This window comes from Streptosporangium sp. NPDC050148, assembly GCF_055586505.1.
Map to the genome: position 1 here is coordinate 218,758 of NZ_JBVJIA010000002.1, position 51,123 is coordinate 269,880.

Annotated in this window: 46 protein-coding genes, 1 pseudogene and 1 riboswitch; of the genes and pseudogenes, 30 read left to right on the plus strand and 17 right to left on the minus strand. The window is 73.8% G+C overall.

The genetic code is table 11. The annotated features are described in order from the left end of the window. Nucleotides 1-164 precede the first annotated feature (164 nt). Nucleotides 165-280: riboswitch (cobalamin riboswitch) on the plus strand. Between the two features lie 29 nt (nucleotides 281-309). The 6 genes from ACZ6RT_RS02760 (at nucleotide 310) to ACZ6RT_RS02785 (ending at nucleotide 6,046) form a co-directional block, all read left to right on the plus strand. Then, a complete protein-coding gene (locus tag ACZ6RT_RS02760) occupies nucleotides 310-504 on the plus strand; it encodes a CbtB domain-containing protein (RefSeq protein WP_344903031.1) in 195 nt (64 codons plus the stop codon). Between the two features lie 7 nt (nucleotides 505-511). Beyond that, nucleotides 512-1,276 (plus strand): CbtA family protein, encoded by a 765-nt coding sequence (locus ACZ6RT_RS02765; RefSeq protein WP_470152035.1) that lies wholly within the window; start codon nucleotides 512-514, stop codon nucleotides 1,274-1,276. After that, the gene (locus ACZ6RT_RS02770) at nucleotides 1,273-1,836 is read left to right on the plus strand and encodes a histidine phosphatase family protein (protein WP_470152036.1); all 564 of its coding nucleotides are present in this window, start codon (nucleotides 1,273-1,275) and stop codon (nucleotides 1,834-1,836) included. The genes ACZ6RT_RS02765 and ACZ6RT_RS02770 overlap by 4 nt, the downstream gene beginning before the upstream one ends. Before the next feature lie 53 nt (nucleotides 1,837-1,889). Then, nucleotides 1,890-4,013 carry a putative cobaltochelatase gene (locus ACZ6RT_RS02775; protein ID WP_470152037.1) on the plus strand — a complete coding sequence of 708 codons (2,124 nt, stop codon included), beginning with the start codon at nucleotides 1,890-1,892 and terminating at the stop codon, nucleotides 4,011-4,013. A gap of 114 nt (nucleotides 4,014-4,127) precedes the next feature. After that, nucleotides 4,128-4,730: a cob(I)yrinic acid a,c-diamide adenosyltransferase gene (cobO, locus tag ACZ6RT_RS02780; RefSeq protein ID WP_470152038.1), complete on the plus strand. Its 603-nt coding sequence runs from the start codon at nucleotides 4,128-4,130 to the stop codon at nucleotides 4,728-4,730. Continuing rightward, nucleotides 4,724-6,046 carry a cobyrinate a,c-diamide synthase gene (locus ACZ6RT_RS02785; RefSeq protein ID WP_470152039.1) on the plus strand — a complete coding sequence of 441 codons (1,323 nt, stop codon included), beginning with the start codon at nucleotides 4,724-4,726 and terminating at the stop codon, nucleotides 6,044-6,046. Before cobO ends, ACZ6RT_RS02785 begins: the two co-directional genes overlap by 7 nt. Before the next feature lie 45 nt (nucleotides 6,047-6,091). Here ACZ6RT_RS02785 and ACZ6RT_RS02790 read toward each other — a convergent pair whose 3' ends face one another. Together ACZ6RT_RS02790 and ACZ6RT_RS02795 are read right to left on the minus strand one after the other, a co-directional pair. After that, nucleotides 6,092-6,886 carry a serine/threonine-protein kinase gene (locus tag ACZ6RT_RS02790; RefSeq protein WP_344903016.1) on the minus strand — a complete coding sequence of 265 codons (795 nt, stop codon included), beginning with the start codon at nucleotides 6,884-6,886 and terminating at the stop codon, nucleotides 6,092-6,094. A 98-nt stretch (nucleotides 6,887-6,984) separates the two neighbouring features. Next, nucleotides 6,985-7,389: a hypothetical protein gene (locus tag ACZ6RT_RS02795; protein ID WP_399188652.1), complete on the minus strand. Its 405-nt coding sequence runs from the start codon at nucleotides 7,387-7,389 to the stop codon at nucleotides 6,985-6,987. Between the two features lie 230 nt (nucleotides 7,390-7,619). Here ACZ6RT_RS02795 and ACZ6RT_RS02800 point away from each other — a divergent pair, with 230 nt between their 5' ends. The 7 genes from ACZ6RT_RS02800 (at nucleotide 7,620) to ACZ6RT_RS02830 (ending at nucleotide 14,639) form a co-directional block, all read left to right on the plus strand. Further along, nucleotides 7,620-7,829 carry a ubiquitin-like protein Pup gene (locus ACZ6RT_RS02800; RefSeq protein ID WP_344903011.1) on the plus strand — a complete coding sequence of 70 codons (210 nt, stop codon included), beginning with the start codon at nucleotides 7,620-7,622 and terminating at the stop codon, nucleotides 7,827-7,829. A 712-nt stretch (nucleotides 7,830-8,541) separates the two neighbouring features. Beyond that, on the plus strand, nucleotides 8,542-9,360 hold the full coding sequence (prcB, locus tag ACZ6RT_RS02805; RefSeq protein ID WP_344903008.1) for a proteasome subunit beta: 819 nt from the start codon (nucleotides 8,542-8,544) through the stop codon (nucleotides 9,358-9,360). A 25-nt stretch (nucleotides 9,361-9,385) separates the two neighbouring features. Beyond that, nucleotides 9,386-10,198, plus strand: a complete 813-nt coding sequence (gene prcA, locus ACZ6RT_RS02810; protein WP_344903006.1) for a proteasome subunit alpha — start codon at nucleotides 9,386-9,388, stop codon at nucleotides 10,196-10,198. Nucleotides 10,199-10,386: 188 nt separating this feature from the next. After that, the gene (gene pafA, locus ACZ6RT_RS02815) at nucleotides 10,387-11,745 is read left to right on the plus strand and encodes a Pup--protein ligase (protein ID WP_344903003.1); all 1,359 of its coding nucleotides are present in this window, start codon (nucleotides 10,387-10,389) and stop codon (nucleotides 11,743-11,745) included. 356 nt (nucleotides 11,746-12,101) lie between these two features. Continuing rightward, nucleotides 12,102-13,031: an FKBP-type peptidyl-prolyl cis-trans isomerase gene (locus ACZ6RT_RS02820; RefSeq protein WP_399188655.1), complete on the plus strand. Its 930-nt coding sequence runs from the start codon at nucleotides 12,102-12,104 to the stop codon at nucleotides 13,029-13,031. A 448-nt stretch (nucleotides 13,032-13,479) separates the two neighbouring features. Then, entirely contained in the window at nucleotides 13,480-14,121 is a 642-nt protein-coding gene (locus ACZ6RT_RS02825) for a helix-turn-helix transcriptional regulator (RefSeq protein WP_470152040.1), read from the plus strand. Nucleotides 14,122-14,153: 32 nt separating this feature from the next. Next, a complete protein-coding gene (locus tag ACZ6RT_RS02830; protein ID WP_399188659.1) occupies nucleotides 14,154-14,639 on the plus strand; it encodes a DUF3291 domain-containing protein in 486 nt (161 codons plus the stop codon). Here the strand turns inward: ACZ6RT_RS02830 and ACZ6RT_RS02835 are convergent. Continuing rightward, a complete protein-coding gene (locus tag ACZ6RT_RS02835) occupies nucleotides 14,576-15,757 on the minus strand; it encodes a DUF3866 family protein (RefSeq protein ID WP_470152041.1) in 1,182 nt (393 codons plus the stop codon). The genes ACZ6RT_RS02830 and ACZ6RT_RS02835 overlap by 64 nt on opposite strands. A gap of 40 nt (nucleotides 15,758-15,797) precedes the next feature. Between ACZ6RT_RS02835 and ACZ6RT_RS02840 the strand changes: the two genes are divergently transcribed. The 7 genes from ACZ6RT_RS02840 to ACZ6RT_RS02870 all read left to right on the plus strand — a co-directional run bounded on the left by ACZ6RT_RS02840 (nucleotide 15,798) and on the right by ACZ6RT_RS02870 (nucleotide 23,100). Next, complete coding sequence (locus ACZ6RT_RS02840; protein ID WP_399188661.1) at nucleotides 15,798-16,754, plus strand: helix-turn-helix transcriptional regulator; 957 nt, start codon at nucleotides 15,798-15,800, stop codon at nucleotides 16,752-16,754. After that, on the plus strand, nucleotides 16,751-17,707 hold the full coding sequence (locus tag ACZ6RT_RS02845) for a helix-turn-helix transcriptional regulator (protein ID WP_399188663.1): 957 nt from the start codon (nucleotides 16,751-16,753) through the stop codon (nucleotides 17,705-17,707). The genes ACZ6RT_RS02840 and ACZ6RT_RS02845 overlap by 4 nt, the downstream gene beginning before the upstream one ends. Before the next feature lie 24 nt (nucleotides 17,708-17,731). Then, on the plus strand, nucleotides 17,732-17,920 hold the full coding sequence (locus ACZ6RT_RS02850) for a hypothetical protein (protein ID WP_399188665.1): 189 nt from the start codon (nucleotides 17,732-17,734) through the stop codon (nucleotides 17,918-17,920). Nucleotides 17,921-18,000: 80 nt separating this feature from the next. After that, complete coding sequence (gene tatA / locus ACZ6RT_RS02855; RefSeq protein ID WP_399188667.1) at nucleotides 18,001-18,357, plus strand: Sec-independent protein translocase subunit TatA; 357 nt, start codon at nucleotides 18,001-18,003, stop codon at nucleotides 18,355-18,357. Between the two features lie 57 nt (nucleotides 18,358-18,414). Further along, nucleotides 18,415-19,377: a twin-arginine translocase subunit TatC gene (gene tatC, locus ACZ6RT_RS02860; protein ID WP_399188669.1), complete on the plus strand. Its 963-nt coding sequence runs from the start codon at nucleotides 18,415-18,417 to the stop codon at nucleotides 19,375-19,377. A 17-nt stretch (nucleotides 19,378-19,394) separates the two neighbouring features. Beyond that, entirely contained in the window at nucleotides 19,395-20,270 is an 876-nt protein-coding gene (locus ACZ6RT_RS02865; RefSeq protein ID WP_470152042.1) for a YegS/Rv2252/BmrU family lipid kinase, read from the plus strand. A 100-nt stretch (nucleotides 20,271-20,370) separates the two neighbouring features. Beyond that, the gene (locus ACZ6RT_RS02870) at nucleotides 20,371-23,100 is read left to right on the plus strand and encodes a DEAD/DEAH box helicase (RefSeq protein WP_470152043.1); all 2,730 of its coding nucleotides are present in this window, start codon (nucleotides 20,371-20,373) and stop codon (nucleotides 23,098-23,100) included. Here the strand turns inward: ACZ6RT_RS02870 and ACZ6RT_RS02875 are convergent. Continuing rightward, nucleotides 23,030-24,304, minus strand: coding sequence for an MFS transporter (locus ACZ6RT_RS02875; protein WP_399188675.1), 1,275 nt, complete (start codon nucleotides 24,302-24,304; stop codon nucleotides 23,030-23,032). The genes ACZ6RT_RS02870 and ACZ6RT_RS02875 overlap by 71 nt on opposite strands. A 146-nt stretch (nucleotides 24,305-24,450) precedes the next feature. On the opposite strand from ACZ6RT_RS02875, the pseudogene ACZ6RT_RS02880 reads away from it, so the two are divergent. Next, nucleotides 24,451-24,609 (plus strand): annotated as a pseudogene (locus ACZ6RT_RS02880) (helix-turn-helix domain-containing protein); the annotation flags it as partial. 73 nt (nucleotides 24,610-24,682) lie between these two features. Here the strand turns inward: ACZ6RT_RS02880 and ACZ6RT_RS02885 are convergent. From ACZ6RT_RS02885 to ACZ6RT_RS02895, 3 genes are all read right to left on the minus strand, one after another. Further along, nucleotides 24,683-26,110 carry an RNB domain-containing ribonuclease gene (locus tag ACZ6RT_RS02885; RefSeq protein WP_470152044.1) on the minus strand — a complete coding sequence of 476 codons (1,428 nt, stop codon included), beginning with the start codon at nucleotides 26,108-26,110 and terminating at the stop codon, nucleotides 24,683-24,685. 119 nt (nucleotides 26,111-26,229) lie between these two features. Beyond that, a complete protein-coding gene (locus tag ACZ6RT_RS02890; RefSeq protein ID WP_399188679.1) occupies nucleotides 26,230-27,156 on the minus strand; it encodes a 5'-3' exonuclease in 927 nt (308 codons plus the stop codon). Nucleotides 27,157-27,173: 17 nt separating this feature from the next. After that, nucleotides 27,174-28,394, minus strand: coding sequence for a PP2C family protein-serine/threonine phosphatase (locus ACZ6RT_RS02895; protein ID WP_470152045.1), 1,221 nt, complete (start codon nucleotides 28,392-28,394; stop codon nucleotides 27,174-27,176). A 223-nt stretch (nucleotides 28,395-28,617) separates the two neighbouring features. Here ACZ6RT_RS02895 and ACZ6RT_RS02900 point away from each other — a divergent pair, with 223 nt between their 5' ends. Beyond that, on the plus strand, nucleotides 28,618-29,733 hold the full coding sequence (locus ACZ6RT_RS02900) for a M24 family metallopeptidase (RefSeq protein WP_470152046.1): 1,116 nt from the start codon (nucleotides 28,618-28,620) through the stop codon (nucleotides 29,731-29,733). Between the two features lie 156 nt (nucleotides 29,734-29,889). Next, entirely contained in the window at nucleotides 29,890-31,071 is a 1,182-nt protein-coding gene (locus ACZ6RT_RS02905; protein WP_470152047.1) for an acyl-CoA dehydrogenase family protein, read from the plus strand. A 96-nt stretch (nucleotides 31,072-31,167) separates the two neighbouring features. Here ACZ6RT_RS02905 and ACZ6RT_RS02910 read toward each other — a convergent pair whose 3' ends face one another. Next, on the minus strand, nucleotides 31,168-32,577 hold the full coding sequence (locus ACZ6RT_RS02910; protein ID WP_399188687.1) for a dihydrolipoyl dehydrogenase family protein: 1,410 nt from the start codon (nucleotides 32,575-32,577) through the stop codon (nucleotides 31,168-31,170). A 228-nt stretch (nucleotides 32,578-32,805) separates the two neighbouring features. After that, the gene (locus tag ACZ6RT_RS02915) at nucleotides 32,806-33,759 is read right to left on the minus strand and encodes a pirin family protein (protein ID WP_470152048.1); all 954 of its coding nucleotides are present in this window, start codon (nucleotides 33,757-33,759) and stop codon (nucleotides 32,806-32,808) included. Nucleotides 33,760-33,921: 162 nt separating this feature from the next. Between ACZ6RT_RS02915 and ACZ6RT_RS02920 the strand changes: the two genes are divergently transcribed. The 3 genes from ACZ6RT_RS02920 (at nucleotide 33,922) to ACZ6RT_RS02930 (ending at nucleotide 37,219) form a co-directional block, all read left to right on the plus strand. Further along, nucleotides 33,922-35,670: a sensor histidine kinase gene (locus ACZ6RT_RS02920; RefSeq protein WP_470152049.1), complete on the plus strand. Its 1,749-nt coding sequence runs from the start codon at nucleotides 33,922-33,924 to the stop codon at nucleotides 35,668-35,670. 46 nt (nucleotides 35,671-35,716) lie between these two features. Beyond that, nucleotides 35,717-36,193, plus strand: coding sequence for an Lrp/AsnC family transcriptional regulator (locus ACZ6RT_RS02925; RefSeq protein WP_399188693.1), 477 nt, complete (start codon nucleotides 35,717-35,719; stop codon nucleotides 36,191-36,193). A gap of 66 nt (nucleotides 36,194-36,259) precedes the next feature. After that, on the plus strand, nucleotides 36,260-37,219 hold the full coding sequence (locus ACZ6RT_RS02930) for a nucleoside hydrolase (protein WP_399188695.1): 960 nt from the start codon (nucleotides 36,260-36,262) through the stop codon (nucleotides 37,217-37,219). A 68-nt stretch (nucleotides 37,220-37,287) separates the two neighbouring features. On the opposite strand, the gene ACZ6RT_RS02935 is transcribed toward ACZ6RT_RS02930, so the two are convergent. From ACZ6RT_RS02935 to ACZ6RT_RS02945, 3 genes are all read right to left on the minus strand, one after another. Beyond that, nucleotides 37,288-37,470: a hypothetical protein gene (locus ACZ6RT_RS02935; RefSeq protein ID WP_470152050.1), complete on the minus strand. Its 183-nt coding sequence runs from the start codon at nucleotides 37,468-37,470 to the stop codon at nucleotides 37,288-37,290. A 147-nt stretch (nucleotides 37,471-37,617) separates the two neighbouring features. Continuing rightward, the gene (locus ACZ6RT_RS02940; protein WP_470152051.1) at nucleotides 37,618-38,043 is read right to left on the minus strand and encodes a nucleoside deaminase; all 426 of its coding nucleotides are present in this window, start codon (nucleotides 38,041-38,043) and stop codon (nucleotides 37,618-37,620) included. After that, complete coding sequence (locus ACZ6RT_RS02945; RefSeq protein WP_470152052.1) at nucleotides 38,033-38,908, minus strand: LLM class flavin-dependent oxidoreductase; 876 nt, start codon at nucleotides 38,906-38,908, stop codon at nucleotides 38,033-38,035. Before ACZ6RT_RS02945 ends, ACZ6RT_RS02940 begins: the two co-directional genes overlap by 11 nt. A 94-nt stretch (nucleotides 38,909-39,002) precedes the next feature. Between ACZ6RT_RS02945 and ACZ6RT_RS02950 the strand changes: the two genes are divergently transcribed. Further along, nucleotides 39,003-39,479 carry an Lrp/AsnC family transcriptional regulator gene (locus ACZ6RT_RS02950; protein ID WP_470152053.1) on the plus strand — a complete coding sequence of 159 codons (477 nt, stop codon included), beginning with the start codon at nucleotides 39,003-39,005 and terminating at the stop codon, nucleotides 39,477-39,479. On the opposite strand, the gene ACZ6RT_RS02955 is transcribed toward ACZ6RT_RS02950, so the two are convergent. Continuing rightward, on the minus strand, nucleotides 39,469-40,527 hold the full coding sequence (locus tag ACZ6RT_RS02955; RefSeq protein WP_399188705.1) for an SDR family oxidoreductase: 1,059 nt from the start codon (nucleotides 40,525-40,527) through the stop codon (nucleotides 39,469-39,471). The two genes, ACZ6RT_RS02950 and ACZ6RT_RS02955, sit on opposite strands and share 11 nt — an antisense overlap. A 259-nt stretch (nucleotides 40,528-40,786) precedes the next feature. On the opposite strand from ACZ6RT_RS02955, the gene ACZ6RT_RS02960 reads away from it, so the two are divergent. Then, complete coding sequence (locus ACZ6RT_RS02960) at nucleotides 40,787-41,752, plus strand: LysR family transcriptional regulator (RefSeq protein ID WP_470152054.1); 966 nt, start codon at nucleotides 40,787-40,789, stop codon at nucleotides 41,750-41,752. Here the strand turns inward: ACZ6RT_RS02960 and ACZ6RT_RS02965 are convergent. Then, nucleotides 41,707-42,942 (minus strand): aminotransferase class V-fold PLP-dependent enzyme, encoded by a 1,236-nt coding sequence (locus ACZ6RT_RS02965; RefSeq protein ID WP_470152055.1) that lies wholly within the window; start codon nucleotides 42,940-42,942, stop codon nucleotides 41,707-41,709. The genes ACZ6RT_RS02960 and ACZ6RT_RS02965 overlap by 46 nt on opposite strands. A gap of 25 nt (nucleotides 42,943-42,967) precedes the next feature. On the opposite strand from ACZ6RT_RS02965, the gene ACZ6RT_RS02970 reads away from it, so the two are divergent. Continuing rightward, nucleotides 42,968-44,356: a PLP-dependent aminotransferase family protein gene (locus ACZ6RT_RS02970; protein ID WP_399188711.1), complete on the plus strand. Its 1,389-nt coding sequence runs from the start codon at nucleotides 42,968-42,970 to the stop codon at nucleotides 44,354-44,356. A 65-nt stretch (nucleotides 44,357-44,421) separates the two neighbouring features. Here the strand turns inward: ACZ6RT_RS02970 and ACZ6RT_RS02975 are convergent, their stop codons facing one another. The 3 genes from ACZ6RT_RS02975 to ACZ6RT_RS02985 form a co-directional block, all read right to left on the minus strand. Next, the gene (locus ACZ6RT_RS02975) at nucleotides 44,422-45,393 is read right to left on the minus strand and encodes an N-acetylglucosamine kinase (RefSeq protein WP_399188713.1); all 972 of its coding nucleotides are present in this window, start codon (nucleotides 45,391-45,393) and stop codon (nucleotides 44,422-44,424) included. Further along, nucleotides 45,390-46,649: a 6-phospho-beta-glucosidase gene (locus ACZ6RT_RS02980; protein WP_470152056.1), complete on the minus strand. Its 1,260-nt coding sequence runs from the start codon at nucleotides 46,647-46,649 to the stop codon at nucleotides 45,390-45,392. The genes ACZ6RT_RS02975 and ACZ6RT_RS02980 overlap by 4 nt, the downstream gene beginning before the upstream one ends. A gap of 86 nt (nucleotides 46,650-46,735) precedes the next feature. Further along, the gene (locus ACZ6RT_RS02985) at nucleotides 46,736-48,025 is read right to left on the minus strand and encodes an ROK family transcriptional regulator (RefSeq protein WP_470152057.1); all 1,290 of its coding nucleotides are present in this window, start codon (nucleotides 48,023-48,025) and stop codon (nucleotides 46,736-46,738) included. 237 nt (nucleotides 48,026-48,262) lie between these two features. Between ACZ6RT_RS02985 and ACZ6RT_RS02990 the strand changes: the two genes are divergently transcribed. Continuing rightward, nucleotides 48,263-50,611, plus strand: a complete 2,349-nt coding sequence (locus ACZ6RT_RS02990) for a HelD family protein (protein ID WP_470152058.1) — start codon at nucleotides 48,263-48,265, stop codon at nucleotides 50,609-50,611. Nucleotides 50,612-51,123: the final 512 nt, after the last annotated feature.

Sequence of the window (51,123 nt, forward strand, 5' to 3'; positions counted from 1 at the left end):
CGTCCCCCCCCCCCCCCCCCCCCCCCCCCCCCCCCCCCCCCCCCCCCCCCCCACGCCCCCCCCCCCCCCCCCCCCCCCCCCCCCCCCCCCCCCCATGCCCGGTCGCTTTTATCAATAATTAGTGATTTATGCGAGATTGACGGGAGATGGGAAACCGGGATACGTTCCGGGTGTTTTGTGGCGGTGCGAGGGAAACCGGTGAGATTCCGGTACGGTCGCGCCACTGTAACGGCCCCACGGGCCGCAAGTCAGGTCACTCGGCCGCCACCGACCTACGAAAAGGGACGCGTGATCCCGGAGGAGGTAGCCGTGAGCCAGATTTCGGCTCCGCACACCCAGCCCATTCCCTGGACGTCGCTCACCCGCTGGCTTCTCGCCGTGCCGGTGCTGCTGCTCCTGGCCTACCTGGTCACCTTCGACCAGGGAGCGGTCTCCCAGGCAGGTGACTACCTGCACGAGCTCATGCACGACGGGCGCCACCTGCTCGGCGTCCCTTGCCACTGAGCCGCATGTGATCACCAAACTGATCGTCCGGGGACTCGTCGCCGGACTGCTCGCAGGGCTGCTCGCAGCCGTCTTCGCCTACGCCGTGGGCGAGCCGGGCATCGACCGGGCCATCGCGCTGGAGGAGGCGGCCGCGGCCGCCGCCCCGGCCCACGACGGCACGGCCTCCGGGACGCACTCCCACGAGGCCGGCGCCGCCGAGGCCGCCCACTCCCACGGGGAGGAGGCCCTGGTCAGCAGGGACGGGCAGCGGTTCGGCCTGTTCCTGGCCCTGGGCCTGTACGGGACGGCGGTCGGCGGCCTGTTCGCCCTGGTCTACGCGGCCGTGCGCGGCCGGGCCGGGCCCCGCTCGGAACCGGCGCTCGCGGTCACCCTCGCGGCCGCCGGGTTCGTCGCGGTGGTCCTCGTCCCCTTCGTGAAGTACCCCGCCAACCCGCCCGCCGTGGGCGATCCCGAGACCATCGGCCAGCGCACCCTGCTCTACCTCATCGCGGTGGCCATCGGCATCCTCGCGGTGGCCGCCGGAATCCTCGCCCACCGGTACGCCGCGGGCGGCGAGCCGTGGGTGCGGTGGCTGGTCGCGGGCGCCGCGGTGCTCGTCCCCGTCGTCGCGGCCTGGGCCCTCCTGCCGGAGATCGCGGAGGTGCCGCGAGGCTTCCCCGCGGACCTGCTCTGGGACTTCCGGATGGCCTCCCTGGGCACCCAGGTGGTCCTCTGGACCGGCGTCGGCGTGCTGTTCGCCTTCGCCGCGCGCAGGCGCAGCCCGGTGTGACGGCCCCCTCGGGGGTCGCTCGGCTGCTGCTGGTCTGCCACGCCTCCACCGTGGCGACCGCACGGGCCGCGTTCCCCCTCGACGAACCGCTCGACGAGCGCGGCCTGCGCCGGGCGCGCGGGCTGGCGGACGAGTTCGTCCCCGGCCCGGCGGCCTGCCCGTCCGAGCTGCGGTGCCTGCAGACGGCGGCGGCGCTCGGCCTGCGGGCCGAGCCCGACCCGCTGCTGGCCGACTGCGACCACGGCCGCTGGGCCGGGATGACGCTCGCCGAGGTCGAGGCCGCCGAACCCGAGGCGCTCGCGTCCTGGCTCGGCGACCCCGCCGCGGCGCCGCACGGAGGTGAGCCGGTCACCGCGCTCCTGGCGAGGGTGGCCGGCTGGCTCGCCGTCCGCGCGCCGGGCCGGACGGTGGCGGTCACCCACCCGGCGGTCATCCGCGCCGCCGTGGTGCACGCCCTGGGGGCCCCGGCCCGCGCCTTCTGGCGCGTGGACGTGGCACCGCTGGCCCGGGTGGCGCTCACCGGGCGCGGCGTGCGCTGGCGGCTGACGTACTCCCCGTGACGGTGTTCTCGCACGACGACCTCCCCGCACGACGACGCAAGGAGACCCCGAAGGTGCCCGACTCCCGTTATCCGTTCACCGCGATCGTGGGGCTGGAGGACCTCAAGCTCGCGCTGATCCTCAACGCCGTCTCCCCGCGGGTCGGGGGCGTGCTGGTCAGGGGGGAGAAGGGCACCGCCAAGTCCACCGTCGTGCGGGCGCTGGCCGCCCTGCTGCCCCCCGTCGAGGTGGTGCCCGGCTGCCGCTTCTCCTGCGACCCGGCGGCGCCCGACCCCGGCTGCCCCGACGGGCCGCACGAGGTCCCGTCCGCGGAGGGGGCGCTCCGGCCCGCCCGCCTGGTCGAGCTGCCCGTCGGCGCCTCCGAGGACCGGCTCGTCGGCTCCCTCGACATCGAACGTGTCCTGACCGAGGGCGTGAAGTCCTTCGAGCCCGGCCTGCTGGCGGGCGCCCACCGGGGCGTCCTCTACGTCGACGAGGTCAACCTCCTGCACGACCACCTGGTGGACCTGCTCCTCGACGCCGCCGCCCTGGGCACCTGCTACGTCGAGCGCGAGGGAGTGTCGGTACGGCACGCGGCGCGCTTCCTGCTGGTCGGCACCATGAACCCGGAGGAGGGCGAGCTGCGCCCGCAGCTGCTGGACCGCTTCGGCCTGACCGTGGAGGTCCGCGCCTCGCGGGAGCCGTCCCGGCGGGTCGAGGTAGTACGGCGGCGCCTGGCCTTCGAGGCCGACCCGGACGGCTTCGCCGCCACCTGGGCGGACGAGGAACGCGAGCTGGCCGCCCGGATCGCCGAGGCCAGGGCCCGGCTGCCGCGGGTCGTCCTGCCCGACGCGGCGCTGCTGCGGATCGCCACCGTGTGCGCGGAGTTCGAGGTGGACGGCCTGCGGGCCGACCTGGTCACGGCGAGCGCGGCGATCGCGCACGCCGCCTGGCGGGGCCGCACCCGGGTCACCGCCGACGACGTACGGGAGGCCGCCCGGCTCGCGCTCCCGCACCGCCGCCGACGCGACCCCTTCGACGCGCCCGGCCTGGACGAGGCGAAACTCCAGGACCTCCTGGACCGCGTCCCCGACGACCCCGAAGACCCTGAAGGGCCCGACGACCCCGACGGCCGAGGTGGCCCGGACGGCCCCGACGGCCCCGGTGGCGGGGATCCCGGCGACGGCCCCGAGACCCCCGGGAGCCGGGAGCGGGCCCCGGACGCCCCGGACGACGCCGGCGTCCCCGGTGGCGCCGATGACCCCGGCGGTCCCGGAGAGACGGACGTCCCGGGCGTACCCGGGCCCCGTGGCGCCGCCGACCCCGCCGACCCCGGCGCGGAGCGGGGAGAGCCCGGCTCCGCGACCGAGGACCGGGGACGGGGCGGGCGTGAGCGGACCTTCGGCGCAGACCCGGGTGGCAGGACCAGGCTGTTCACCGTCCCCGGCGTCGGCGCCGGAGCCCCGGGGCGGCGCTCGCGCGCCAGGACGCCGCTGGGCCGCACCACCGGGGCCAGGGTCCCCGAGGGCCGTACCGGCTCGGTGCACCTGAGGGCGACGGTCGGCGCCGCCGCCCCGCACCAGGCGGCGCGGGGCAGGAGCGGACCCGGCCTGCTGCTGCGGCGCGGCGACCTCCGGGAGGCGGTCCGCGAGGGCAGGGAGGGCAACCTGGTGCTGTTCGTGGTGGACGCCAGCGGTTCCATGGCCGCCAGGCAGCGCATGCGCGCGGTCAAGACGGCCGTGCTCGGCCTGCTGCTCGACGCCTACCAGCGCCGGGACAAGGTCGGGCTCGTCACCTTCCGCGGCACCCGCGCGGACCTGGTCCTGCCGCCGACCTCCTCGGTCGAGGCCGGGGCGGCCCGGCTGCGCGAGCTGCCCACCGGGGGGCGTACCCCCCTGGCCGCGGGCCTGCTTCGGGCCGCCGAGGTGCTGCGCGTCGAGCGGCTGCGCGACCCGTCCCGGCGCCCGCTGCTGGTCCTGGTCACCGACGGCAGGGCGACCTCGGGAAGCGTCGAGGACTCCCGGCGGGCGGCCGGGCTGCTGGCCGGGGTCGCGAGCGTGGTGGTCGACTGCGAGGACGGCCACGTGCGCCTCGGCCTGGCCTCCGCGCTGGCTGCGCGGATGGGCGCCGAGACCGTGCGCCTGGACGACCTCACCGACCTGGCCGGAATGATCCGCGAGCGGCGCGGTGCCGCGTGAGGACCGGACCGGCACGACTCACCCGCGTGTCACCCGCGTGTCACCGCGCGGAGAACGACACCGGAACGATCCGTGAGCGGCACGACGCCGCGTGAGAACGAGGGGAGGACGAGGATGCCGCAGGGCAGACCCGTCAGCGTGCCCGAGGACGGCCTGACCACCCGGCAGCGCCGCACCCGGCCGCTGCTGATCGTCCACACCGGCCCGGGGAAGGGCAAGTCCACCGCGGCCTTCGGCCTGGCGCTGCGCGCCTGGAACCAGGGCTGGCCGATCGGGGTCTTCCAGTTCGTCAAGTCCGCCAAGTGGCGCATCGGCGAGGAGCGCGCCCTGCGGGTGCTCGGCGACTCGGGGGAGGGCGGGACGGTCTCCTGGCACAAGATGGGCGAGGGCTGGTCCTGGATCCAGCGGCCCGGCAGCGAGGAGGACCACGCCGCCGACGCCCGCGAGGGCTGGGAGCAGATCAAGCGGGACCTCGCCGCCGAGACGTTCCGGCTGTACGTGCTCGACGAGTTCACCTACCCGATGAAGTGGGGCTGGATCGACGTCGACGAGGTCGTCGCCACCCTGCGCGGGCGGCCCGGGGTCCAGCACGTCGTGGTCACCGGCCGCGACGCCGCCCCCCGCCTGCTGGAGGCCGCCGACCTGGTGACCGAGATGGGCAAGGTCAAGCACCCGATGGACGCCGGCCAGAAGGGTCAGAAGGGCATCGAATGGTAGCCCGCCTGGTCATCGCGGCACCCTCCTCCGGGGCGGGCAAGACGACCGTGGCCACCGGGCTGATGGCCGCCTTCGCCCGGCGCGGCACGACGGTCTCCCCGCACAAGGTGGGGCCCGACTACATCGACCCCGGCTACCACTCCCTGGCCACCGGCCGTCCGGGCCGCAACCTCGACCCGTGGCTGGTGGGGGAGGAGCTCGTCGCCCCGCTGTTCCTGCACGGCGCCGCCGGGGCCGACCTGGCGATCGTCGAGGGCGTCATGGGCCTGTACGACGGCGCGGGCTCGGGCGAGTTCGCCTCCACCGCGCACGTGGCCCGGCTGCTGGAGGCCCCGGTGGTCCTGGTGGTGGACGCGGCCAGGCAGAGCCGGTCGGTGGCGGCGCTGGTGCACGGGTTCGCCTCCTACGACACCCGGATCAGGCTCGGCGGGGTGATCCTCAACCGGATCGGCTCCGAGCGGCACGAACGCATCTGCCGGGAGGCGCTCGCCGAGAGCGGAGTGCCGGTGCTCGGCGCGATCCGCCGCAGCGACGCGGTGGAGACCCCCTCCCGGCACCTGGGCCTGGTGCCCGCGGCCGAGCGCCGTACCCAGGCCGTCCGGGCCATGGACGCCGTCGCGGACCTCGTCGGAGCCTCCTGCGACCTGGAGGGGCTGCTGCGGCTGGCCCGTACCGCGCCGCCGGTGACGGCCGTGCCCTGGAGCCCGGGGCCGCCCGTCCCGGCCGTCACCAGGATCGCGGTCGCCGGTGGCCAGGCCTTCACGTTCGGGTACACCGAGCAGGCCGAGCTGCTGGCGGCGGCCGGGGCCGAGATCGTCCCCCTCGACCCGCTGGCCGACGAGACCCTTCCCGAGGGGACCCGCGGGATCGTCATCGGGGGCGGGTTCCCCGAGGTCTACGCGGCCGAGCTGTCGGCCAACGAACCGCTGCGCAAGGAGGTCGGCGCGTTCGACGGGCCGATCTCGGCCGAGTGCGCCGGCCTGCTCTACCTGGCCAGGCGGCTGGACGACCGGCCGATGTGCGGGGTCCTCGACGTCGAGGCCAGGATGACCGGCACCCTGACGCTCGGGTACCGGGACGCGGTGGCCGTGCAGGACTCGGCGCTCACCCGGGACGGCGAACGCTACCGGGGCCACGAGTTCCACCGCACCGCGGTCGCACCGGCCCCCGACCGGCCGCTGTTCCGCTGGAGGGGAGGGGCGGACGGCTTCGCCGACGACCGGGTCACCGCCTCGTACCTGCACCTGCACTGGGCCGGCAGCCCGGCCCTGGCCTCCCGGTTCGTCGCGGCCTGCCGCCGCGTCCCGGTCGGCTGACCGCACCGGACGCCCTCGACCGGCCGGGGCGCGGCCGGGCGGGCGTCAGGCTGCGGTGAAGCAGCGCACGTCCTCCAGCATCTTGGCCGCCCGCGCGGAGCTCAGCCGGGCCCGGGGGTCCTTGCGCAGCAGCCCGCGCAGCACCGGCTCCAGGGCCCCCGCCCGCTTGGGCGCGCGCGGAGGCTCCCGCAGCGCCGCCACCAGCGCGGCCATCGAGTTCACCGTACGGAACGGGGTCCTGCCCTCGACCGCCATGTACAGGGTGGCGCCGAACGACCACATGTCCGCCTCGCGGGTGCCGCCCCTGCCCTGGAGCGCCTCCGGCGCGATGAACGCCGGGGTGCCGCGCATCGAGCTCGTCGCGGCCCCCTCGGGCGCGGCGAAGCCGAAGTCGGCCAGCACCACCCGGTCGCCGGTCAGCATGATGTTGGCGGGCTTGATGTCGCGGTGGATCACCCCGCCGTCGTGCGCGTGCCGCAGCGCCTCCAGCAGGCGGCAGCCCATCGCCGCCACCAGGTCCACCGGGAGCGGGCCCGCCTGCACGAGCGTGTCGTGCAGCGTCAGCGCCTCCAGGAACTCCATGACGATCCAGAGACGGTCGGCCTCCTCGGTGAGGTTGTGCACCGTCACGATGCCCCGATGGCTCAGCCGGGCCGCCATCCGCGCCTCCCGGACCACGCGCCGCCGCTGTTCCGCGGCGGCGGGCCCTGGAGGCAGGGGTATCTCCTTGAGTGCCACCTCTCGCTCCAGAAGCAGGTCGTATGCGCGCCAGACGACGCCGGTCGCCCCCTGGCCGACGCGGGAGACGAGCTTGTACCTGCGCGCGATGATGGTGCTCACCCGTCAATGATCGCAGTTTTCCACCCCCAGGCCTACCTGGAACGTTCCCAACACGCCCTCCGGCGGCCGTTCCCTGCTGATTCGGGGGGTGAGGGTGGTCACACCAGGCCGATGCCCAGCAGCAAGGTACCCGCGCCCAGCGCGACCCCGCCCGCCGGGACCAGCCAGATCAGCCGGTTCGGCCTGGTGTCCGAAGGGCGGACCACCGACAGGAAGAAGCCGATCGGCATCAGGATCGGCGCGGCCACGATCAGGACCCGGGCCAGGTCCTTCAGGCCGCCGGACAGGTCCGCCCGGTCGATGTAGAGGAGCGCGACGAGCGCGAAGAGCACCAGGACGCCCGCGTGCGCGTGCCCCGCCCGCCACAGCCCGCGGCGGACGGGGTTGTCCATGTAGCCGGGGACGCCGCGCATGATGTGCGCGAGCAGGGAGACCCCGCCGAAGGCCACGGCGGGAACGGTGATCAGGAGCACTCCGGCGGTGCTCAGCGAAGACGGTGACACGGGGGTCCTCTCATTGGATAGCGGCGCTGACCAATTATTGGATAGGACGGCTATCCGGTCAAGGGGGCCGCGGATTTGCCATGAGGTCGGGTGAGAGGGTTCCCTGACGGGCAGGACCTCGGCACGGCCCGTGCGGGCCCCCGCAAAGATCGCGGGACCATCCGCGCGCAATGTCGCCCGGTTCGGGGAAGATATGAATCAGATGCGTCCCCCAGGTGGAGGTGCCACAGATGGCGAGCAATGACACGGGCGGCCAGAAGCAGACCGGCCGCACCGACAGGGAGGTCGAGGAGACCGCCCCGGCCGAGACCTCCGACGTCCAGGAGCGTCACGAGAAGCTCTCGGACGACGTCGACGCGATCCTCGACGAGATCGACGAGGTGCTCGAGGAGAACGCCGAGGAATTCGTCAGGTCGTATGTCCAGAAGGGCGGCCAGTAGGTCCCACATCGAGATCCGTCCCACCGAGGCCGGGTGAGGGCGGACCCGTCGTGATCCGCAGGCTCGCCCCGGCCGTGGGCCGAGTTCGGCGAGCGCCGGGCCCGGCGGGCGGGTGACGCGCGGCCGTCCCCGCCGGGAGCGTTCTTCACGGCGCTCCACCGCGGTGGCCACCGGTGCCGAGGCCGAGCGGTGAGCCGAGCGGTGAGGGGTCCCTCCGGGAACGGTTCCCGGAGGGAACGAGACCCCGTCCCGCCGCCCCCGCCTTTCGCCTCCCGGTTCCCGCGCGGGGCACCCGCGGCCCCGGTTCCCGCACTCCCGCGTCCCGCGCCGCCGTCGCGCCGGACGGAGATATCCGCCCCGCGCCCCTGATCACCGCTCCCGCGCCCTCGCGTCGCCGTCGTACCGGACGGCCACCCCCGCCCCGGGCCCCGCTCGGGACCCCGCCGGCGCCCCTGACCACCGCCGGTGCCGGATTCGTCGCGTCCGTCCGCACCCGTCCGCACCCGTCCGCGCCCGTCCGGCGGGCCGGTGGATCCCGCCGTGGCGAGGCCGGTCACCCGTGAGGATTCAAAAGCCGGGCACCGGTAGGTGGTTCGCGCTGAGCTGATCCAGGGAAGTGCAAGCAGCACGGCAAGATGAGTAAGGTCGGGCCTTAAAGGACTGCACCTTTGGAGGGAGTCGCGTGGGATCGCACAGGGACCTGCCCGCCGGCATGGTGAATCATATCTTTACCGACACCGGGAGCTCCTCGTTCACCGAGTTCGTCAGGTCCCACTCGCCGGACTTGTTGCCTGGCCGTAACGAGACCCTGGCGACCCCGGTCGGTGACCAGATTCCGCATGCCACCACGATCGTCGCGGCGATGTGCGCCGGCGGCGTGGTGATCGCCGGAGACCGCCGGGCGACCTCCGGCAACATCATCTCCCAGCGCGACATGGAGAAGGTGTTCCGTACCGACGACCACTCGGCCATGGGCATCGCCGGGGCGGCGAGCACCGGGATCGAGCTGGCCCGCCTCTACCGGGTGGAGCTGGAGCACTACGAGAAGCGCGAGGGCCGCACGCTCTCGGTGACGGGCAAGGCCAACCGCCTCGCCACGATGATCCGCGGCAACCTGCCGATGGCCATGCAGGGACTCGTCGTGGTGCCGCTGTTCGCCGCGTACGACCCCGACATCGACGGTGGCCGGATCTTCGGCTACGACGTGGGCGGCGGGCCGTACGAGCAGCACCACCACCACGCGATCGGATCCGGCTCGATCTTCGCGCGCGGGGCGCTGAAGAAGCTCTACCGGGAGGGCGCCTCGCCCGAGGACACCGTCCTGACCCTGGTCCACGCCCTCTACGACGCCGCCGACGACGACTCGGCCACCGGCGGCCCCGACGTGATCCGCAGGATCTGGCCCGTCATGGCGGTGATCACGGCCGACGGCTACCGCCGGCTCCCCGACGAGGAGGTCGCCGAGTACGTCCGGATCGTGGTGGACTCCCGGACGAACTCCCCCGACGGCCCCACCGCCCCGCTGCGCTAACACGAGAGGATCACCCCAGGTGTCCATGCCTTTTGGATATGTCTCGCCCGAGCAGCAGATGCGGGACAAGGCGGACTACGCGCGTAAGGGGATCGCGCGGGGCCGCAGCGTCGTCGTCCTGCAGTACGAGGACGGCATCCTGTTCGTCGCGCCCAACCCGTCCCGCGCCCTGCACAAGATCAGCGAGATCTACGACAAGATCGGTTTCGCCGCGGTCGGCCGCTACAACGAGTTCGAGGCGCTGCGCCTCGGCGGCATCCGCTACGCCGACATCAACGGCTACACCTACGCCCGCGACGACGTCACCGCCCGCGGCCTGGCCAACCTCTACGCGCAGAACCTCGGCCAGATCTTCACCGAGTCGCCGAAGCCGTTCGAGGTGGAGATCGTGGTCGCCGAGGTCGGCGACTCCGCCGACGAGGACCACATCTACCGGCTGACCTTCGACGGCTCGGTCTTCGACGAGGCGGGCCTGGTCGCCATGGGCGGTCAGGCCGAGGCGGTGGCGGGGCGGCTCAAGGAGCAGTACCGCGACGGCCTGTCGCTGGGCGAGGCGCTGGAGGCCGCGCTGTTCGCGCTGACCGAGCCGGGCGGCGAGCGTTTCCCGGCCGCCCAGCTCGAGGTGGCGGTGCTCGACCGCAACCGGCCGCACCGCAAGTTCCTGAGGCTCAACGGCCCGAGGCTGGAGCGCCTGCTGGCCGCCGGTGCCCCCGCCGCCGAGTCGGCCGCCCAGGCGGTCAGGGACGAGCAGGCGCGAAACCCCCTCACCGCCCCCGAGACGCCCGGTACCCCGCCGACCGCCCCGGAGGGTGACATCGACACCGGATCGAGCGGCTGACCCCGACGCGGACGCACCGGCCGCCGGCCCCGTACGGGGACGGCGGCCGGTTCTCGTACGCCCCGACGCCGACGATCCGGACACCAGGCACGTTCGCGCTTAGCAGGTCATCAGCCTGGGCATAAGCCGTACGACCGAAAACCCCATGATCCCTCCCACGAGAGGGGTTCGGCGAATAGTGTGAGGCAATGGATCGTCGCATCTTCGGGCTTGAGAACGAGTACGGCGTCACCTGCACGTTCAGGGGACAGCGGCGGCTGTCACCCGACGAGGTAGCGCGCTATCTATTCCGCCGTGTCGTCTCCTGGGGCCGATCGAGCAACGTCTTCCTCCGCAACGGTGCCCGCCTCTACCTCGACGTGGGGAGCCACCCCGAGTACGCCACCCCCGAGTGCGACAACGTCGTGGAGCTCGTCACCCACGACAAGGCGGGCGAGCGCATCCTGGAGGGCCTGCTCGTCGACGCCGAGAAGCGTCTCCGCGAGGAGGGCATCGCCGGCGACATCTACCTGTTCAAGAACAACACCGACTCCGCGGGCAACTCCTACGGCTGCCACGAGAACTACCTGGTCGGCAGGCACGGCGAGTTCGGCCGCCTGGCCGACGTGCTGATCCCGTTCCTGGTCACCCGGCAGATCGTCTGCGGTGCCGGCAAGGTGCTGCAGACGCCCAGGGGAGCGGTCTACTGCGTCTCCCAGCGGGCCGAGCACATCTGGGAGGGCGTCTCCAGCGCCACCACCCGGTCGCGCCCGATCATCAACACCCGTGACGAGCCGCACGCCGACGCCGAGCGGTTCCGCCGCCTGCACGTCATCGTCGGCGACTCCAACATGAGCGAGACGACCACGCTGCTCAAGGTCGGCGCGACCGACCTGGTGCTGCGCATGATCGAGGCGGGCACCGTGATGCGCGACCTCTCCCTGGAGAACCCGATCCGGGCCATCCGCGAGGTCTCCCACGACATGACCGGCAGGCGGCGGGTGCGGCTGGCCAACGGCAGGGAGGCGTCCTCGCTGGAGATCCAGGAGGAGTACCTCTCCAAGGCCCGCGACTTCGTGGACCGCCGCGGCGGCGACGAGCTCAGCCACCGGGTGCTGGAGTTGTGGGAGCGCACGCTCAACGCGGTCGAGACCGGTGACCTGGACAAGGTCGCCCGCGAGATCGACTGGGTCACCAAGTACCAGCTGATCGAGCGCTACCGCAGGAAGTACGACCTGCCGCTGTCCAGCCCCAGGGTCGCCCAGCTCGACCTGGCCTACCACGACGTGCACCGCCGTCGCGGCCTGTTCTACCTGCTGCAGAAGCGCGGCGCGGTGGAGCGGGTGGCCTCCGATCTGAAGATCTTCGAGGCCAAGTCGGTGCCGCCGCAGACCACCCGCGCGCGGCTGCGCGGGGAGTTCATCCGCAGGGCCCAGGAGAAGCGCCGCGACTTCACCGTCGACTGGGTGCACCTGAAGCTCAACGACCAGGCGCAGCGCACCGTGCTCTGCAAGGACCCCTTCCGCAGCGTCGACGAGAGGGTGGACAAGCTCATCGCCGGCATGTGACGGCCGGCCGGGCCACGGACCCTTCACGCAGGGGCCGGGCCGCCGATCGTCCGTGCGTGACGGACACCGGGCCCGCCGCCCCTCCACGGGTGGCGGGCCCGCCGGTCGTCCGCGGGTGCCGGAGCGACGGATCCCGTGATCGTCCTCATGCGGCGGGGACCGGTCGCGATGAATCTTTCACGGGCGAGGGGCGGCATTGCGTCGATCGTCGGCATGTCATGGTCACGCTTCGGCAAGCTCGCCCCGGTCTTACCCTCTCCGTACACCGGGACGGGTAGTGTGGCGCAAACCTGACGTCTGCTTGAGGGATACCTATGCGCCGCCGCAGTATGGCCGTACTGGCCGCAGTGCCTCTGATGTTCGCCGCAGCATGCGGGTCCGGAGGGGACGCCGCCACCAGCACCACCGGTGCCTCCAGCTCCGCGAGCTCCGCGAGCAGCGGTGGGGTCGCCGAGCTGCAGGTCACCGGAGCGGCCGGGGCGAAGCCGACCGTCGCCTTCCCGTCCAAGGTCGTGGAGAGCTCCTCCTTCAAGGTGCTCACCCCCGGCACGGCCGGTGAGCCGGTGAAGCCCGGCGGCAGCGTCGTGGCCAACTTCACCGTCTTCACCTGGGACGGCAAGGAGAACAAGCTCGCGGGCTCGACCTACGACGAGGGTGGCCCGCAGGTCATCACGCTCAACGAGCAGGTCCCCGAGATCCTCCGCAAGGGCTTCGCCGAGACCAAGGGCGGCGGCAGGTTCCTGTCCGTCGTCGGCAAGGACGCCCTGCCCAAGGAGCAGCAGGCGCAGGCCCCGCCGGGACAGTCGCAGGTCTTCGTGGTCGACGTGGTCGGCGTTCCCGCCGAGAAGACCGCCAAGGGCACCGCGAGCGACCCCGGTCTCAAGGGCGTCAAGGTGGAGAACCCGGGCGGCGACGCCGCGCCGAAGCTCACCACCAAGACCAAGGAGAAGGCTCCCAAGGATCTCGTCGTCAAGACGGTGATCAAGGGCACCGGCCCCGAGGTCAAGTCCGGCCAGTCGATCCTGGTCCAGTACGCGGGCAAGATCTGGGGCTCGGACGTCGAGTTCGACAGCAGCTGGTCCCGCGGCGCCCAGCCGATCATGTTCCAGATCGGCACCGGCAAGGTCATCAAGGGCTGGGACCAGGGCCTGGTCGGCGTCCCGGTCGGCAGCCGGGTGCTGCTGAGCATCCCGCCGGACCTCGGCTACGGCAAGGCCGGCTCCGGCGAGAAGATCAAGGGCACCGACACCCTGGTCTTCCTGGTCGACGTGGTGGCCGCCTACTAGAGCCACGAAGAGCCACAAGAGCCACAAGAGCCACAAGAGCCACAAGAGCCAAGAAGAGCCCCGGAGGGCCCGCAGGGGTCCTCCGCCCCTTCTCCGGCGTATCCCGCCGGATCCCTCCGCGACGTGTCCACCGTGACCGGGTCCCGATCGGGCCCGGTCACGCGGCCGTTGCCGCGCCTTTCACCCCGCGCCTTTCACTCAGCGCCGTCACCCAGCGCCTTTCGCCCCGCGTCGTCACTCAGCGTCGTCACCCCGGGCCCGCCGTCCCGCGCGGTCCCCGCGCGGTCTCGCGCCGCGGTACCTCCCGCCCGCCGGTCTCCCCGTCTCCCGGGCACGCCCTCGCGCGGAAGCGCGAACCGACGCGAACCAACGCGAACCAACGCGGACGGACGCGGACGGACGCGGACGTCCCGGCCGCCGTCCGGCCCCGCGGGCCTAGAATCCGGCTGTGAGCGGCGACGACCTCGACACGGTGGCGGTACTCCACGACCCGGTGCGCCGGGCCGTCTACGACTACGTGGCCTCCATGGGCCGGGACGTGGGACGGAACGAGGCGGCCGAGGCGGTGGGGGTGCAGCGGACCCTGGCCGCGTTCCACCTCGACAGGCTCGTCGAGGCGGGCCTGCTGGAGGCGGGGTTCCGGCGGCTGACCGAGCGGACCGGTCCTGGCAGCGGCCGGCCCGCGAAGGTCTACCGCAGGGCGCCGGGGGAGTGGCAGGTCAGCGTGCCGGCCCGGGACTACCGCGCGCTCGCCCTGGTGCTGGCCGAGGCGATCGAGGAGCTCGGCGAGGACGAGCGGGCCGAACGCGCCGCCCGGCGGGCCGGGGCCGGGCTCGCCCTGGAGGGGGAGGACCTGCCCGGGGTGCTGCGCCGGCGCGGTTACCAGCCCTACGAGGAGGACGGGCAGGTCCGGCTGCGCAACTGCCCGTTCCACCTGCTCGCCGAGGAGCACCCGCTGCTGGTCTGCTCGGTCAACCTGGAGCTCTGCCGGGGCCTGCTGGAGTCGCTCGGCCGGGACGTCTCCTCGGCCCGGCTGGACCCGCGCCCGGGGGAGTGCTGCGTCGCCTTTTCTAAAAATAATGAAGATTGACATAGAGGGATGGCGGGTGGTGTGCTGTGTCCATGCACCTTGCACAGCTCAACGTCGCCCACATGCGCGCGCCCAAGGACTCCCCGGAACTGGCCTCCTTCATGGCGGGCCTCGACCCGCTCAACCGGCTGGCCGAGGCCTCGCCCGGCTTCGTCTGGCGGCTCAAGGGCGGCGAAGGCCCCGAGGACACGGTCGAGCACCTCTACGGCGACCACCTGCTGATCAACTTCTCGGTCTGGGAGTCGCGCGACACGCTCTGGAACTACATCTACCGCACCGTCCACCTGGAGTTCCTGCAGCGGCGCAGGGAGTGGTTCCTGCACATGGCCCAGCCGTACTCGGTGATGTGGTGGGTCCCGGCCGGATACGAGCCGACCCTGGACGAGGGCATGGAGCGCCTGGCGCTCCTGAAGGCCGAGGGCCCCACGCCCTCGGCCTTCACGTTCAAGAACTTCTACGACCCCGAGGACAGCAGCGAGGCGGCCAGCCTCCCGGCCGCGGCCGAGGCCAGGAAGTAGGCCAGGTCCTCGTCCAGGCCACGGCCCATCGTCGACAGCCGGACCGGGGAGCCGCGCAGCGCCTCCGCCAGCCCGTCCACCGGCACCTCCACCAGCTCGTGCCGGGCGCCGAGCGGGCGTGACTGCTCGGCCACCCGCCTGCCGAAGTCGCCCGGCAGCACCGGGACGGCCACCTTGGCCGGTGCCAGCGCCACCCGGCCGTAGGCGGTCAGCGAGTGGTGCGAGACCCCGATGTGGCGCTCGCGCAGGTCGCCCTCGCTGACCCGCAGCGCCGCCACCGGCCGGCCGCCCAGCACGGCGGCGGCGTTGACCGCCTCACCGGCCGAGACGCCCGAGAAGCCCCAGCGGGTGCCGCCGCCCAGGTTGCCCGGCCCCTGGGTGACGATCGCGACCTCGGCCCCCAGCACGTGCCGGGCCGCCAGCAGGCCGGTGTGCGGCGTCACCGCCTCCACGTCGCCGCCGAAGGACTGGCCCGCCGTCACCACCCCGCACAGCCAGCCCGTCTGCCGCAGCCGCGCGGACGACATGGAGAACCAGGCGGGCAGCGCGCCCCCGTCCAGCATCACGTAGGCCACCCTGGGCGGCCGGTGGGACGGCCGCCGCCCGACCTCCCCTTCTTCTCCGCCCTCTCCGCCCTCTCCGCCCTCTCCGCCGTCCCCGGCCTCGGCCGGCCGGTCCGGCGCGCCCGGAGGAGTGGTGCCGTACAGGCCGCAGAGGATCGCCGGCAGGGCCGAGTGCAGGTCGGCGACGATCACCGGCATGCCGTCCACGGAGTCGGCCTCGCGCAACACGTCGTGAAACGGCGAGTCCTGCTCGTCGGCGCCGAGCACGGTGGCCTGCAACGGGGTGTAACGTGCCTTTACCAGGTGTCCGGGACCGCGCGGATCTTGTGGCAAACGGTCGGGAACCGCCACCACCATGGCGTAGCCTCCCGTACCGAGCCCCATGGCGAGCGCGGTCGTGTTGAGCAGCACCGCGTCACCGGGTTCCGGACGTCCCACCAGGGCCGGATAGGCGAGAGCGCGCGCCTGGCCGTCCTCGGTGGTCACGTCGAGTTCCATCGCCCCCGGCCACTCGCGCCGGACCCGCACGACCTCGCCCCTGCGCCATCTGATCACGGGGGAAGGGTAGCGTCACCCCGAACAGGAAGGAGGCCGGATGTCGCGCCGGAAGACCGAGCGGCTGCTCAATCTCGTGATCTGCCTGCTGGCCACGCGGCGGCCGCTCAGCGCCGAGCACATCCGCCAGGCGGTGCCGGGCTACGACGCCGACAACGACGAGGCCTTCCAGCGGATGTTCGAGCGGGACAAGAACGAGCTGCGCGAGATCGGCATCCCCATCGAGGTCCACAAGGACCCCTGGGAGGAGGATCCGGGCTACCGGATCGTCCGGCAGGCCTACGAGCTGCCCGAGATCACCCTGGAGCCGGACGAGGCGGCCGTGGTCGGCCTGGCGGCCCAGGTCTGGCAGCGCGCCAGCCTGGCCGAGGCGGCCGGCGGGGCGCTGCTGAAGCTGCGCGCCGGGGGTGTGCAGACCGACGAGGCCCACGGCGTGCTGGGCGGGGCGCTGGAGCTGCGCGTCGACACCCGGGACCCGTCCTTCCCGGCCCTGTGGGAGGCCGTACGCGACCGGCGCGTGGTCCGCTTCGCCTACCGGGCGGCGGCCAGCCAGAACGTGCTGACCCGCACGGTCGAGCCGTGGGGCGTGGTCAGCCGCCGGGGCCGCTGGTACATGGTCGGCCACGACCGCGACCGCGACGCGCCCCGCGTCTTCCGGCTCAGCAGGATCAGCGGCACGGTCACCCCCGTCGGTCGCCCCGGCGCCGTGACGGTGCCCGAGGGCGTCGACATCACGTCCATGGTCGGCTACCGCGACGCCGCCGTGCAGGAGCGCACCGCCGTCGTCCGGGTCAGGCGCGACACCTGCCAGGGGCTGCGCCAGGTGGCCAAGAGCGTGCGGCCCGCCGGCGACGAGTGGGACGAGCTGGAGGTCGACTTCACCGACCCCGAGCGGCTGGCCGGCTGGATCGTGGGCTTCGCCGACGACGCCGAGGTGCTCGGCCCGCCGGACGCCCGCGACGCGGTGATCTGCCGCCTGAAGGGAGCACTCGCGTGAGCACCGCCGACCGCCTGCCCAGGCTGCTGGCCCTGGTGCCCTACCTGATGTCGCACCCCGGGGCCCAGGTGCCCGAGGTGGCGAAGATCTTCGGGCTGACCGAGAAGCAGCTCATCGACGACCTGCAGCTGGTCTGGATGTGCGGGCTGCCCGGCCACACCCCCGGCGACCTGATCGACGTGTCGTGGGACGGCGGGGAGATCGTCATCGACAACGCCGAGACCATCGCCCGGCCGCTCCGGCTGGGCGTGGACGAGGCCAGCGCCCTGCTGGTGGCGCTGCGGCTGCTCGCCGAGATGCCGGAGTTCGGGCAGCGGGACGCGCTGGCCCGGGTCATCGCCAAGTTCGAGCAGGCCTCGGGCGAGGGCGCGGCCGCGGTCAGCAGCCAGGTCGCGGTGGAGGTGGACGCCGCCCCGGACGCGCTGCCCGTCGTCAACGAGGCGCTGCGCCGCGGCAGGCGCCTGTCGCTGCGCTACTACGTGCCCGGACGCGACGAGATCACCCCGCGCGACGTCGACCCGATGCGCCTGGTCGTGGTCGACGGGCGGACCTACCTGTCGGGCTGGTGCTACCGGGTCGAGGCGGTCCGGCTGTTCCGGCTGGACCGGATGCTCTCGGTCGACCTCCTCGACGTGCCCGCCGACCCCCCCGAGGGGGTCGTGCCCGACGAGGTGACGCCGGGGGTGTTCCGGCCCTCGCCGACCGACGAGCTGGTGGAGCTGGAGCTGACCGCCGTCGGCCGCTGGGTGGCCGAGTACTACCCCTGCGAGAGCGTCGAGGAGCTCGGCGAGGGCCGCGTCCGGGTGACCCTGCGCGCCAGGGACCACGGCTGGCTGGTACGCCTCGCGCTGCGCCTGGGCGACAGCGGGAGGGTGGTCTCACCCGCCTCCCTGGACGAGAGCGTGCGCGCCGCCGCCAGGGCCGCGCTGAATCGTTATGAGTCGGTCTCCTGACATGCGGCGCCGGGATCTCCTGTCATGAGCTGGATCATCGTCTCCGTTCTCGTGGGGCTCGCCGGGTCGGCGGTGCTCGGCGTGCTCGCCCTGCGCGTGCTGCGTGCGGGCGCCGCGCTGAGACGGGAGGTCGACCGGACCCGGGGCAGGCTGGAACCGGTCAGGATCCTGTCCGGTGACCGCACCGGGGAGATCCGCCCGCCCCGCGGATGAGCCGGCGGGGGTGAGACCGCGCGCCGGGGAGCGTACGATCGGGGCAGAGACCGCACGTCGCTCGGCGTAAGGATGTTGCAATGCCCAACCTCGGACCCACTGAGCTGATCATCATCGGCCTGATCCTGGTGCTGCTCTTCGGTGCCAAGAAGCTGCCGGAGGCCGCCCGCGGGCTCGGCCGGTCGCTGCGCATCTTCAAGTCGGAGACCGCCAAGCTCCGCGACGAGGACGAGGCCGAGAACACGACCACGGTCGTCCAGGCCCAGCCCGTCGTCCCGGCCCCCCAGCCGATCCCCCCGGCCGCCTCGGTCCCCACGCCCCAGCCGGTCCCGGCCCCCCAGCCGGTCTCCGTGCCGGGCGCCGAGGAGGAGGCCCGCCGCCTGGAGGAGGAGGCGGCCAGGCTGCGCGCCCGGTCCGCCGCGCCCAAGGCGCAGTGATCGGCGGTAGCCTGAGGATCTCCCCGATCAACCGACTCGTCACCCCAGGATTCGCGAATGGCGCTGCTGAAGTGGCCCAAGCCGGGCCGGAACGGGGCGTCCCCGCCCGCTGAGGAGTCCGGCGACGGCCGGATGCCGCTCATGGAGCACCTGCGCGAGCTGCGCAACCGGCTGGTCATCGCCCTGCTCGGGCTCGTCGCGGGCATCGTGGTCGGGTTCATCTTCTTCGACCCGATCTGGAAGTTCGTCTCGGCCCCGTACTGCGGGCTGCCGCAGGCCCAGGAACTGCGGCCCGGGCAGTGCACGATGCTGATCCTCGGCGTCTTCGACTCCTTCTTCGTGAACCTCAAGGTCGCGGCGATGTTCGGCCTGGTCGTCTCCTCGCCGGTCTGGCTGTGGCAGATCTGGGGTTTCGTCACCCCTGGCCTGTACCGCAACGAGAAGCGCTACTCGATCCTGTTCATGCTGCTGGCCGTCCCGCTCTTCCTGGCGGGCGCGGCGCTGGCCTACTTCGTGATGGACACCGGGCTGTCGATCCTGCTCGGGTTCGCCCCGCCAGGGACGCTCACCGGCATCACGATCGACGAGTACCTCGGCTACGCCCTGATCATGCTCATCGTCTTCGGCATCTCCTTCGAGCTGCCGCTGCTGATGGTCTTCCTCAACCTCATCGGGGTGCTGCCGCACGCGCTGGTGGCCAAGCACCGGCGCATGGTCATCTTCGTCATGTTCGTCTTCGGCGCCGTGGCCACCCCCGGCGGCGACCCGTTCACGATGATCGCGCTGGCCCTGCCCATGGTGCTGCTGTTCGCCCTGGCCGAGGGCTTCATGTACCTGAGGGAGAGGCGCCGGCCCAAGGACGAGGACTTCTCCCACCTCTCCGACGACGAGGCCTCCCCCCTCGGCGACCCCTCCTCGGGCACCGCCCTGGACGACCCCTCGCCGCTGGACGAGGTGCAGCCCGTCCCCGCGCCCGCTCCTATCGATTCGAGAACGGCCGATGCCGACCGCACCCCCTAGCGGATAGATTCCGGTCCGTGCCCGCAGAGATCGCAGTCCTGGTCAACCCCGCCGCCCGGGGCGGCCGCTCGCGGGGCCTGCTCTCCCCGGTGCTCGACCGGCTGCGGCAGGGCGGGCGCGAGGTGTCGGTGATCCTCGGGGACTCCGCCTCCGACGCGCTGGAACGCGCCTGCACGGCCGTCGCCGAGCAGCCCGAGGCGCTGGTGGCCTTCGGCGGCGACGGCCTGGTCCACCTGGCCGTCCAGGCCGTCGCGGGCAGCGGCGTGCCGCTGGGCGTCATCCCGGTGGGCACCGGCAACGACATCGCCGCGGCGCTCGGCGTCCCGCTGAAGGCCCCGCTGGCCGCGGCCGACGTCGTGCTGCGCGGCCGGGCCCGCGCCGTCGACGCCGCCCGCGTGGGCCCCGACGAGTGGTTCGCCGGGGTGCTGGCCTGTGGCTTCGACTCCCGCGTCAACGAGCGGGCCAACACGATGACCTGGCCGCCCGGCATGGCCAGGTACCTGGTCGCGCTCGCCGAGGAGCTGCGCTCCTTCCGGCCCATCCCGTTCCGGATCGGCCTGGACGGGGAGATCGTCGAGCGCGAGGCCATGCTGGTCGCGGTCGGCAACACCCGCTCCTACGGCGCCGGCATGCGGGTCTGCCCCGGCGCCGTGCCCGACGACGGCCTGCTGGACGTGACCGTCCTCGGCGCCATCCCCAAGGGGGAGTTCCTGCGCACCTTCCCCCGCGTCTACCGGGGATCGCACGCCGCCCACCCGGCCGTCACCATGTACCGCGCCCGTACGGTCACCCTGGAGGCCCCCGGGGTGATCGCCTACGCCGACGGCGAGCGGATCGGGCCGACCCCCCTCACCTGCGAGATCGTCCCCGGCGCGCTGCAGGTCCTCCTCTAGGGACCCGCCCCCGCCCCCCGGGGGCCCGGACGCCCCGCGGGGCCGGGCCGCGAGCCCGACGGAGGACGGACCGGAATCCCGATATCGGTAGGCTGAGGGTATGACGACCCCAGCGGAACGATACGCTGCCTTCCGTCAGAGCCAGGCCGAGAGCGGGCCCGCGCTGACCTCGTTCCGCGGACTGTACGACTTCGAGCTGGACGATTTCCAGCTCGACGCCTGCCGGGCCCTGGAGGCCGGTGACGGGGTCCTGGTGGCGGCGCCCACCGGCTCCGGCAAGACCGTGGTGGGCGAGTTCGCGGTGCACCTGGCCCTGGCCGAGGGCCGCAAGTGCTTCTACACCACCCCCATCAAGGCGCTCTCCAACCAGAAGTACAACGACCTGGTCCGCCGGTACGGCGCGGCCAAGGTGGGCCTGCTGACCGGCGACAACAGCGTCAACGGCGACGCGCCGATCGTCATCATGACGACCGAGGTGCTGCGCAACATGCTCTACGCCGGGTCCGGCACCCTGACCGGGCTCGGGTTCGTCGTGATGGACGAGGTGCACTACCTCGCCGACCGGTTCCGCGGCGCGGTCTGGGAGGAAGTGATCATCCACCTGCCCGAGTCGGTGCGGCTGGTCGCGCTCTCGGCCACGGTCAGCAACGCCGAGGAGTTCGGCGAGTGGATGGGCGAGGTCCGCGGCGACACCAGCGTGATCGTCGACGAGCACCGGCCGGTCCCGCTCTGGCAGCACATGCTCGTCGGCAACCGCATCTACGACCTGTTCGTCACCGGCGAGGACGACCGCCGCCCCCAGATCAACCCCAACCTGCTGCGCATCGCCAGGGACGAGGAGCGCCAGGCGTTCGGCAGGGGACGCCGCGGCTACTCGCGCCCCCGCAGGAGCGGCCCGCCCGACCGGGCGGCGGCCATCGAGCGCCTGGACGCCGACGCCCTGCTGCCCGCGATCACGTTCATCTTCTCCCGGGCCGGCTGCGACGCCGCCGTCATGCAGTGCCTGCACGACGGCATCCGGCTCACCACCGAGGCCGAACGCCACGAGATCCGGCAGATCGTCGACGAGCGCACCGCGCACCTGCCCGACGAGGACCTGGGCGTGCTCGGCTACCTGGAGTGGCGCGACGCCCTGGAGCGCGGGCTGGCCGCCCACCACGCGGGCATGCTCCCGGCCTTCAAGGAGGTCGTCGAGGAACTGTTCACCCGCGGTCTGGTCAAGGCCGTGTTCGCCACCGAGACCCTCGCGCTCGGCATCAACATGCCGGCCCGGTCCGTGGTGATCGAGAAGCTCGACAAGTGGAACGGCGAGACCCACGCCGACCTCACCCCCGGCGAGTACACCCAGCTCACCGGGCGGGCCGGGCGGCGCGGCATCGACGTGGAGGGCCACGCGGTCGTCCACTGGCAGCCCGGCACCGACCCGGTCCAGGTGGCCGGTCTGGCCAGCACCCGCACCTACCCGCTGCGCTCCAGCTTCCGCCCCTCGTACAACATGGCGGTCAACCTGGTCGGGCAGGTGGGCCGGGAACGCGCCAGGACGCTGCTGGAGTCCTCGTTCGCCCAGTTCCAGGCCGACCGGGCCGTGGTGGGCATCGCCAAGCAGGTGCGCCGCGCCGAGGAGGCGCTGGAGGGCTACCGCCAGGCGATGACCTGCCACCTGGGCGACTTCGAGGAGTACGCCGCCATGCGCAGGGCCCTGTCGGACCGGGAGGCCGAGCTGTCGCGCCGGCGGGGCGCGGCCCGGCGCACCCAGGCGCTGCGCTCCCTGGAGGCGCTCAAGCCGGGCGACATCATCCGCGTCCCGGGCGGGCGCCGCGCCGGGCTGGCCGTCGTGCTGGACCCCGGCCTCAACTCCCGGGGCGAGGGGCCCTCCCCGCTGGTGCTGACCATCGGCAAGCAGGTCAAGAAGCTCTCCCCGGCCGACTTCCCCGTCCCGGTCGAGCCGGTCGAGCACCTGCGCATCCCCAAGAACTTCAACGCCCGTTCCCCCAAGGAGCGGGCCAACCTGGTCTCCTCGGTGCACGCCAAGATCGGGGACCGGGACTTCGGCAAGCCGGTGCGGGCACGCGACCACGCCGCCGAGGACGACGAGATCATCCGGCTGCGCCAGGAGATCCGCCGGCATCCCTGCCACGGGTGCGACGAGCGCGAGGACCACGCCCGCTGGGCCGAGCGCTACCACAAGCTGCTCCGCGAGACCGAGGGCCTGCGCCGCAGGGTCGAGGGCCGCTCCCACGTCATCGCCCGTACCTTCGACAAGGTCTGCGGGGTGCTCGACCAGCTCGGCTACCTCGACGGGGAGAGCGTCACCGCCGAGGGCCGCAGGCTGGCCCAGCTCTACACCGAGCTGGACCTGCTGACCGCCGAGTGCCTGCGCTCGGGGCTCTGGGACGACCTGGACCCGGCCGAGCTGGCCGCATGCGTGTCGTCGCTGGTGTTCGAGTCGCGCCAGGCCGACGACGCCCGCCAGCCCAGGATCCCCGCGGGCGCCGCGCAGAGGACGCTGGCCGACATGGTCCGCCTCTGGGGCGAGCTGGAGGCCATCGAGAGCGACCACGGCCTGTCGTTCATCAGGGAGCCCGACTTCGGGTTCGCCTGGTCGGCGTTCCGCTGGGCCAAGGGCCACACCCTGGACGCGGTCCTGCGCGACGGCGTCGCCGGCGGCGAACTGGCCGCCGGTGACTTCGTGCGCTGGACCAAGCAGCTGCTCGACCTGCTCGGCCAGATCTCGGACGCGGCCCCGGCCGGGAGCAAGGTCAAGCAGACCGCGGGGAAGGCGATGGACGCCCTGCGCCGGGGCGTGGTGGCGTACTCGTCCCTGTCCTGAGGTCCTCGCGGCGGGGCAGCAGCAGCGGGGTGGCCAGGAGCAGGACGCCGGCGGCCACGATCGCCGCGCGGGGGCCGACGGCGGCGGCCAGCAGCCCCCACGCGGCGGTCAGGGCCGCGATGCCGAGGGTGCCGCCGACCGACCACGCCGACAGCGTGCGGGCGACCCGGTCGGGGGCGGTGTGGTCGAGCCGGTAGGTGGCCAGCACCGGGTTGAACACGCCGCAGCAGGTCACCAGGCCGAGCTGGACGACGATGACCAGCACGATCCCGGGGACGCCTGGCTGGACGAGCGCCAGCCCGACGGGCCAGCACGCGCGCAGCGCCCCGGCGGTCAGCATCACCCCGTGCCGCCCGAACCGCGCCACGAGCCGGCGCGCCAGCCGCGCCCCGACGAGGCCGCCGACGCACGGCACCGCGAACATGAGGCCGTACTGCCAGGGGGCGAACCCCAGGTGGCCGAGCAGGAGCACGGCGAGCAGCGGCTCGGTCGCCATGATCAGGCCGTTGACCAGGACCGTGTTGAGGAACAGCCGGCGCAGCGTCCGGTGGGACAGGATGGCGCGCCATCCCCCGAGCAGGTCGCCGGTGCGCGAACCCGATGCGCCCGGCCGCGCGGGGCGCGGCTCGTCCCCGCCGATCGCGCGGATGCCCAGTGCCGACAGCAGGTGGCCGGCCGCGTCGGCCGCCACCGTCACCACCGGGCCGAGCACCCCGATCGCCGCCCCGCCGAGCGGCGGCCCGACCATGATCGCGGTCCAGGTCGTGGACTCGAACCGGCTGTTGGCGACGAGCAGGTCCTGTGGCGGCACGAGCTCCTTCAGGTACGCACCGCTCGCCGCGTTGAAGGTGATCCTGGCCGCGGCGACGACGACGGAGACCACGAGGAGCTGGGCGAAGCCGAGCAGGCCGAGCGCGTACGCCACCGGGACGCTCACCAGCGCCGCGAACCGGACCAGAGCCATCGCGATCATCACCGGCCGCTTGCGGCGGAACTCCACCCACGGCCCGAGCGGCACCGCGACCACGGCCCCCACCGTGAGCCCCACGGCGGACAGCGCCGACACCTGGGCCGGCCCGGCGTGCAGCACCAGGACCGCGACCAGGGGGAACGCCCCGAAGGCCAGGCTCGTGCCGTACGAGCTGACCGCGTACGACGCCCACAACCATCCGAACCGCCGCCCGAGCGCCCGCCCGTCCCTCATCCCGCCCCGCCTCCCGCCGGCCCGTACAACCATGTGGTGACCACTGGCATCCAAGCGGCCGGGGAAGGCGGAGATCAAACAACCGTCCGCCCCGTCGGCACAACCTCTCGTTGTGTCGCTACCCTCGCGACGTGGATCTCGACGCCGTGCGCACCTTCGTGGCCTCCGTGGACGCGGGACGGTTCCAGGACGCGGCCGACGAGCTGTCGATCACCCAGCAGGCCGTCTCCGAGCGCATCGCCTCGCCGGAGAGGAACCTCGGGGTGCGGCTGTTCACGCGCACCACGCGCGGGGCACGCCTCACCATCGACGGGCAGGCGTTCCTGCCCCACGCCCGCGAGCTGCTGCGGGCCGAGGAGCGGGCGCTCGGGAAAGGCCCTAGAGCAGCGCGAAGCGGACCTCGCGGGTGGCCGGGTCGGCGCGGGTCAGCCGCACCCGGACGCTCTCGCCCAGCGGAAGGTTCTCGCCGTCGCAGCGCGCCACCACCGGCGGGTCGGTGACCTGCACCTGACCTCCGGGCCGGTCCTCGGCCACGTCGATCACCACGGCCTCGAACGTCTGGCCCACCCGGTCGCGGAGCACGAACGCCTCCACCAGGTCCACGCACGCCCGCTCGACGCTCCCGGCCCGCCGCCCGGTGGCGTGCATGATCTCCGGCAGCTCGTCCATGACCTGCTGGACCTCCTGCGGCACCGGCTCGCCCGCCGCGACGGCCAGGCAGATCTCGGTGGCGTAGCGGTCGATGAGACGCCGCAGCGGCGCGGTCACGTGCGCGTACGGCGCGGCCACCGCGGCGTGCTCGGCCTGCGCGGGCGGCTCCCCGTTGAAGGCCACGTACCCGGCGCCGCGCAGCAGCACCGTCGACTCCTGCAGGAACGCGGCCTGCTCGGGGACCTTCGGGTCGAGGGCGTGCACGACGTCGCCGTACCCGGCGCCCTCGGGCCAGGACACGCCGAGCGCCGCGGCCATCCGCCGGACCTGGGCCACCCGCTCGGCCGGGGCGGGCGGCAGCACCCGCAGCAGGCCGATCTCGGCGTCCAGCATCATCGAGGCGGCGGCCATGCCGGTCAGCAGCGAGATCTGCGCGTTCCACGCCTCGGCGTCCAGCGGCGCGCGCAGCTCCACCCGGTAGCCGTCCCCGTCCGGGACGACCTCCTGGTCGGGGGTGGGCAGCGTGACGCCGCCCCTGGCCCGCTCCAGGTCGAGCCTGAGCCGGCCGATCTCGGCCAGCAGCCGCAGCGTGCCGTCGGCGGTGCCGGTGTCGATCGCCGCCTGCGCGTAGTCGTAGTCGAGCCGCTCGCGGCTGCGCACCAGGGCCCTGGTCACGTCCGCGCCCACGATCCGTCCCTCGGCGTCCAGGTCCACGCACCACAGCGCGGCCGGACGGTCCACCCCGGGCAGCAGGCTGGCCGCGCCCTCCGACAGCACGGGCGGGTGCAGCGGCACCCGGCCGTCGGGCATGTAGACGGTCTCGCCGCGCAGGCGGGCCTCGGCGTCGATCGCGCCGCCGGGCCTGACGAACGCCCCGACGTCGGCGATGGCGTACCAGACGCGGTAGCCGCCGGGCCGCTCCTCCAGGTGCAGGGCCTGGTCGAGGTCCATCGCCCCCGGCGGGTCGATGGTGATCATCGGCAGGTCGGTACGGTCCAGCCGGGGCAGGGCGGGCGACTCGGCGACCCACTCGGCCTCGTCGACCACCGCCTGGGGGAACTCCTCGGGCAGCTTCATCTCACGACGGATCCGCTCGAAACCATCGTCGAGCCGCGGATGGGACTCTCCGGGCACCCGGATGCTCTTGTGAGGCACAGGCAGCAACCTACCGGCTCCCGGGGGACCGGCTCCACGGCCGGGTCCCCGGGGACCCGGACCCCGAGGATTCAGGGGCCCGGGAGCGGGCCGTCACGACCGGGTCGGTCGGAGGGCGGTCAGAGCGCGGAGATCAGCCGCTCCACGGGGCTGCCCAGGCCGTAGCGTTCGCTCAGCCCGGCCAGGGCCTCGGCGTCGCGGGGCGCGGCCGGGAGCGCGAAACCGGTCTCGGGCACGGGGGCGTCACGGGCGACCCGGACCACCCCCGGCGCGACCCGCAGGTACTCGCGCGCCGCCGAGAGCCTGGCGCGCTGCCCCGCGGTCAGGACGGCCCCTGGACGCTCCGGGCCGCCCTGACCGGAGCCGTCCTCGTCGACGGCCCGCAGCAGCGCCTCCAGCGAGCCGAAGGCGGTGATCAACGCCGCCGCGGTCTTGTCGCCCACCCCGGGCACGCCCGGCAGGCCGTCGCTGGGGTCGCCGCGCAGGGTGGCGAAGTCGGCGTAGGCGCGGCCCGGGACGCCGTACTTCTCGGTCACCGCCGCCTCGTCGACGAGCTGGAGGTTCTTGACCCCCCTGGCGGTGTAGAGGACGCGGACCGGCCGGCTGTCGTCGACCAGCTGGAACAGGTCACGGTCGCCGGTGACCACGTCCACCTGGCCGCTCGCCCGCGCGGTGAGCGTCCCCATCACGTCGTCGGCCTCGTAGCCGGGCACGCCGACGCGGGCGATGCCGACCGCGTCGAGCACCCGCTCCAGCACCGGCACCTGCGGGGCGAGCGTGTCGGGGGTCTCCTCGGCGCCGTCGCCCGCGACCCGGTGGGTCTTGTACGTCGGGATCGCCGCCACCCGGAAGGCCGGGCGCCAGTCGGCGTCCATGCAGGCGACCATCTCCTCGGGGGAGTAGCGCCGGATCAGCATGGCGATCATGTCGATGACGCCGCGCACCGCGTTGACGGGCATGCCGTCGGGGGCGGTCATCGACTCGGGGATTCCGTAGAAGGCGCGGTAGTACAGCGACGGGGTGTCGAGGAGCATCAGACCGGGCATGCCGATCATTTAACCAATCAACCGAGGACGCCGACGGCCAGCACGCAGGTGTCGTCCTCGGGGTCGGGGCCGCCGACCACCTCGATGAGCCGGTCGAGCCCGTCCTCCAGGTCCCCGACCGGCAGGGTCGCCGCCGCGGCCATCGTCAGCGCCACGCCCTCGTCGATGTCGCGGGTGCGCCGCTCCACCAGCCCGTCGGTGAACAGGAGCAGCAGGTCGCCCGGATGCGACCGGAACGAGGCCAGGCCGTACGGCTCGTCCGAGGTGGCGCCCAGCAGCACCCCGGCGGGCGGCTCCAGCTGGGCGGCCGTCCCGTCGCGGACCAGGATCGGGGCGGGATGGCCGGCCTGCGCCCAGGTGAACGTCCCGGTGACCGGGTCGAGACGGCCCACGACCGCGGTCGCCGTGGTCTCCGGCATCCGCCGCAGCACCAGGTCGTTGAGCCAGGTCAGCAGCCGGTCGGGGGAGTGGCCGGTCATCGCCAGGCCGGCCAGGGCGTGCCGGAGCTGGGCCATCTGCGCCAGCGCGGGCATCCCGTGCCCGGCCACGTCGCCGATGGCGAGCTGCACCCCGCCGTCGGACAGGCGGACGGCGTCGTACCAGTCGCCGCCGAGGCCGCTCCCGACGCCCGCCGCCGCGTAGCGCACGGTGACGCGCGCGTACGGCAGGTCGATCGTGCCGTCCAGGCCCGGCATGATCGCCTCGCGCAGTGCCACGCTCATGTGGTGCTCCTCGGCGGCCTGTTCGCGCACCCGCAGCAGCATGTCCCGCGAGTCCGACATGATGCGCTCGGCGCGGCGGCGGACGGTGACGTCCTGCACGACGCCGTACACGGCGGCGCGCTCGCCGCTCACGACCGGGTCCAGCACGACCCGCAGGTGGCGGAGCTCGCCGTGACGGCGGACGCGGAACTCGGCCTCCCCGGGCACGGCCCGCCGCATGACGCACCTGAGCAGCCGGTCCACCCCGGGCCGGTCGACCGCCTCGGCGTGACCGGTGAGGTCGCACAGCGGGATCGGGCCGTCGCCGGGATCGCGGCCGAACATGGCGTACACCCCGTCGGACCAGGTGGACTCCCCGGTCCGGAGATCCCACTCGGCCCAGCCCATGTCGCCCAGCCGTTCCGCGTGCGCCAGGCGTGCGGTGAGGAGGTGTCGCTCCACGGCCATGTGCCCGTCCGGCGCGTCGTGCCGCCACCGCGTCTTCTCGGCGACGGCGGTCGGGGCCGGAAGGGTCACCTGGTCGTTTCGTGGGTGGAGGGGTGGCTGGTGGCCGCCCACTACGCCGACCATGTAGCTCGCTCTCGGAATGCGTGGCTTTACGGATATCGTGTCAACGAAATGTGATCGTACTTCAACAGATTGTAGTGGTGGGATCGCTCCCTCGCCTTCCTTTCCGTGACTTTCGGGCCCCCTGACCCTCCTGATGCGCCGTCGTCCCGGCCGGATTAGATTGGTCGGCGTGACAACGGAGTCCTCTGATCTCTATCCCGTGACCCGCCTGGCCGCCGCCCGCGAGGCCACGGCCGCCGCCGGGCTCGACGCGCTGCTGCTCACCCCGGGTCCCGACCTGCGCTACGTGACCGGCTACGAGGCGCTGCCGCTGGAGCGGCTGACCTGCCTGGTGCTCCCGGCCGAGGGCGAGGCGTTCATGATGGTGCCCCGCCTGGAGCTGCCCGCGGCCGAGCGCTCCCCGGCCTCGCGCCTGGGCCTGGAGTTCGTCCCCTGGGACGAGACCGACGACCCCTACGCGACCGTCGCCGCCAGGCTGGGCCGCCCCCGCAGGGTCGGCCTGGCCGACCGGATGTGGGCGATGCAGTCGCTGCGCCTGCGCGAGGCGATGCCCGGGGCCGAGCAGGTGCTCGCCGGGACGGTGCTGCGCGGGCTGCGCATGCGCAAGAGCCCGGCCGAGGTGGCCGCGCTGCGCGAGGCGGGCGCCGCGATCGACGCCGTCCACGCGCAGGTGCCCGGCTTCCTGAGGGCCGGCCGGACCGAGCGCGAGATCGGCAGGGACATCGCCGAGGCGATCATCGCGGCCGGGCACTCCACGGTCGACTTCGTCATCGTCGGCTCCGGGCCCAACGGCGCCAGCCCGCACCACGAGCTGTCGGACCGGGTGGTCGCCGAGCGCGAGCCGATCGTGGTCGACATCGGCGGCCAGATGCCGGGCGGCTACTGCTCGGACTCCACCCGGGTCTACGCGATCGGCGAGCCCCCCGCGGGCTTCCTGGCCTACTACGAGGTGCTCCGGCGCGCCCAGCAGGCCGCCTGCGACGCGGTGCGTCCCGGCGTGCCGTGCGAGGCGATCGACGCGGCCGCGCGCGAGGTGATCGCCGCCGAGGGCTACGGCGAGTACTTCATCCACCGGACCGGCCACGGCATCGGCCTGGAGACCCACGAGGAGCCCTACATCGTCGCGGGCAACGCCGAGCCGCTGGCGCCCGGCTTCGCCTTCTCCGTCGAGCCGGGCATCTACCTGCCCGGCGCCCACGGCGCCCGCATCGAGGACATCCTCGTCTGCACCGAGGACGGCGGCGAGCGGGTCAACCACCGTACCCGCGAGCTCGTGGTCGTCTGAGACGGCGGCCCGCCCCCTCCGGCCGCGAGGGGGGTGCCAGAATCGGGGTGGCCGGTGATCCCGGCCGTCCCGCCGTCCGCGCCAGGACCTGGAGCACGCGGAAACCACCCCCTCCCGTCGGATCACGGGGCGGGGTCCTCACGCTGGAGGATTCAGATGACCGTTGAGCGCGTCCTGCCGACCGGCGACGCCCATGACCTGCTGGACCTGGTCCGCGACCTGATCGCCAAGGAGGTCGCGCCCCGGGCCGCGGCCGACGAGGCCGCCGGCACCTTCCCCCGGGAGGTGTTCGGCACGCTCGGCCGCGCGGGCCTGCTCGGCCTGCCCTACCCCGAGGAGCACGGCGGGGCGGCGCAGCCGTACGAGGTCTACCTGCAGGTGATCGAGGAGCTCGCGGCCGGCTGGCTGGCCGTCGGCCTGGGGGTGTCGGTGCACACCCTGTCGTGCTTCCCGGTGGCCGCCTACGGCACCGACGAGCAGCGTGCCGCGCTGCTGCCGGACATGCTGGGCGGGGAGTGGCTGGGCGCCTACTGCCTGTCGGAGCCGCAGTCGGGCTCCGACGCCGCCGCGCTGACCACCAGGGCGGTCCCCGGCGCCGACGGCCACGACGGCCACGACGGCTACACCGTCGACGGCGTCAAGGCCTGGATCACCCACGGCGGCGCCGCCGACTTCTACACGCTGATGGCCCGCACCTCGGCCGACGGCGCCCGCGGCATCTCCTGCTTCCACGTGCCCGCGGGCACCGAGGGGCTGTCGTTCGGCGCGCCCGAGCGGAAGATGGGCATGAGGTCCTCGCCCACCGCCCAGGTCCGCTTCGACGGGGTGCGCCTGCCGGCCGAGGCGCTGCTCGGAGCCGAGGGGGAGGGCTTCCGGATCGCCATGGCCGCCCTGGACGGCGGCAGGCTCGGCATCGCGGCCTGCGCCGTGGGCGTGGCCCAGGCCGCCTACGACGTCGCCGCCGCCTACGCGGCCGAGCGCCGCCAGTTCGGCTCGCGGATCATCGACTTCCAGGGCGTCGGCTTCATGCTCGCCGACATGGCCACCCAGATCGCCGCGGCCCGCGCCCTCTACCTGGACGCCGCCCGGCTGCGCGACGCCGGCCGGCCGTACGGCACGCGGGCGGCGATGGCCAAGCTGTTCGCCACCGACATGTGCATGAAGGTCACCACCGACGCCGTCCAGGTCCTCGGCGGGTACGGCTACGTGGAGGACTTCCCGGCCGAGCGCCACATGCGGGAGGCCAAGGTCCTGCAGATCGTCGAGGGCACCAACCAGGTCCAGCGCCTGGTGATCGGCCGCGCCCTGGCCAGGCAGGTCACGGACGCCGGACGCTGACCCCCGCGCCCCGCCCGTCCCCGTGTCCCGCCCGTCCGTGTCCGCCGGGGCCGGGCGGGGCGTGACGCCGGTACCCGCGCGCGCCCGGGACGGTCCTCAGAGCCCGTAGCCCTCCAGCAGCCGCAGCCAGACCTCGCTGACCGTGGGGAAGGACGGCACGGCGTGCCAGAGCCGCTCCAGCGGCACCTCGGCGGTGACCGCGATCGTGGCGGCGTGCAGCAGCTCGCCCACGGCCGGTCCGGCGAACGTCACCCCCAGCAGCACGCGGCGCCGCTCGTCCACGACGGCCTTGGCCCTGCCCCGGTAGCCCTCGCCCTGCAGGTAGGCGCCCGTCACCTTGCCCATGTCGTACTCGACCACGCGCACCTCGAACCCGGCGTCGCGGGCCTCGGCCTCGGTCCGGCCGACCGCGCACACCTGCGGGTCGGTGAAGACCACCTGCGGGGCTCCGTACGCGTCCGCGGTGTCGCGCAGCGCCGGGAGGTCGTCGGGGCCGCCCTTGGCGCGCGCGGCGATGACGTCGCCGCACACCCGCGCCTGGTACTTGCCCATGTGGGTGAGCAGGGCCCGGCCGTTGACGTCGCCCACCGCGTACAGCCAGCCGTCGCCGACGGCGGTGGCGCGCATGCTGTCGTCGACCTCCACGATCCTCCCGGCCTCCAGGCCGACCGTCTCCAGGCCGAGGTCACCGGTGGCCGGGCGCCTGCCGGTGGCCACCAGCAGCTCGTCGGCCTCCACCGGCGCCCCCTCGGACAGGTGGACCGTCACCGGGCCGCCCGGCCGGGGCCGCTCCACCCCGGTCACCCGGACGCCGGTGCGGACCGTGATGCCCGCCTCGGCGAACGAGGCCGCGACCAGCTCCCCGGCGAACGGTTCCATCCTGCCCAGCAGCCCGCCGCGCGCCAGCACGGTCGTCTCAGAGGTGCCGAGGCCGTGCATGGCCTGGGCCATCTCGCAGGCCACCACGCCGCCGCCCAGCACGGCCAGCCGCGCCGGGACGCTCCCGGTCACCGTCACCTCGTGGCTCGTCCACGGGGACGCCTCGGCGAGGCCGGGGACCGGCGGGACGGCGGCCGCGCTCCCGGTGGCCAGCACGACCGCGTGACGGGCGGTCAGGGTGCGGACCGAGCCGTCCTGCGCGGTCACCGCGACCCGCTTCGGGCCGTCCAGCCGCCCGTGCCCCCGGACGAACTCCGCGGGCACCCCCTTGATCCACTCCACCTGGCCCGCGTCGTCAAGGTGGGACACGGCCTCGTCGCGCCGGGCGAGCACGGCGGCGGTGTCGATCGGCCCCATCGTCAGGCCCGGTACCCGGGAGACCTCGGCGACCAGGTCCACCGGGCGCAGCAGCGCCTTGCTGGGGACGCACGCCCAGTACGAGCACTCCCCGCCCGCCAGGCGGCCCTCGACGATCGCCACGGTCAGCCCGCCCTTGACCGCGCGGTCGGCGACGTTCTCGCCCGCCGGGCCCGCGCCCACCACCACCACGTCGAACTCGTCCGACACGACGTACCTCCATAGGAAACCAGGTCACCGGTCCCGCGGCGCGTCGGCGGCGCGGGGTCGTACCAGCTTCGCATCCCGGCGCAGGGCGGGGCCGCGGGCGGGGCCCGGCGCGCCCGGCGCGCCCGGCGCGCCCGGCAGGTCGTTCCCGGTCATCTGCTCCCGGGTCCGGTCAGCGGCTCCGGGTCTGCGGGTCCGGCCCCGGGTGAGGGCCCCGGGCGGAGGGCGGGGTCAGCGGCGGCGGCCGCGGGCCTTGAGCGGGGTCAGCGGCAGCTCGGGAGCGGGCAGCGGGGCCGCGCCCGCGCCGGGCACCGTGCCGAACGCCTCGCCCTCCGCCCACTCGCGCCGGAACCGGACGATCTCCTCGTGGCTGCGGCCGACGAAGTTCCACCACATGACGATGCGCTCCTCGAACGGCTCGCCGCCGAGCAGCAGCAGCCGCCCGCCCCCCTCGGAGCGCAGCTCCAGCCCGCCGCGGCCGCAGCCCAGGTGCAGCAGCGGCCCGGGGGAGAGATCGGTGCCGGCGGCCCGCACCGTGCCGGACAGGGCCAGCACGGCGTACTCGAAACCGGGACGCAGCCTCAGGCGCGTCCCGGCGCCCGCCTCCAGGGCCACCTCGGCGCCGACCAGCGGGGTGTGGACCGTCGCCGGGGACGCGACGCCGTCCAGCTCGCCCATGATCACGGTCGTGGTGACGCCCGGAGAGACCGGCCGGGGCAGGTCCGCGTGGTGCTCGAAGGCCGGGGCGGTGCCGCGGGCGTGCGAGGGGAGCGCCACCCAGAGCTGGACCCCGTGCAGCCGGTCGCCGGGGACCGACTCCTCGGAGTGGGAGATGCCGCGCCCGGCGGTCATCAGGTTGAGCCCCCCGGGGGTGATCGTCTGCTCGCTGCCGAGGCTGTCGCGGTGCAGGATCTCCCCCTCCAGGAGCCAGCTCACGGTCTGCAGGCCGGTGTGCGGGTGCGCCGGGACGCGCATCGTCGCCCGCTCGGGACCGTAGTGGTCGACGAAGCACCAGGCGCCGACCATCCGCACGTCCCGGTTCGGCAGGGTCCGGGTGACCCTCATCGCCCGGGGGCCGCCCAGCACCACGTCCCGGCCGTCCAGCAGCTCCTCGACCGGCCCGGCCGCCACGTCCGCAGGGCCGCCGCACGCCGACTCCCGCGGATCCGTCTCCAGATTGCTCACCCGGCGACCCTACGTCCCGATCCGCCCCCGCCGGGCGCCCGGGCCCGTGACCTTCCCGGGGACGGACCGCCTGCGTGTTCGCGGGCCGGTTCCGGTATCTTTCGTCCACCCCTCGGACCTTCGGACGCCGAGGGCCGGAACACCGTGTGAAGTGAGAGGGCGATGACCACCGAGACAGCTGCTCCCCCCCGGTCTCGGCAGAGCCGCTGGAGCGCGCAGACATGGTTCAACGTCGTGCTGCTCGCCATGGCCGTTCTGCTGGCGATCTCCGCGGTCGTCGGCGCCACGGTCCTGAAGAACGCGGCGTCGGCCTCCAACCGCCTCGTCGACCACATCTCCGTGGGCCGGGTGCAGGCCGAGCGGCTGCAGGGCACCCTGCTGGAGCAGGAGACCGGCATGCGGGGCTTCGTCATCACCGGCAACGAGGGGTTCCTGCAGCCCTACGTCGACGGGCGCCGGGAGCAGGCCACGGTGTCGGCGCAGATCAGGAGACTGACGCCGGGGACCGCGCCGCTGCGGGAACTCGACACCGTGGAGGGGCTGGCCGCCGACTGGCGGGCCCGGTACGCCGAGCCGATGATCGCCACCGCCAGGGAGAAGGGTCCCGAGAGCGTGAGCGGGACGCTGGTCGAGGAGAGCAAGCGCTCCTTCGACCTGGTCAGGAAGGCCCTCGACGTCCAGAACGCCGCCTGGACCCAGGCCAGGAACGAGGCCCGCGCCGAGCTGGACGCCGCCCGCACGCTCAGGGACATGACCTTCTTCGGCATCCTGGCCGCCTTCCTGATCACCATCATCACGGTGGCGGTGCTGCTGAGGATGGCGGTGTTCAACCCCCTGACCCGGCTGCGGGAGGCGTCCCGCAGGGTCACCATGGGCGACTTCGACCACCACGTCGACACCGGAGGCCCGGCCGACCTCGCCGAGCTGGCCGGGGACATGGAGGCCATGCGCCGGCGCATCGTCACCGAGCTGGAGGAGGCCAGGGCCTCGCGGGTCCAGGTCGCGGCCCAGGCCGAGGAGCTCAAGCGCTCCAACGCCGAGCTGGAGCAGTTCGCCTACGTGGCCAGCCACGACCTGCAGGAACCGCTGAGGAAGATCGCGTCCTTCTGCCAGATGCTGCAGCAGCGGTACGCCTCCCAGCTCGACGAGCGGGCCAACACCTACATCGACTTCGCCGTCGACGGGGCCAAGCGCATGCAGGTGCTCATCAACGAGCTGCTCACCTTCTCCCGGGTGGGCCGCATCACCAGGGAACCCGTCGAGATGGACCTGAACGACGTGGTCGACAGGGCCCTGGCCAACCTGTCGGCCGTGGTGGAGGAGTCCGGGGCCGAGGTGGAGGTCGGCGACCTGCCGGTGATCGTCGGCGACCGGACGCAGTTCGTGATGCTCTGGCAGAACCTCATCGGCAACTCCCTGAAGTTCCGCGTCCCCGACCGCGCGCCACGGGTGAGGATCGAGGCCGAACGCGTGGAGCGGGAGCCCGGCGGGGAGGGGGAGTGGCGGATGACCGTGACCGACAACGGCATCGGCATCTCCGCCAACTTCGCCGACAAGATCTTCGTGATCTTCCAGCGGCTGCACCAGCGGGACGCCTACGAGGGCACCGGCATCGGCCTGGCGCTCTGCAGGAAGATCGTGGAACAGCACGGCGGCACGATCCGGCTCGACACCGAGCACACCGGCGGGGCCCGCTTCATCATCACGCTGCCGGCCCCGCCGCTGCCGCCCGCCACCGAGGAGGAGCCCGCCGAGGAGAAGTCCGCCACCGAGGAGAGGTCCGCCACCGAGGAGAGGTCCGCGGTCGAGGAGAAGCCCACGGCGAGCGGGGAGCCCGGGGCGGGCGAGGAGCCCGGGGCGGGCGGGCAGGACGCGGCGGGCCGGGAGGTGCCCGCCGGGACCGGGCCGTGAGGCCGTGACGGTGCGCGCGCTCCCCGGGGCCGTTACCGTGTAGCGGATGGAGGAGATCGACCGCCGTATCATCACGCTGCTGGCCCGAGACGGCCGGATGAGCTTCACCGATCTCGCCAGGGAGACCGGGCTGTCGGTGTCGGCGGTGCACCAGCGGGTGCGCCGCCTGGAGAAGCGCGGCGTGCTCCGCGGCTACGCCGCGCTGGTCGACTACGACGCCATCGGCCTGTCGCTCACCGCCTTCGTCTCCATCAAGCCGACCGACCCCGCCGCCGCCGACGACGCCCCGGAGCGGCTGGCCCACCTGAGCGCCATCGAGGCGTGTCACAGCGTGGCCGGGGACGAGAGCTACATCCTCAAGGTCCGGGTGGCCTCGCCGATCGCGCTGGAGGAGCTGCTGAACCAGATCCGCTCCGCCGCCAACGTGTCCACCCGCACGACGGTCGTGCTCAGCACGCCGTACGAGCACCGGGTCCCGGAGCCGGCCGGGCCCGAGGACGGCAGGCCCGACGAGCGCCCCTGACCCCCGCCACCCCGGCCGGAGATTTCCGACTTGCCGGACAGGGGGTAGGTGATTCAAGCTCAACGGGTGGCCGCCCAAAAGATCATCATTGACTGCGATCCCGGGATCGACGACGCGCTGGCTCTCGTTCTCGCCCACGGGAGCCCCGACCTGGAGATCCTGGCGATCACCACGGTCGGCGGCAACGTCGACCTGGCCAGGACCACCGACAACGCGCTGCGGCTCCGCGAGTTCCTGGGGTTCCGCGGCGTGCCGGTGACCCCGGGCAGCGCGGGCGCCCTGATGCGCCCCCGGGTGAACGCCGCCGAGGTGCACGGCGGCTCGGGCCTGGGAGGCGCGCTGCTGCCCGCGCCGACGCTGCCGCCCGCGGACGGGCACGCCGCCGACGTCATCGTCGAGACGCTCCGGGCCGACCCGGGCGAGGTGACGCTGGTCGCCATCGGCCCGCTGACGAACGTGGCGCTCGCCGTGCTCAGGGAGCCCCGCGTCGCCGAGTGGGCGCGGGGGATCACCATCCTCGGCGGGTCGTACACCCGGGGCAACTTCTCCCCGGCGGCCGAGTTCAACATCGCCGCCGACCCCGAGGCGGCCGCGATCGTCTTCGGGGCCGGCTGGACGGTGACCATGATCGGGCTCGACGTGAGCCGCGGCGCGATGGTCACCCGGGCCGTGGCGGAGCGGATGGAGACCATGGGCAGGCTCGGCGGCGGGCTGCTCGTCCCGTGCGTGCGCTTCCACGGCACGATCACCGACGACGGCGGCCCCGCGATGCACGACGCCTGCGCGATCGCCCACCTGATCGACCCGTCACTGATCACCCTCGTCCCCGCCGTCGTCGACGTCGAGACGGCCGGCCGCTTCACCTCGGGGATGACCGTGACCGACTTCGCCCCGCGGGGCCGCACCCCCAACGCCCTGGTCGGCACGTCCCTCGACGCCGGCCGCTTCTGGGACCTCCTGCTGGGCGTCTACGCCGGGGTGGCGGCCTCGATCGAGGCCGGGGACCCACCGGGCCCCGCGGGGTGACCGCCCGCGCCCGGCCGCCGCGCGAGCACGGGCACACCGCCCTTCCCGTACGGGACCCGGTGCGCGGGTCAATCGGCGGCGGGAGGGGCGTGGTACTCCTCGTCGGTGACGTGCTCGCCCCATTCGGTCCCGGGGACGCCGCTCTCGCCGGTGCCCTCCCACCCGGCCCGGTGGGACAGGATCCGTTCGACGTCCCGGGCGTGGTGGGTCCCACCGCGCCGGCAACCCCTCCACCTGGCGTATCGCCTCACGCGGTGTCACGGACCGGTCGTAGCCGCACTCGCGGCAGGGGTCTCCGTACGACCCCGCGCCCCAGGACTCCATCGGAGGCCAGCCTATCGGCCTCCCGGACGGCCGTCACCGGACAGGAAAGGAGAGTCCCGGCACTCGGTTCCGGGTCAGTGGTAGAAGCCCTCGACCGGGACGCGTGCCTCCTCGAACAGGGCGGGGCCCTCCTGGGGGACGCGGGGCCACCCGCCGCCCGGCTTGAGCGCGGCGAGCTGCTCGTTGGACAGCGCGTACACCACGCGTCCGAGCCCGGACCGTTCGATGGCGCCCTCGCACATGGGGCAGGGCTGGCAGCTGGTGTACATGGTGGTGGCCGCGGCGGTGGCCGGATCCAGCTCGCGGGCGGCCCACCGGGCGAGCTTCAGCTCGGGATGGGCGGAGATGTCGCCGTCGCTGGTGACCGTGTTGTGGTCCTCGGCCAGCACGTCGCCGTCCGGGCCCACCAGCAGCGATCCGAAGGGGGCGTCCCCGGTCGCGCGGGCTCGCGCGGCCAGGGCGACGACCCTGCGCAGGAAGGTCTCGTCCTCAGGTGTCATGGTCGCTCCGTTCACGGGTGGCGGGTGTGCGGGGCCACAGGTCGGCCACGGTCGCGAGCGCGCGCCAGGCCGTCTGCGGGTGGAAGGTCTCGGCGGGGTCGGAGCCGAACGGGTCGAGCACGACGGTCTCGGACCCGAGCAGGCGCAGCTCCTCGAGATCGTCGAGGATCTGCTCGGCGGTGCCCTCGCCGGCGAGCCGCTCGGGACCGGTGACCGGCGCGTCGGTCAGGCGCAGCACGATGCGGGGGGTCAGGGCGGGCACCGGCCGTCCCAGCTCGTCCGCGACGGCCTTCAGCCGGTCCACCGCGCCGCGCAGCCACGGCAGGGTCATCCGCAGCGGGTGCCACGCCTTGCCGAGGCGCACCGCGCGGCGCAGGCCGGCGTCGCCGTTCCCGCCGACCCAGAGCGGTATGGTCCCGGCGCGGTAGTCCTCCTCGTCCGCCCAGGCGGCGCGCATCGCCCGCAGGTGGTCGTCGGTCAGCCGCCCGCGCCGCTCGAACGGCACCCCGAGTGCGGCGAACTCCTGGCGCGCCCAGCCGACGCCCACGCCGAGGATCAGCCGGCCGCCGCTGATGCGGTTGAGGTTCGCCGCCATCCGGGCCGTCAGCAGGGGGTGGCGGTAGGGCACGATGAGCACCGAGGTGCCGAGCATGACCCGCTCGGTGACACCGGCCAGCCAGGAGAGCGTGGTGAACGGCTCGTAGAACGGAGCCGGGTACTGCTCGGCGACGTCGGGCGTCACCACGACGTGGTCGGAGATCATCAGCAGGTCGTAGCCGAGGGCCTCCACGGTCCGCGCCCAGCGCCGCAGCACGTCCGGATCCGTCCCCGGCCCGAAGTTCGGTACGTTCACCCCGATTCGCATGCCAGGAACCCTACCCAGGCGGCCTCCCCGTCCTGAAGGCATGATCCATGGCATCCGAGGCCTCTCGCCGGTGATCTGCCGGTATGTTGCAGGGATGACCGAGGATCTCGACGAGACCGACTGGTCGATCCTGAGGGAGCTCCAGCGGGACGGCCGCGTCCCCCTCACCGAGCTGGGACGGCGGGTGAACCTCGGCGCCTCGGCGACCACCGAGCGGGTCAGGCGGCTGGAGACGCTGGGTGTCATCACCGGCTACCGGGCCGAGGTCGACCTGGTGAAGGTCGGTTTCGCCGTGCTGGCCGTCGTGCGCCTGAAGTATCCCGGCAGCCGCCACGAGCCGCTGCGCCGCCTGCTCGGCGAGCGCCCGGAGATCCTCGAGTGCCTGCGCACCACCGGCGAGGACTGCTACACGCTGAAGGTGGCGGCGGGCTCCATGGCCCACCTGGAACAGATCATGGACGAGCTCGCCGGGTTCGGCACCACCACCACCAGCGTCGTCTACAGCCGGACCCTGCCCTACCGCGGGCCCGTGGCCCCGCCCGACGGCACCCGAGGACCGCTCAGGGGATGATCCGGCGCCGTCGCAGGTCGCCGAGGATGCCCAGGAACATCGCCTCGGTGTCGACGTACTCGTGGAAGCCGAGGCGCCGGGCCTTGGAGCCGTCGGCGAAGAAGTCGTAGTCCCAGGAGAACACGGCGTCGCCGAAGGCCCAGGACGACACCTCCTCGTACGAGTGCCGCTCCAGCCCGTACTTCTCCACCATGGAGTCCCACAGCGGCCCCTTGTCCGCCATGACGACGTCGAGCGACATCGGCAGCGGGGGAGCCGTCTCCAGGTCGAAGAAGCGCGCGATCCTCGGCCACATGTCGTTCCAGCGGAAGAGGTCACCGTTGTTGACGTTGAACGCCTGGTTGGCGCAGCGCTCCTCGGTCGCCGCCCAGACGGTCGCCCTGGCCAGCAGCCCCGCGTCGGTCATCTCCAGCAGCGTGTCGTAGGCCCCCGGCCTGCCGGGGAAGCGCAGCGGCAGGCCCAGCTCCTTGGAGATCGCGCCGTACACGGCGATCACCATGGCCAGGTTCATCGGGTTGCCGAGGGCGAAGCCGCACACCACGGACGGGCGGATCGCGCTCCACGTCCACCCCGAGCCCCGCTGCCGCTCCCGCAGGAAGTCCTCCTGGTCGACGTTGAACTCCGGCGGCATGTGGCGCGGGTCGCTCTCGCGCGCCGGGGTCTTGAACGGGCCCAGGTGCGCGCCGTAGACCTTGTACCCCTGCATCAGGCTGACGTGCCGCAGGCCGGGCGCCACCGGCTCGATCGCGTCGACGACGTTGACCAGCATCGCGAGGTTGGGAGCCACGAGCTCGGCCCACGTCGGGCGGTCCTGGTAGGCGGCGTAGAAGACGTGGGTCACCTCGGTGAGCCCGCCGAGCGCCCCGGCGCAGTCGTCCCGGTCGAGCAGGTCGACCCGGACGTGCCTGACCCGCCCCGCGTTCTCCCCGCCGCGGCGCGACAGGCCGATCACCTCCCAGTCGCCCAGCGCCGCGAGGTGCTCGACCAGGTTGCGGCCGATCACTCCCTGGGCGCCGACGACGAGAGCGACCTTGCTCTGGGTGCTCATGGGATCCTCTCCTGATCTGTACGAGTGATCCGTACGGGACGTCCGGCGCGGGCCGCGTCCCCCTGACAGGCCCGTCACCGGTGGTACGGGCTCGATCCTGCGCCATCCGGGTGCCATGAGTCCAAGTGATGTTCCTTGTGCCGTCCATGAAAATCTTCTATGGGAGGTGCCGCGGCCGGGACGCCGTGCGCGCCGGGTGCCGTCCGGCCTCACATATGACGACAGTTCATGATTTTTGCGGTCGTGATAACTTCTGTGCATGCTGAGCCTGCGGCAACTGGAGTACCTGGTGGCGGTCGTCGACCACGGCTCCTTCACGCGGGCCGCGGAGATTCTCCACGTCACCCAGCCCGCCCTGTCGCACCAGATCCAGGCGCTGGAGCGGGCGGCCGGTGCGCGCCTGCTCGAACGGCTGCCCAGGGCCGTCCACCTCACGCCGGCCGGGCGCGCGATGCTGCCCTACGCGCGGGCCGCCCTGGCCGACGTGACCGGAGCCCTCTGCGCCGTGCGTCAGGCGACCGGGCTGGCCGGGGGAGAGCTGCGGCTGGCCACGGTCTGCTCGGTCGGCCTGGGCGTGCTGCCCGGCGCGCTGCGCGCCTGGAACCGGCTCCACCCCGAGGTCGACGTCAGGCTCTTCGAGCACCACCACACGGAGGAACTGGCCGAGGCGATGGCGAGCGGGCAGGCCGACCTCGCCGTCGGCCCCAGGCCCGCCCCCTGGCCGGGACCCGTGCACGAGCTCGGATGCGAGGAGTTCGTCGTGACCGTCCCGCCCGGTGACCCCCTCGCGACGGGCGGGGCCCGCGAGGTGGACCTGGAGGACCTCCGCGACCGCCGCTGGGTCCACTACGCCCCCGGCAACGGCCTGTCCGAGGTGCTGGACCACGCCTGCGCGCAGGCCGGGTTCCGGCCCAGGATCGCGGTGCGCACCGAGCAGACGGCCTCGGCCCCGGCCCTGGCCGCCGCCGGCCTGGGACCCGCCCTGGTCCCCTCGAACATCCTGCCGAGGGGGTACGAGGGCCACGTCCTGTGGCCCCGGCCCGCCGTCACCCGGGCCCTCACCGCCTACGCGCGCACCGGTCTCGACACCCTCGCCGCGGCCTTTTTGGCCGTGCTCACCGAGAGCGTGGCCGGCACGCTCCTTCCCGCGCCCGGCCCCTGCGCGCCCGGGCCCGGCCCCTACCGCGAGCCGCCCGTCCCGCCCGCCCCGCCCGGACGGGCCTGAGCCAGGTCCGCGACCGCGGCGACGACCAGGTCCACCTCCTCCTCGGTGTTGTAGTAGTGCGGTGACAGCCGCAGGCACCAGTCGACGTCCTTGTCACCGAAGTCGAACTGCGCGAACTCGCGGAAGCTGAGCGCCGAGTTGACGCGCCGCGCGTCCATCGCCGCCTTGAACGGCCGCGGCTCCCACCCCTCGGCGGAGAAGGTGACGATGGCGCCCAGCCGCGGGCCGCGGTCCAGCGTCCGCACCCCGGGGACGGCGTCCAGGCCGGTGCGCAACCGGGCGGCGAGTGTGGGGGAGCGGTCCGCGATGGCGTCGACACCGACCCGGAGGGCGTAGCGCGCGGCGGCGGCGCAGCCGAGCACGGTCGCGTAGGGGAACTCCCACTCCTCGAACCGGGCCGCGGACTCGACGGGCCGGTAGCGGCCGGGCTCGACCCAGCGGGCGCCGTGCATGTCGATGAACAGCGGCTCGTACCCGGCGCGCAGGACGCGGTCGGACACGTACAGGAAGCCCGAGCCGCGCGGGCCGCGCAGGAACTTGCGGCAGGTGGCGGTCAGCAGGTCGCAGCCGATCTCGGCCACGTCGACCGGGTACTGCCCCACCGACTGGCAGGCGTCGACCATGTACAGCAGGTCCAGCTCGCGGCAGTGCCGGCCGATCTCGGCGACGGGCTGCACCAGGCCGGAGTTGGTGGGGATGTGGGTGGCGGTCACCAGCCGGGGACGGCGGGCCCGCATCAGCGCGGCCATCGCCGCCACGTCGACCCCGCCCTCGGGCGCGTCGGGCGCGTGCACGATCTCCACGCCGAACCGCTTGCGCAGCGACAGGAAGGCGATCTGGTTGGAGATGAAGTCGTTGCGGGTGGTGAGGATGACGTCGCCGGCCCGGAACGGGATCGCGGACAGGGCGGTGGCGAAGGCGTGGGTGGCGCTGCCGGCGAAGGCGACGTTGCCGGGCTCGCAGTTGATCAGGGCGGCGATCTCCGTGTAGAACCCGCGCACCTCCTCCTCGCGGGCGGCCGAGGCCTCGTAGCCGCCGATCCGCGCCTCCAGGTTCAGGTGGTCGACCATCGTGGCCAGCACCGGCGCGGCCAGCAGACCGCAGCCGGCGTTGTTGAAGTGGACGACCTGCTCGCAGCCGGGGGTGTCGGCCCGCAGTGCCGCGACGTCCGGTAGCGATTCCCGGCTCATTCCAGAAGTGCTACTGTGATCTCTCATGAAAGACGGTAGCACTTCCGAAGCGTTGGAGACCAGCCTCCGGGAGCTGCTGGCCGGGATGTCGCCCGGGGACCGCCTGCCGAGCAGCCGGGAGCTGACCCGGCGCCACCACGTCGGCCCGGGGACGGTCTCCCGCGCGATCGCCACGCTGGCCGCCGAGGGCGTCGTGGTGACCCGTCCGGGCAGCGGCACCTTCGTGGCGCCGCGCAGCCGCAGGCAGGCCGGGGCCGCCGACACGGTCTGGCAGACGGTCGCGCTCGCCGACCGCGCCGTCGACACCGCCCCGCTCACCGACGCGCTCGGGCCGCCCGGCGAGGGGACGATGATGCTGGACGGGGGTTACCTGCACCGGTCGCTGCAGTCCACCCGGCCGCTGAGCGCGGCGCTGGCGCGCGCGGGGCGCCGTCCCGACGCCTGGGACCGCGCCCCGGCGAACGGCCTGGCCTCACTGAGGGCCGTGTTCGCCGGCATGGCCGGCGGCGGCATGACGCCGGACGACGTGCTGGTCACCGCGGGAGGGCAGAGCGGCCTGTCCATGGCGTTCCGGGCCATCGCCGGTCCGGGCAGCCCGATCCTGGTGGAGTCGCCCACCTACCCGGGCGCGCTGGCCGCCGCCAGGGCCGCCGGTCTGCGCCCCGTCCCCGTTCCCATGGACGACGAGGGGGTGCGGCCCGACCTGCTGGCCGAGGCGTTCGCCATGACCGGCGCGCGGGTGTTCTACTGCCAGCCCACCCATCACAACCCGACCGGCATCGTGCTGGCCCCCGAGCGACGCGGCCAGGTCGTCGAGGTGGCCAGGGCCGCCGGCGCCTTCGTCGTCGAGGACGACTTCGCCCGCCACCTCGGCCACGGCGGCCAGGCGCCCCGGCCGCTGGTGGCCGACGACCGCGACGGCACGGTCGTCCACCTGACCTCCCTCACCAAGCCCGCGGCGCCCAGCCTGCGCATCGGGGCGCTGGCGGCCCGCGGGCCGGTGATGGAGCGGATGAGGGCGATCCGGATGGTCGACGACTTCTTCGTCACCCGCCCGCTGCAGGAGACCGCCCTGGAGCTGCTCAGCTCACCGGCCTGGGAGCGGCACCTCCGCGCGCTGGCCGGGGCGCTGCGGGAACGCTGCGCGGAGCTGGCCGCCGCCGTCGCGCGCGAGCGGTCGGACTGGACCGTCACCCGGCTCCCCGCGGGCGGGCTGCACCTGTGGGTCCGCCTGCCGGCCGGCGCCGACGACACCGTGGTCGCCGGTGCCGCCCGCAGGCACGGAGTCGCCGTCAGCGCCGGCCGCCGGTACTTCGCCGCCGAACCGCCCGGGGCCTTCCTGCGGCTGGGGTTCGCGGCCGCGGGCGACCTCACCGAGCTGGCGGAGGCCGCGCACCGGCTGCGGCACGTCTGACCCGGCCTTCCCGCGCGGGCCCGCTTCCCGCACGGGGCCGTCCCCGGGAGCAGGTCCGCCGCCCGTCAGGTCGGGGTGCGGAAGTGCGCCCGCAGCCGGGCCCTGGCCTCCTCGCCGGCGCCCAGGGCGTCCAGGCCCAGCAGTGCGGCGCCCATGACGGGCGGGACGTCGGCGACGATCAGCTTGGCCTGCGGGGCCCGCTCGGCGAAGCCCCGTTCCAGCAGCTCGCTCATGAGCGGGTCGCGGGCGGTGAGCACGCCGCCGCCCAGGACCACCTCCGTCGGGACGCCCAGCAGGTCCAGGCGGCGCAGCGCGACCTCCGCGAGCACCACCACCTCCTCGGCCATCCGGGACACCAGGGAGCGGGCCACCTCGTCGCCCGTGGCGGCGACCGCCATCAGCACCGGCGCCAGCTCGTTCAGCCTGCCGTAGGCCAGCTCGCCGAAGTGGACGGCCAGGGACACCTCCTCGACCGTGCGGGTGCCGAAGTGCTCGCGGACCGCGGGGGCCAGCGCGGTGGCCGGGCCCCGGCCGTCCTCGGCGCGCACGGCGTGCCAGAGCGTCTCCTCGCCGAGCCCGAGCCCGCCTCCCCAGTCGCCGGTGAGCCGTCCCAGCGCCGGATACCGCGCCACCCCTCCCGAGGGGGAGACCGCCACCGCGTTGATGCCCGCCCCGCACACCACGGCCACGCCCGCGGGCCCGGAGGCCCCGGCGCGCAGCAGCGCGAAGGTGTCGTTGCCGACGGTCACCCGCCGGCCGTACCCGCGCGAGAGGATCTCCGCGCGCAGCGCCTCCTCCTCGACCGGCAGGTCCGCGCCCGCCACGTAGGCGGCCACGTGGTCGGCGTAGGGAGGGGCCGCCCGCGGGCCCAGCGCCGAGCGCACCGCGTCGCCGATCACGTCGATCGCGCGCGCCACCCCGACGGTCTGCGGCTGGAACGCGGCGCCGCGCCCGGTGGCCAGCACCGAGCCGTCCTCGCCGACCAGCACGACGTCGGTCTTGCTGTTGCCCCCGTCGACGGCCAGTGTCGTCCTCACGCGGCCGCCCAGGGCAGGTGGGCGAGGTTGGCCTCGATCAGGCGCCGCGCCAGGTCGCCGGAGAGCGAGGCCTGCCCGACCAGCGGGTGCGCCAGCAGCGCGTCGGCGACCCGCTCCTCGCCGCCGTGCAGCGCCGCCTCCAGCGCCAGCGTCTCGTACGCGGTGACGTGCGCGATCAGCCCGGCGAAGAGCGGTTCCACCGGCTCCACCGGCAGCGCGGCCGCGCCCGCCGCGGTGACCGTGGCGGGGACCTCGATGACCGCCTCGTCGGGCAGGAACGGCAGCGTGCCGTCGTTGCGCAGGTTGACGACCTGGGTGTCGCCGCGGTCGCCCACCAGCGAGGCGATCAGCGCCACCGCCGCCTCCGAGTAGAACGCGCCGCCGCGCCTGTCCAGCAGCTCGGGCTTGGTGTCGACGGCCGGGTCGGCGTACAGCCTCAGCAGCTCGGTCTCCATCGCCGCGACCTCGGCCGCGCGCGAGGGCTTGACGCGCTGCTCGGCCACCACCTGGTCGTGCTCGTAGAAGTAGCGCAGGTAGTAGGAGGGGACCACGCCCAGCCTGCGGATCAGCGCGGCGGGCAGGCCGACGTCCGCGGCGATCTTCTCGCCGTGGCTCTCCAGCAGTTCCGGCAGCACGTCCCGCCCGTCCAGGCGGACGGCCCGCTCCCAGGTGAGGTGGTTCAGGCCGACGTGGTCGAGGGAGATCCGCCCGGGGTCGACGCCCAGGTTCGCGGCGAAGCGGCGCTGGAAGCCGATGGCCACGTTGCACAGCCCGATGGCCCGGTGCCCGGCCTCCAGCAGCGCCCTGGTGACGATGCCGACCGGGTTGGTGAAGTCGACGATCCAGGCGTCCGGCGCGTGCCGCGCGACCTTCTCGGCGATGTCCAGCACCACCGGTACCGTGCGCAGCGCCTTGGCCAGCCCGCCCGCGCCGGTCGTCTCCTGCCCGACGCAGCCGCACTCCAGCGGCAGCGTCTCGTCCACGTCGCGCGCGGCCTGGCCGCCGACGCGCAACTGCAGCAGCACGGCACCCGCCCCGACGACGCCCTCCTCGACCGACGTGGTCGCGACGACCGCGGCCGGATGCCCGGCCCGCGCCAGCATCCGCCGGGCCATCCCGGCGACCAGGTCCAGCCGGCGCACGTCCGGGTCGACCAGTGCGATCTCGGTCAACGGCAGCTCGTCGCGCAGCCGCGCGAAACCGTCGACCAGCTCCGGCGTGTACGTCGAGCCGCCCCCGACAACGGCGAGTTTCACCTGTTCACTCCTTCGGCGTGACGCCCTCGATGAGGACCCTGCGGACGATGGCGGTGCACGACGGCTGCCTCCTGTGAAGATGGGGGTCAGGACGGGACGGTGGAGCCGAAGACCTCTTCGCGGGCGGTGGCCAGGGCGAGGTCGAGCGCGCCGGCGAGGACGGGGTTGCCCTCGACGGTCGACAGCACCAGCGGTGGCCGGGGGATGGTCAGCGCGTGCAGCTCGTGCTCGACGAGCCCGCGCAGGGTGTCGCCGCCGGCCAGCAGGGTCCCGCCGGTCAGCACGATGATCTCGGGGTCGACGACGGAGGTGATCGCGGCCAGCCCGACGGCCAGCCGGGAGGCGACGTCGCGCAGCCCGGCGCGGGCGTCGTCGGCGCGGGAGCCGGTGGAGGCCGCGGTCCGCACCGCGTTCCGCACGGCCTGCGCCGGGCCGGTCCCGCGCACCCCGTACGACCTGAGGATCTTCAGGACCGCGGGGCCGCCGGTGAGGGCCTGGTAGCCGTGGTTGGCGTAGCGGCCGGTCTCCCTGGCGGTCGGCGCGCCCGGGGTGGGCATGTAGCCGACCTCGCCGGCGCCGCCGGTGGCGCCCCGGTGCAGCCGGCCGCCGAGCACCAGGGCCGAGCCGAGCCCCTCGTCGGCCCAGAGCAGCACGAAGTCCCGGTGGCCCCGGCCCGCGCCGTGCGCCTGCTCGGCCTGAGCGACGAGGTTGACGTTGTTCTCGACGGCGACCGGCACGCCCAGGCCGTCGCCCAGCGTGCGGACCAGGTCGGGGATCTGCCAGCCGGGCATGTCCTTGCGGGTGGCGTAGGCCAGCCGGCCGGTGCCGGGGTCGATCGCCCCCTCCACGCCGATGACCGCGCACCTGATCGTCGCGGCCGTCACCGTCGAGGCCGCGGCCGTCACCGTCGAGGCCGCGGTCGTCGCGGGCGCCGCCGCGGTCGCCGCCGACGCCGGCGCGGTCGCGAGCCTGGCGCCGGCGCCCTGCAGCGCGGCGCGGACGCGCTCGACGGCGTCGCCACCGGAACGGCCCGGGGTGGGCAGGTGGTGCTCGCCGACCACGGTGCCGGTGATGTCGGCGATCCTGACGTCGATGCCCGCGCGCTTGACGTCCAGCGCGGCGACGTGCGCGGCGTCGGGGTTGAGCCGGTAGACCTCGGCGGTACGGCCCGGCAGCCCCTCGCGGATGCCGTCGAGCACGACCAGGCCGGCCTCCTGCAGGCGGATCAGCAGCTGGGAGGCGGTGGGCTTGGACAGGCCGGTCAGGGCGCCGATCTCCGGGCGGGTCAGCGGGCCGCGCTCCAGCAGCGCCCGCAGCGCGGCGCGGTCGTTGATGGCGCGCAGCAGGCTGGGGGTGCCCGGCGTCGGCTGGTTCACTGATCCTCCGCGTTCCGGGATCCACGAGGGAGCTCCCGCGTCCGGCGGCCCGGGCACGCGGCGCGTCCCGGCGCCGGCCGGTGCGCCCGAGTGCCGATGCGCTCAAGTTAGGAAAGTTTCCTAACTTGAGGAGAATCTAAGGAACCCTACGGATTCCCGTCAAGCGGGCAGGGGGCGCCGCAATCAAGCTGTGACGGCGGAGGGGTGGGTAAACTTCTCGACGGACCTGCTAGGGTAGTGGTTTGTCATAACAACCAGCAGAATGGCCCGGAGTGTCCCATTACTAGCAACGATAACGGAGCGACGGCAACCCGTCAAATCGAGCTGGCCAGGGAGCAGGAGTACGTCTCCGGGCTCTACCGGCGGCTCGACCTGCTGCGTGAACGCACCCAGCGGCAGCTGGACGGCGTCCTGGCCCAGGGCGGCAGCGGTGGCACCCACCAGAACCGCTCCGAGCGCGACAGCTTCGCCGGGATGTACGCCGAACGCCTGGGCCGCCTGTGGGCGGTCGAGAACGGCCTGTGCTTCGGCAGGCTCGACAACGCCGACGCCACCTCCCTCTACATCGGCCGGATCGGCATGGCCGACGACGACCAGCGGCGCCTGCTGATCGACTGGCGGGCCCCGGTGGCGCAGCCCTTCTACGGCGCCACCCCCGCGGCCTCGATGGGCGTCACCCGCCGCCGTCACCTGCAGACCAAGGGCCGCAAGGTGATCGGGATCGACGACGACCTGCTGGACCTCGACGGCCTCACCGACGAGGCCGCGGCCACCCTCAACGGCGAGGCCGCGCTGCTGGCGTCGCTGGCCGCCCGGCGCACCGGGCGGATGCGCGACATCGTGGCCACCATCCAGTCCGAGCAGGACCGCATCATCCGCTCCGACCTGAACGGCGTGCTGGTCGTCCAGGGCGGCCCCGGCACCGGCAAGACCGTGGTCGCGCTGCACCGGGCCGCCTACCTGCTCTACACCCACCGGGAGAAGCTGGCCCGCAGGGGCGTGCTCATCCTGGGGCCCAACCTGACCTTCCTGCGCTACATCGAGCAGGTGCTGCCCTCCCTGGGCGAGACCGACGTGCTGCTGTCGACCGTCTCCGAGCTCTACCCGGGGGTCGTCCCCGGCCGCAGGGAGCGTCCCGAGACGGCCGCGCTCAAGGGCGACGCCCGGATGGCCCAGGTCGTCGCGCGGGCCGTGCGCGAGCGGCAGCGGGTGCCGCGCAAGCCGCTGGAGATCAAGCTCGACCGCTACACGCTCCGGCTGGAGGGCAGCGTCCTGGAGGCGGCCCGCAACCGGGCCGCCCGCTCCAAGCGGGCGCACAACGAGGCCCGCGCGGTCTTCGTCCGGCACCTGCTCAACGCGCTCGCCCGCCAGGCGGCCCGGCTGCTCGGCAAGGGCATGATCGACGACGACGAGCTGGCCGACATCCGCGAGGACCTGCGTACCGAAAGGCCCGTCAAGGCCGCGCTGAACCGGCTGTGGCCCTACGTCACCCCGCAGCAGCTGCTGATCGGGCTGTTCACCTCCCCCGAGCGCCTGGAGCACGCCGCCGCCGAGTTCGACGAGGCCGAGCGGGCGCTGCTGCTGCGCGAGCCGCCCCGCCAGGGGGAGAACTGGTGGGCAGAGTCCGACGTGCCGCTGCTGGACGAGGCGGCCGAGCTGCTCGGCGACATCGACCCCGCGGTGCTGCGGGCCGGTGCCTGGATGGCCGAGGAGGAGCAGGCCGCCCGGCGCGCCGCCGCGCTCGACGAGCGGCAGCACCAGCTCGCCTACGCCAAGGAGGTGCTGGAGCTGACCGGGCTGTCCGACATCATGGACGCCGAACGCTTCGCCGCCCGCCACCTCGGCGACGACGTCTTCCTGACCACGGCCGAGCGCGCCGCGGCCGACCGCACCTGGGCCTTCGGCCACGTGATCGTGGACGAGGCGCAGGAGCTGTCGGCGATGGACTGGCGGATGCTCATGCGGCGCTGCCCGACCCGGTCCATGACGATCGTCGGCGACCTGGCCCAGACCGGCGCGTCGGCCGGGGCCCGCTCCTGGGGGGCGGTCCTGGACCCGTACGTGGCCGGGCGCTGGCGCGAGGAGACCCTCACCGTCAACTACCGCACCCCGGCCGAGCTGATGGCCGTGGCCGCCGACGTGCTCACCCTGGTCGGCCCGGAACTGACCGCCCCGACCTCGGTCAGGGAGACCGGGACGCATCCCTGGGCGGCCTCCCCGACGTCCTCGCTGGGCGAGCGGGTCAAGGCCGAGATCGTCGAGGGCGGCCGTCTCGTCGTGATCGTCCCGGAGTCGCGGGCCGCCGAGTTCGGCGAGGTCGTGACGGCCTCGGTCGAGGGGGCGGTCGCCGGGCCGGGGTCCGCCGCGCTGGACGCGCAGGTGGCGGTGCTGACCGTCGCCGAGGCCAAGGGCCTGGAGTTCGACGCGGTCATCGTGGTCGAACCGGAGCTCATCCTGGGCGAGTCGCCGCGCGGGGCCAGCGACCTTTACGTGGCGCTGACCCGTGCGACCCGGCGCCTTGGCGTGGTGCACGACGGCCCGCTTCCCGCCGCCCTCGCTCGACTTGAGGGACATCGGATCACATGAGACCATTGACGGCTCTCGTCGATCATGTCCCAGCTGCGAAAACTTGATGTTTCCGCTGTTAGTGACACGGTTGACATCTGCGCTGGGCTCGGTAGTTTGCTGCCCAGTCCAGCACGGGACTGGCCGGTCGGCCGCCTTTCGACATCGCCGTCTCCTGCGCCCGTGACGGGGTCACGCCCGTCCGTACAGCCAGGCGCAGGACCGGCAGTCCGTCGAGGCGGGGCACTCCTTCCGGGCGGGGGGTTGGACCCAGGAGGAGTCCGGGCACCCAGTAGACAACGGCAATCCGCGCCCGCCGCCGACGGGACGGAACCGGTCCGAAGGGTCGCCCGGGCTCTCTTCCCGCTCCCGTGCGAGCGCCGCAAGCGTCGGGGGGGGGGGGGGGGGGGGGGGGGGGGGGGGGGGGGGGGGTGGGGAGGGGGGGGGGGGGGGGGGGGGGGGGGGGGGGGGGGGGGGGGGGGGGGGGGGGGGGGAGGGGGGAGGGGGGGGGGGGGGGGAGGGGGAAGCTGTAG

Excerpts from the sequence above, each read along its gene's own strand:
- cobO (WP_470152038.1), top strand. The coding sequence starts at position 4,128 with ATGCCGCAGGGCAGACCCGTCAGCGTGCCCGAGGACGGCCTGACCACC.
- ACZ6RT_RS02785 (WP_470152039.1), top strand. The coding sequence starts at position 4,724 with ATGGTAGCCCGCCTGGTCATCGCGGCACCCTCCTCCGGGGCGGGCAAG.
- ACZ6RT_RS02800 (WP_344903011.1), top strand. The coding sequence starts at position 7,620 with ATGGCGAGCAATGACACGGGCGGCCAGAAGCAGACCGGCCGCACCGAC.
- prcB (WP_344903008.1), top strand. The coding sequence starts at position 8,542 with ATGGTGAATCATATCTTTACCGACACCGGGAGCTCCTCGTTCACCGAG.
- prcA (WP_344903006.1), top strand. The coding sequence starts at position 9,386 with ATGCCTTTTGGATATGTCTCGCCCGAGCAGCAGATGCGGGACAAGGCG.
- pafA (WP_344903003.1), top strand. The coding sequence starts at position 10,387 with ATGGATCGTCGCATCTTCGGGCTTGAGAACGAGTACGGCGTCACCTGC.
- ACZ6RT_RS02820 (WP_399188655.1), top strand. The coding sequence starts at position 12,102 with ATGTTCGCCGCAGCATGCGGGTCCGGAGGGGACGCCGCCACCAGCACC.
- ACZ6RT_RS02830 (WP_399188659.1), top strand. The coding sequence starts at position 14,154 with ATGCACCTTGCACAGCTCAACGTCGCCCACATGCGCGCGCCCAAGGAC.
- ACZ6RT_RS02840 (WP_399188661.1), top strand. The coding sequence starts at position 15,798 with ATGTCGCGCCGGAAGACCGAGCGGCTGCTCAATCTCGTGATCTGCCTG.
- ACZ6RT_RS02850 (WP_399188665.1), top strand. The coding sequence starts at position 17,732 with ATGAGCTGGATCATCGTCTCCGTTCTCGTGGGGCTCGCCGGGTCGGCG.
- tatA (WP_399188667.1), top strand. The coding sequence starts at position 18,001 with ATGCCCAACCTCGGACCCACTGAGCTGATCATCATCGGCCTGATCCTG.
- tatC (WP_399188669.1), top strand. The coding sequence starts at position 18,415 with ATGGCGCTGCTGAAGTGGCCCAAGCCGGGCCGGAACGGGGCGTCCCCG.
- ACZ6RT_RS02870 (WP_470152043.1), top strand. The coding sequence starts at position 20,371 with ATGACGACCCCAGCGGAACGATACGCTGCCTTCCGTCAGAGCCAGGCC.
- ACZ6RT_RS02875 (WP_399188675.1), bottom strand. The coding sequence starts at position 24,304 with ATGAGGGACGGGCGGGCGCTCGGGCGGCGGTTCGGATGGTTGTGGGCG.
- ACZ6RT_RS02890 (WP_399188679.1), bottom strand. The coding sequence starts at position 27,156 with ATGCCCGGTCTGATGCTCCTCGACACCCCGTCGCTGTACTACCGCGCC.
- ACZ6RT_RS02905 (WP_470152047.1), top strand. The coding sequence starts at position 29,890 with ATGACCGTTGAGCGCGTCCTGCCGACCGGCGACGCCCATGACCTGCTG.
- ACZ6RT_RS02920 (WP_470152049.1), top strand. The coding sequence starts at position 33,922 with ATGACCACCGAGACAGCTGCTCCCCCCCGGTCTCGGCAGAGCCGCTGG.
- ACZ6RT_RS02925 (WP_399188693.1), top strand. The coding sequence starts at position 35,717 with ATGGAGGAGATCGACCGCCGTATCATCACGCTGCTGGCCCGAGACGGC.
- ACZ6RT_RS02940 (WP_470152051.1), bottom strand. The coding sequence starts at position 38,043 with ATGACACCTGAGGACGAGACCTTCCTGCGCAGGGTCGTCGCCCTGGCC.
- ACZ6RT_RS02945 (WP_470152052.1), bottom strand. The coding sequence starts at position 38,908 with ATGCGAATCGGGGTGAACGTACCGAACTTCGGGCCGGGGACGGATCCG.
- ACZ6RT_RS02950 (WP_470152053.1), top strand. The coding sequence starts at position 39,003 with ATGACCGAGGATCTCGACGAGACCGACTGGTCGATCCTGAGGGAGCTC.
- ACZ6RT_RS02955 (WP_399188705.1), bottom strand. The coding sequence starts at position 40,527 with ATGAGCACCCAGAGCAAGGTCGCTCTCGTCGTCGGCGCCCAGGGAGTG.
- ACZ6RT_RS02960 (WP_470152054.1), top strand. The coding sequence starts at position 40,787 with ATGCTGAGCCTGCGGCAACTGGAGTACCTGGTGGCGGTCGTCGACCAC.
- ACZ6RT_RS02965 (WP_470152055.1), bottom strand. The coding sequence starts at position 42,942 with ATGAGCCGGGAATCGCTACCGGACGTCGCGGCACTGCGGGCCGACACC.
- ACZ6RT_RS02970 (WP_399188711.1), top strand. The coding sequence starts at position 42,968 with ATGAAAGACGGTAGCACTTCCGAAGCGTTGGAGACCAGCCTCCGGGAG.